We start from the raw sequence: 57,671 nt of genomic DNA, 5'->3' as shown, positions 1-57,671 counted from the left end.
GGTTCCACCGTAGCGGATGATGGATCTGTAGGGTGCCTTGTACCCCTTGATCTCCATGGTGTCCCGCAGATCCTGAAGCTCCTCCAGGTTGTCCTGCAGATAGCTGTAGGTGTCCCTGAAGGTTTCAAAGTCTGAAATTTCCTCGGCGATTATCCTGTTGTGTTTTATGTTGTCCAGGAACCTTTCCGCCTTTGCTATGAGTACTGATTCATTCATTTTATTTGTTCACCAATATCAGCGCCTTCAGCAGTTAGGAGACTCATATTGTCATCTGTTGCAAGTATCATACCCTCAGATTTTATTCCGAAGAGTTTTGCAGGTTCAAGGTTCACCACAACTATAACCTTCCTGTTTAAAACTTCTTCAGGTGCGTATTTCTTTGCAACACCTGCAACAACCTGTATCTTTTTGGAACCTATGTCCACACTTAGTTTCAAGAGATTCTTTGAACCCTTGACACTTTCTGCACCTATTATCTTTCCAACCCTGAGATCCACCTTTGCAAAGTCATCTATTGATATTATGTCCTTCATATTATCCTCATCCTCTAAGCTTTCATACAACACGTTCTTCTCTTTCTCAATAACTTCATCATCTATCTTCTTGAATATTGGTTTTGCCTTTCCTATCTCCATACCAGAAGGTAGCTGTACCTTTGAATCATCCCATGTGATTCTATCTTGGTTTATTCCGAGTACCTTGAATATTTCCCCTGTTTTCTCCGGGATGTATGGTACCAGCAGAACTGCAAGGACCTTTGTCAGCTGGTTGCAGAGGTAGAGACAGTTTGCTGCCTCATCCTTATTGGTTTTAACAGCTTTCCATGGTTCCTTGTCGTTGAAGTATTTGTTGGCGTATTTTGCAAGTTTGATTATTTCAATGAGTCCTTCCCTGAACTTGAACTTTTCTATGTGTTCAGAAACTTTCTCTGGTAGTTCCTTCATGCGTTTTTCAAATTCTTCATCGTTTTCATCGAATTTGGATGGTTCTGGTATCCTTCCATCGAAGAACTTGTGGGTGAAGGTGAATGTCCTGTGAAGGAAGTTTCCAAGGACGTCTGCAAGTTCGTCGTTGACCCTTCTCTGGAAGTCATCCCAAGAGAAGTCTGTGTCCCTTGTGAGCGGTGCGTTTGCAATGAGGTAGTACCTCAGAAGATCGGCATCGAAGGTTTTAAGGAAATCTTCAGCCCATATAACCCAGTTTTTACTGGTTGACATTTTCCTGCCTTCAAGGGATAGGTACTCCCCTGCTATGATTGTTGATGGGAGTTTGCAGTCGTGTGCCATTAGTAGAGCTGGCCAGAATATGGAGTGGTGGTAGATTATATCCTTACCTATGAAGTGGACGGCCCTGTCGTTCCAGTAGTCTTCCCATGGTTTGTTTTCACGCTTTGACCACTGGGACGCTGAGGATATGTAGCCGAGGAAGGCTTCTCCCCATACGTAGATGATCTTGCCCTCTGCATCATCTAGGGGTACTGGAATTCCCCATTCCATGTCCCTTGTGAGTATCCAGTCCTTCAAGCCCTCCTTCAACCATTGGAGTGCGTAGTTTTTAACGTTGGGTGGTAGTTCATCGTTGTTTTCTATCCATTCCTTGAGGTCTTCCTGGAAGTGGCTGAGCTTGAAGAAGTACTGTTTGGACTCCCTTATCTCTGGTTTGGAGTTGCAGATGAGACATGCTGGTTCAACAAGCTGTATCGGTTCCAGGTGTCTTCCACATGCTTCGCAGTGGTCTCCCCTTGCCCCTTCAGCTCCACAATGTGGACATTTTCCTTCAACGTACCTGTCCGGTAGGAACCTGTTGCATTCCTCACAGTAGGGCTGTTTTATTACCTGTTCATAGATGTAACCCTTTTCGTAGAGTTTTAAAAAGAAGTTCTGTGATATTTCGTAGTGGGTTGGGTCCGTGGTTCTTGTGAAGCTGTCCAGTGATATGTTGCAGGATTCAAGGTCATGTTTTATCATATCATGGTAGCGTCCTGCTATTTCCTTAGGCGGCACACCTTCCTGTTCTGCACGAACTGCTATGGGTGTTCCATGCTCATCCGTTGCACATACCATGAGTACATCGTTTCCCTTCATCCTGTTGTAGCGGGCATATATATCTGCAGGTATGTAGGTCGATCTTAAATGCCCAAGGTGGCATGGACCGTTGGCATAGGGCAGTGCACACGTTATAAATACCTTGCTCAAATTCATTCCTCCTTACATTAAACATCAAAAATCTAATCAGTTTTAAAAGATTCATTCACAATTATAATCCGTTTAAAGTGAAAATATAGAGTTAAAACCCCTTTCATAGGGGGTTTCCGTGGATGTATTGTGATACAGACACTAACTAGTTTTGTAGTATTCCATATATAAAATAAACACCAATGGAATTTTGAGTTCCTGTGAATAAAAAACTGGGTTACACAATATATAAAAAAAATTTATAAAAATAGGGGTTTACTTTATTAAATTTGATGAATTTCGTAATGTCTATATAGTAGTAAGAAGAAATAACTGGTCATGGAACCCGATATGACCCGTGTTCTAATAGGGATAATCGCCATCATATTTGGTGTGATAATGATAGTGTATCCACCATTTGTAGCATACCTGGTTGGAATATTCCTTGTATTATACGGAATAATAACATTAATAAGTAAAGCCTAAGTTTTTATTTATTAATTCAGGAGACCCTAATGGATTTAATCCAGATCTCCCACCCTTTTTATTTAGATAGATGAAGTTTTCATTTAGATAAAATTTCATTAGATAAGAACTTTTTTAGGAAAATTTCAACTCGTTATCTAGATAGATGAAGATATAGCTCTTTTTGTTTAGATCTGAGTAAAAGAAGCTTTTTTTTACCTTTGCCCTGAAACTGGGAATAAAAAAAATCCAGGGGACAGGTTTTCATTCGATTTTTAATCTTCAACAAAACTTCAACTATTTTATCCATGAACTCCAATATGTTTACCATGGTTTCACCAGCATTTATAAACCCGCTTTCTGAGGATGGAAAGCAGATGGTCAGGGAGATGGGATCCCTTGAGGCGCTCTACAATCAAAATGCGGATCTGATTGAAGTTATAACAAAAAGTCACCTTCAGGACATCTCAGACATACCAACCAACTACGTTGAACTTGCACTCAAACGGATCGAATGGTACCTGGTTCACAACAGCAAGAAGTACGATCACAAGGTTTACAACTTCCTATTCAACGTTGAAATTACACCCTTCGATGTCATATCATTTTACATACTCTGCCAGGCCATTGGAATCCGGTACGGTCCCAACTCACGTGAGAGCAGGGTTATGGTTGAATCCCAAGGTAAGATCATTGAAAACCGCCTGGAAAAACTGTCAAAAGGTGAGAGGGAAGAGGTTGTGAATAGAATACTGGGCAGCCTCTTAACCCAGTCCAGTATTAAATGGACCTTCTTTGAGGAACTTCTAAGCTCCAAAAAGCTCCAGCTCCGTGACCTGCTCCTTGACAACGGCCAGATCATCCTGGACAGGGAGGAGTTCCTGGAACGCTTCGGAGACAGGATAACCCACAGGGACCCTGAGAAGATGTACGAACTCGTTGTAGGTGCCAAGATCAAGGAACTCATCGCCATAAAGATGATAATGCAGAAAACTGAGGATTACATGAATGCCGTTTATGAGAAGGCCCAGCGTGAGATAGAACCCAACCCCATGCTCCTTGAGGTTGCAGAGAAGGTTTCCACTGTACTCTCTGAATCAGTTCAGACCTACGGCTACGGTGGAGGTGGAGGTGTCGGTGCCAAAGCCTCACCCCTTTCACCTAAAGCATTTCCACCATGTGTTAAGAAGGTGCTTGAGGGCATAAGGTCCGGTGGAAGGAACGATGCAATAATTCTATTTCTGACACCGTTCATATCCTATGCAAGGCTTTATCCAGGGGTTTTTGCTGAGAACGTGACCAAGAGGGTTTCAGATGTTGATCCCAACCTGAACGCTGTTCAAAACGAGGTACTCCCAATGATATTTGGAGCTGCAGAGCGCTGCAGTCCACCCCTATTTGAGGACCAGCCCCAGGAGAAGGTGAACATCAACGCAAAGATGGGCTTTGGAATGCACGATGCCCTTGAACTGAAGAATGAGGGCGAAACACTCTGGTACACACCCATGAGCTGTGAGAAGGTTAAGATACATTTACCTAGTCTCTGCAAGCCTGATAAGACCTGCAAGACAATTGGGAATCCTTTGAGTTATTACAACAAGGTGAAGAGGGAGTTAAAGAAGGGTGGAGCTGAAGGTGAAGAGAAGGGTGATGGAAAGAGTGATGAAACGCATGAATCTCCTTCTAAGGGTTGAAGAGGATAAAAATAGAATGAAAATAGAATAAAATGAACTTGATGTTAAAAATAAATCTAATTTAAAAAATTTGGTCGTCTCCTAAAACATTCCCTAAAAGGTACAGGGTTCATGCAACCTGATAATGATCCCCTTTAGGAGGGATCGAATTAACGGTAACTCCTTTTCTTTGAAAATTGCCTGAACGTGTCTAATATTCTTCTAAAATGCAATATTTTTCCATGAAGTTCTTCCATGTGGAATTTAAGTCTTAATAAGGGGTTATCCTCTAGATATAAAACGTCACTCGTCAAAGAGCTTATTTTATAGTATCCCCTGGCATGGGAGGGATTCTGGATCTTCAACGTGTCTCCAACTTTTAAGTAGGAGCTGCGGTTTCTTATTTTAAGCTTTCTTTTTGGATTGAGAGCTCGTTTCAATTTTTCTAATTGTTCCTGCCTTTTAAGATTGATTACTCTTCCCATTCACGAATCACCATATGTTTTTGTTCCTTGGAATCTATTTGAGATGACTTAGTATATTAATCTGTGTGTAGGTAACTTTAATATATTGTCAAGGTTTTGGGTGGGTTTCAAGACAAATCTTCTTTTAAACGATTGAAAAAGAACCCCTATTCAAATCAAATAAGTAAAAAAATGCATTTTTTTCTTGGAAGATAATTTGGTTAGTTTTTGATACCTAAACTGCATGTATATTTATTAAAAAAGAAAAAAATGAGGAACAATAACAGTTATTAATTTTGGTAATGTATATCCTGTTTTGTTAGATAGGAGAATGATATAAGTTCATCTCCATCTAGATCCTCTTTATTCATATCAACAGCATTTATTCTATTATTTCCATAGGTCTTATAATAATAAATGCCTTTTTCTTGGTCCATACAAGCAGAATACGTAGTTTTTTCTTCCATTCCGTCTGTTATAACTCCACCTTTTACCATTTTTACATAATCAAGCATATGGAAACATTGCGTAACGGCAGTGATATCATCCTTTATAACGGGCATATGAGCTCTAGCATATGCAATTCTTACAAATCTACTTATGCTATGAGAATCTCCAGGCATTCCTAAAGTACCGGCTCCTACACCATGAATCTTTAAAACTTGGTCACTCCACTTAGTTTCTTTTGGTTGATGAGGCGTGATATATAGATACCTGTTTAAATTCATCAAATGCCAATCAAAAGTTGGTTGATTAGTCATTACTCCAACTGGATTATCATAAACTGCAAGTTTATCCTTGGTTTTTTCAACTACTATTGACTGACCTGTTTTATCGGTAATCATCCAGTGAAGGGTGGGTACAGGTGTCTTTTCATTTAGGGGTACATTTACTAATTCTATGTTAGAAAGGGCTCCCTTTACTTCATCTATTGTTTCATGGTTCGATACAACCCAGTAAATGAAGTCATATGGTGCAATATTTATTTTTCCTGGCACTGGTTTTTCTTCAAAATGAGCGAACCCTTCAAAATTTAAACCTGCACAAACTAATCCCTTTTCATTCATAGCGTCAACCATTGAAGGATGACCGTCAATGACAGTTCCCATACCAATAATAGCTTTTTTGGTCTTCAACATATTCCCTGTCACCTTATCTTCAAGCTGATAATTTCTAGGAAGGATTAAAGGACATTCGTTAACATTATATGCTAAATCCAAATTCCTTCCAAAAAAATTATGCTTCTCTTCGGATTGAATATTAAACGATGTGCACATATTTGTCCACCTCCTATTTTTTGTAAAATTATTTATTTTTTATTATTAATTTTTTGGGTAGCATCGAAGTTTTAGAGGATTAGAGAGTTTGTTTTTAAAAAAAAATATCCAATCAATACTAACTCTTTTTCCTGGAAAATGCCTAAAAATGTTAAATATCATTCTAAAAAGCAATATTTTTTCGTGAAGATACATTTATATAAAATAATGTAAAGTATTAAAATGTACATGGTAAAATTAGAATGTATGGAACATATTTAAAATGTATAGTGGATACTATTAAATGGAGTTGTTTTTGTGGATGAAAAAGGATTTGCAAATATTCTAGTTGAAGAACTTGTTGATAAAATTCCTGTTGATTCTAGACATTTTTTATCGGAAAATGGTATTGATCCAGATAATTTAGATGATGCTAATGAGATATGGAAAACTTTCGTTAGGTATAACGTGGATGGAGGAGGAATAAAGTCCAATATTGTATATAACCACTGGATAAAACTATCTGAATCTTCTATTCTTTTAAATCGAAGAGAACTTATAAAGGAAGTCTCTAAATTAAAGGATTTGAAATGTTACGAAAATTTTTCTACTGAATGTCCTGTTACTTATAAAGCAGGTTCACTGATAAATTCGGATAATTGTTATGGTAACTGTGACGATTGTCCTTTCGTATCATTGACTAAAGAGTTAAAGTGGCATAAAGCACACTATAGAATAGCTAAAATTTTATTAGAAACCTCAAAAAGATTACTAATTGAAGATGAAGATGGATCTAAGAATGGTAACTTAAATGACATCGTTTCAGGTCTTTTTTTGAAATACGATGGCCATTCAGATCAATCCAAACTGGCAACACAAGAACTATTAAACCTTTTTAAAGGTATTAAAGGTTATGGAACACCTCCAAAAGTTATTGTTTGGATGTTCTCAGAAATGAGCAGTCCTGTTCACAATTTAAATCATTGGGAAATGTTAGATTATCATCAATTTAACCCCGTAGATACTCATGTGGGTAGATTAATGGAAAGGTTTGGATTTTTAGAAAAAAACAATATTAACTATCAAAAAATTGAAAAAAAACTCAATGATCTCTATCCCGAGGAACCTAGAAAACTTGATTTTGCATTATACAGATTAGGGGCTGAAATGGAACAGAATATCTGTGGAAAAGAGCCTAAATGTGATTTATGCCATGAAACGTTTCCTAAAATTTTTGAGGGATGTCATTATAGGGTTAAAATCCAATGAATTGAGTTAATGTTATTATTCAGGAAATGTTTTAAATATCCTTAATTACTGTAAAGAGCCCAATCTGGAGAGATATAACTCGATGGAAATTTACTCATATGACCTAGAATATAATATCTCCTTCTTTACTATTTTTTTAAGACCCAAACGATCCACTTGTTTCTGAACAGTTAAAAGTTCAAAAATCTTGTTTACGATGCTGTCTAAGAAAGCCAAAACCTAAAGAAGCTAAATTCTTAATATCTTTATGTTTACGATAATATCCAGATTGATAACTCTTTTTAACCTCTCTCCGATGCTCCTTATACCACTCAACACCATCATCATTAACCACATGATAACGCTGATTATCATGCTTCACATCAACAATAAGCTTACCACACCACTCACAAACACGTTCCATACTTAAAAATATAGAATAAAAAAGAATAAATAAAAATACGAGACAAAAAAAGAGTTTTACGAAAGATTAATCATTTCTTCTGATTGACAAATTTAATTCTATGTATTTCAGTAAGATGTTTTGGAGTAATTTTTCTGATTTTTCTAATTCTTTCCAATTATTCTCAATATTATGAACATGTTTACCCTGGAATTTAGAAATTTCTTGTATATCCGAGTAAACTTTATCTTTATCCATATTCATCAAATCTGCGATATTATTTGCTATTCTCCTATTTCTTCCTTCTAAGGATAAACGATCACGATCTGAGATAGCACTTATAAACTTCTCAAGTTTTCCATCTTTTTTTAAACTGTCAATTCTTTTCGCACTCTTAATTATGGCCTTTCTTTCACATTCTGTTAATAAAGGTTCGGCTTTAGTACCAAAAACATGTTCTATAGTGGCCCATAATCTTGCAACTCTATTAGGTAATAAATTTTCTGTATAAGATTGATTTAAACCAGTTAAAGCTGTTCTTACTTTATTTTTTACACCCATCAATTGATTTAATTTAATTTTCTCATCTTTCGTGAGTGGATCACTCAATTGCGTCCATAAATCCATAGATCCCCCTATTAAACCATATCGAGGTATAGGCGAAACTGTGTAGTGTTGAATATGAAACCCAATATCTCTAATAAATCCTGATGCATTTAAAAAGGTTTGGATATTGTTAATACTTTGTTCTATTTCTATTCTATTTGTTGATTTTAGTTTCGTTTCAGCCCTAATCCTATATTTATCTGTTAAATTAAATTTCCATTCTGAAATTTCATTTAAACTAGGAATTAATTTAGTTACATCGTAAAGTGCATTAGAAACTTTACCACCGGATACAATAAAATAAACATTAATCCAAGTGCCTAGAGGTTGTTTTTGGTAAGAAAAAAATTCATAAGCTTTGTAAACAGCTTTTTTATCTTTTGTAGAAAATTGTACCTTATGATCTTCTGAATTATAAAAACGAATTAGATAACCTTCTTCAAAAGGATCAATATCCTCAGGATGGTCTCTTTTATAAACCTCTTTTAAAGGAATTATGAAATTAATGAGGTAATGTTCTTCAAATAATAGTTTATTTACTTTTTCAAGATCATTCATATTGATGTGTTACCTCTTCATTTTAATTAATATATTTCCAGTATATGCGGTCTTGTTGTGTTTTTTTATCATATTTTTTTTATTAGGTTTGAACCACGGTTGTTCTGCCATTTTCTTTCGATGCGTTTGGGGTTTAGTTTGTAGTCTGTGTGTAGGCATCCTTTGTCTTTTAGGGATGGTAGTATTTCTTTTGCGGTGACTTCTCCGTGTCGGGCTTCATTTTTTAGATAAAATTTTTCATATTTTTCCAGGGTTTTCTCATTTTTAACGATTTAGTTCCGGTTTCCTTGGGTTTGAAGAGCTTTTCCTGTACTTCCCTATTAATGATTTCCTGTAAAAATGAAACACTATTAATTAAATTTTCACTTAGATGAGAGTATAGGGGAAAATAAGAAATTAATTTGTTAATATCTTTTTTAAGTAGTATATAATATTATTTAAAAAAAGTTAATGGCAAATGTTATATATTCTCTATTAAATAGTTCTCATTGACAAGGGTTGGGGTTAATGAGGAATTTTCTTATTTGTCATAGAATACCAGAAAGAACATTCAAAATTAAGGGACACTATTTCCCAGTATGTTCAAGGTGTACAGGAATTTACATTGGGGCATTTGCATATTTTGTTTACGCTTACTTTGTCTATGTAAATTATTCATTATCCCTACTTTTATGTGCTTGTCTAATGGTACTTCCAACATTTACTGATGGATTTACACAACTTTTAGGCTTAAGAGAAAGTAACAATACTTTAAGATTCACAACAGGATTATTAGGTGGATTAGGACTTGGAATATTAGTAAAAGCCCTAAAATGGATGATTATAATGGGATTACACCCTTTATAGTAATAAAAGAAGATTGGGAGGTAAAAAAAATATGACAAAAATTTGTCCAAATTGTGGTACAGAAAACTCTGATACTGCTGTTTTCTGCCAAAGCTGTGGAGAAGATATGAAAAAGGTAGCAACCTCAACAAAAACTGCATCTAATGGAGGAATAAGTGGTTTTTGGAACAACCGGGGTAAAGGAGGTAAAGCAGCAATAGGAATTGGAGGTATTTGTTGTATAGGTCTCATATTGATAATAATTTTAGGTGGTATGTTTTCTTCTGATCAAACAACGACAACAGATACAAACTCCAGTAGTGTTTCAAATAGTACATCCGACAGCTCAGCTAGTACCACTTCCACACCAACAGCTACAACACCAACAAAAGTTACAATTTCCCAGTTATATAACAATAAAATAAAAACTGGGACATATGTCCAAGTTACAGGAACAGTCCTACAATCTGACGGAACAAGCCTCAGAATAGAAAACAGTGATGGTCAAGACATAGTAGTTGAAGGAGATAGTTTAAACGCCTATGAAAACAAGGCTGTCACAGTAGTTGGAACATACACTGGACCTAACTCCTATGACACAGTAATGGGCAGTTCAAGAACAGTACCATTCATAGAAAATGCAAAAATAGTATCCTAAAAAAAGGAAATAAACATATTATTTCCTTATCTCCTCATTTTTTTGTAAAATCATATACTCACTTGATCACCGATCTCAGGCGGTGGGTCTGTGTGGTATTTGACAAATTTCTCATGGTATTCTTTTGGTATTCTTTTTTTTGAGTTCTGCTCTGTTACTAACGGCAATTCTCATCCGTAATACTCTTCATAATCTTGGTAGGACCTTTAATTAGGACTTTAGACTTTCTGTAAATGTCCTAATCATTCATGTAGTTGCATTTATATTTGTTAAAGACATCTATGGTTATTCAGAGAGGTTAAAAGATACAATAGAAAAATAAGTAACTTAATTATTGGTTTTTAAAAAACACATCTTCAATAACTCTAAAGATTTGAAGGGGGTTTCATCCCACCTACTTCTCCCTATAAGCCCTAAACCTCCTCCAGAGATCCACAACCCGTAGATCATCTTTATTAACAGAATCTAAATACCTCAACTGTATTGAAATCCCCCGAAGCCACTGCTCCTCAGATTCGCTTGAGATGTACTTTGCACTGGTTACATATTCCAGGTCCTTCTTTGCAGCAGCCAGTGCCTTCTCGAAATCATTCAGGTATTCTTTCTGTTCAAGCTCTGCTATGGCGCGGAGTATGTCGTCCAGGTTCATGGTATCTTCATGGGACATTGAATCCCTGAAATACTTTTTTAAATCCTCACTCTCAATCTTAACCATGAGATGTCACCTCAGATCATGTTCTGCCTTAAAAAGGCCAATATCATCCGTGGAACCTATGAGTCTGACTTTAACAAAACCTCCATCTGGAAAATGAAACGTGAAGTGGTATCTTTCTGGAGGTATCACCCTTGAAGAGCCTTCTTTAATCTTATCGCAGCATCTCTCCTCAAGCTGGTTCTTGAATCGTTCAGCCAGTTCCTCCTGTCCGTGGCGGTACAGGTTTTCGTGTATGGATCCAACTGTACCTCCCACCCGGGTGTGTTTTTTCACTTCCTGAACCAGATCATCGTCCAGCCATTCCTTCAAAGTTTGCCAAGAACCATTCCATAACGAAGCATCCATTCTCTTCATTTTAAAACCTCAAGTTTGTTAAGGAAGACAAAGAGGATTCCTAATACATTTTTATATACAGTCCTTATTATTAGTTTTGCATATGTAACATAATTATTATCCCATCATGGAATAATTGATTTAGATCAATGAAAAGGTGGTGTTGATAAAAACTTCTAAAGAGGAGGGTTACAACCTATTTCCCGAACAATATCATACCCATTATAACAGTTTTAACCTACAGAAAAAGCATTATTTGAAAATTTTCGATAAAATTAAGCCATTTAAGACCAAAAAAGTAAATTTGGATATTAGGAAATTTTGTGGTAGATACAAATTAGAAATAATTCTCTCATTTTTACAAAACAAAGTTGGGGATATAAAGAAAGGAGGTAAAAATGCAAACCGGATAGTCTTTTTAAAGCTAATTTCTTTGTATATCCCCATTTGTTCTAGTTTATATTCTTATTTATGGATTTCGTCGTCTTAACCCAGGGACAGTTATACTTTAAACGTTAAAGTATATAAACTTTGTTATTAAAGGGGAAGTAAGTCCTAAAGAAGGAAGGATGCAATAAAAATAAGGTTTAAATCCACGGCTTGTAATGGGTCATTGTTTCAAGTTCCCTCTGGATCTCAACTGCAAGGGGTCCTATCTTGTCTACAAGGCTCTTCATGACCTGCAGCTGAAATATGCTCTCGTAGTCAGGTTCAATGTTCAGAAGACAGAGGGTTGCATATAAAAGGGATATTGCAGTTGTTTCCAGTGGATCTGCAAGTCCGTAGTCGCTTGTTCCGCAGAGCAGGACCTTCTCCTGGTAGTCGTCCATGAGCCCCAGGCTGTAGAGCCCCCTTGGACTGCCGTGTATTGATGCAGATGAGAACTTGTAGAAGGGACGCAGCGTGTTTAAGTTAACGTACTCCTCAAGGTCCCTGAAGCTTCGCTTTGGAAGTATATCACTGGGTATCCAACCGTAGCTCCAGTGGAAGTTGTCATGGTAAAGTTCGCAAAGCCTTTCCTTTTCTGTTTTGAGTTTTTGAAATTTTTGCTCATCGATTGGCGGATAACCAAGCTTTTCGCACTGATTTCTGTACTCCCTGGCTTCCTTGAACTTCTCAATAACAACGTAGTCCAGGTACCTCTTTGAAACTTCCTCATCATTTTCAAAGAGGAAGAAAGAAGTTACAGCCAGCTCATGCAGGCTTCTCCACCTGGCATTGGCACCATCAGCATATCCAGATTTGAGCAGTACAAGAACCTCACCAGCTATCTGGAGCGAACGTGCATGTATTCTTATTATGGCCTCCTTCTTGGGACTTTCAGTTTCATCCGTGAGTATCTTGTTTGCATGGGCCTCCCCTGCTTCCATTGAAATCATGATCAGAGCTTCAAGGAGATCAAGGGGTTCCCTCCAGCGTTTGTAGAGGGAATCTTCAAATGTGCCCTGAATTCTTCTCTGATCCCGAATGATCGTTCTGCTTCTTCTTTCAATTGATTTGAAAACATCTTCAGATGATTCAACAACCTCCCCCTTGGACACCATCTCCATGATGTTTGGGATGTTCTCAGCCATCTCATGGGGCGTGCCCCCACCAAGGGCGTAGGCCTCAAGGGCAGTTGTTAAAATGAAAAGGTCAAAGTCGTGGTCAGTTTTGCCAGTGCTCTTTATTTCCCTTCTTTTCCTGTGGAGGTAACGTTTCAGCTGGTTCGTGTCAACCCTGGCCTCAACCATTTCCATGGTTTCAGCAAGCTCGGGAAATTCCTCTTTAAAGGTCTCCCTGAAGTTCTTGTAGTAACCTTCATGGATCTTATCTTCCCTTAAGGAGAAGAAGAGACCCAATTCTATTTCCTGCTGAACCTTCCCAGATTCAAATCTGAAGAGTTTCAGTTTATCCCCAAGAACCTCCTCAAGCTCATCTTTATCTTTTACCTCTAAGAAGAACTTGTTTATGAGGTTGGAGTATGCGAAGGATTCAAATGCTTCAAAGAAGTAGTTCTGAAGGATTTCAGATCTGCCGTAGCAGTCCAGAAAGGCAGTTACGCCCCGAAACACCTTGTCCAATCCATCGTAGAAAACAGCCATAAAATAAGTAGGACAGCCTAATATTTAATTATTTTGACAAAAAAAGGATTACCCAATGGGATCATCGCTACTTCAAGAGATGCTATGATAAGGATAAGTAGTTAGTTGGTCATACACTAAGATGTCATATATAAGTTTTTGGTGATAATGAGTTTAAAAGGATTTATCTTATTAAATCATGATATAAAATCTTTAATCCAAAAAAAGATTAAAATACATTCAAGAAGTGATTGAAATACAAGTTTTAACACCTGCAAGTCCAGAGGAACGTAGAAGATACTACAGGGAAGAATGGGACGTTAAAAATCTTCCAGATTTTATATCCAAATCCATCCACAACCGTGAATTTGGATTCGACCATTTTGGAAGGGGGCCCAACGATCGTTACAAGGTCTTCAAAAACACAGATTATCTAAAACGATTCTTAAGAAGTAAAACACCATTTGCTGCCTACTGTTCCGTTGCATTCTATGATAAGCCCAGAAGAAGGGATGGATGGATGAAGGCAGAGCTTGTCTTTGACGTGGACGCCAAGGACATTCCAGTTAGGACTTGCGGCTGCGATGGGGTCTGTGAGGTATGCCTCAACCAGGCCAAAGAGATCGTGTCTGGTTTGCTGGACACCCTAAGGGGAGATCTGGGTCTTAAGGATATTCACGTTGTTTATTCAGGCCGTGGTTACCACGTGCGTGTTCTGGATGAGGATGTCACTCCGATGGACAGTGATGTGCGTGCCCAGGTTGTTAAGTATCTTGTTGGGGCTGATGTGCCCCAGAACGAGTATGGATCCGATGGTATGACCTACAACCTTGAGCATTTCACCATACCCTTTGGATACCCTCAGGTCTTCACAGACAGGGTGAAGTACTCAATACTGCACCTTAATAAGGATTCAAAGTTGGATGATGTGAATGAAAAGCTCATCAAGGACGTTCTGAAACACAGACACCTTCTTGAGGATGATAAATGGGGACTCTTCAAGAACCAGATAGGTCCTCTGAGGTACAAGAAGGTTGTTAAGGGCATAGCATCCCTCAACATGAGCCTTGTGGATGCTAAGGTTTCAATCGACCTTAAAAGGATTTTAAGGCTGCCAACATCCCTCCACTCAATTGTGAGTATGAAGTGCACAGAGGTTAAGAACATAGAAACCTTTGATCCACTTAAGGATGCTGTTCCAAAGTTCGTTTATGAAAGGGATGATTAAAAGAGATTTAAAAATAATTAAATAGGGTTTAATTCCCCCTATTTAATAGTTTTATTTAATTTAAGGCAATTTGAAGTTTTTACTGGAATATCAACCTTATTTTTTACCGTATTGATATCTCTGTTGGTCCCCCACACAATTGCCACTGTTTTTAGTACTTGCGGTACTCTTTTTACCGTACTGGTACCTGTGCTGATCTCCGTCACAATTTACACAGTTACCTGTGTTAGTGTTTTGGTTACCATATTTGTGCTGGTCTCCATTACAGGTGCCATTGTTTTGTCCATTACAGTTTTTATGGCAGTTCTGGTCAGCAGTTCCTGTAGTACTCGTTTTTTGTGTTTGGTTTGTTTGCTGGGTTTGATTTTGGGCTTGTGTTCCACTGGTTATGTTGGTGTCGTTTAATGCAAAAGCAGGTACTATGCTGACAATCAGCACTATAGCGCTGATTAATGCTGCTTTTTGTAATTTTTTCATGCTTTTTTCACCTCCATCACTGTAGGTGAATAAAACATTGTTTTAGAGCATATAAATGATTATTCCGAGTTTTTTCCGAAGTTTCACCCAGATCTCTACCAGATCATTCCCAGGTCACGTAGATTAATATTAAGAATGCAAAGAATTGTATTATGTTTACGAGGAATATGGGTGCTCCCATACCCGGACCCCTGAAGCTTTGATAGGTTATTAGGACCCCTGTAAAAATTATATTCTGCAGGAGAAGCAGGAAAGCAAAGGCCAGAAGTCCGAAGGTGAATTTGGATTTGAAGTCCCTGTAACTTCTTATGTACATGTACAGTAAAATTAGTAGAAGGCATATGTTTCCGATTCCCACAACGATATCTATAGTTATAAATTGGGAGTTTGCAAGATGCATCCCCATTCCTGTTCCATTTCCTCCCTGAAATCCATTTCCTCCTACCATTTTTTATCACCTCTTTAAAAAAATATGAATTCATCTATTTTTTCCTCATTTTACTCATGATCTCCAGGAATAAGGGATAGTTATCTTCCATACGATCCGATAAGAATATCATTTCACCGTACTTCCTCTCACCCTCAGAGTTAACAATGATACTGTGATCTGCTAAGACCTTGATGTGATGCTGAATGGTTTTATAATCCAGATCAAGTTCTTGAGAAAGCTGGTTAACATTGTAGGGCCTGTCATGAAGGGCTTCAATTATTCTAGCCCTATTTTTGCCCCCTCTACTTCCAGCTATCAAATACCATAGAACCCTCTTCATAAAATCACTAGATATATTATATCTTTAAGTTATATGCATTTTATCAATCTTCATCATAATGATAGAAGGAATTGAAAATGATATAGGGAAAACTGGCAAAAATCGTTAAAAATTTAATTTTTATGGTTAATCATATAATCAACAATAGTTCCTCGGTTTTCAAGTTTGATTTGAACTTCTGAAGTTTAAGTTGATAATATAAAAGATCTTTAGGGTCTTGGATTTTTCTTGTTGAAAATAAGAATTTTCCTTTAGTTTTTCCACTTCTTTATGGGCCACTGTTAGTTTTGTTTTTAAAAATATTATTTTATGAGAATAAATGGGCCCTAAAGAGTTAAATTTAAGTATTTACAGAAAATCTGGGTCCTGTTCAGCAATGCAAAATCCACACACAGCCCCAGGATTATCTTTCTGATTTTCTTTTACAGGACATAGGTAAGTTCCATTTTCATATTTAACATTAAAGCCTCCGGGAAATGGTGTTCCAGGTGGGTGAACAGATTCTGCTAAAATAAAGGTTGTGTAGATTGAGATTATTTTATATATCCTAAAAAAATTAGGATCAAACCCTTCACCAGCTTCTACCTGAATCTCTTGCTCATTTAAAAGATTCACTGCTTCTTGAAGCTTTTTAGAGTCCACTTGCTCAGTATAATCCTTTTTATCATCTTTGAGGACTTTGAGTTTGGTGATAAATGCTTCAGTGTATGAGTTGAGGTACTCTTTTCTGTAACTTCCAGGTACATATTTGGCATCTTCACTTATGAAGGTGGAAGCTTTCATTATGTCCATTATACCCACGTTTGATGCTTCTTTTTTCAATATTTGCATCAGTTCATTTTGATTTAACTCATGGATTGGATCTGTTGGTATCATGTTAATCTAGTTTTCATCAACACCATTAGGGTTAGATATTAACTATTAAGTTGATTTCACTGTTTGAAATAATAAATTGTAATTTAACTTAGTGAATGCTTTCTATTTCATCTAAACAATTTAAAAGGTTGTTCCGAACTATGGTGTATGCTGAAGCTCCCCCAAATTTAATGCCTATGGCTGCTGCTTCTATAACTTCTTCTCGCGTAGCTCCGGCATTTATGGCGTTGTTTGCAGAAATAACCATACAAGGCACACATTTAGTAGCTACAGCTGCTGTAACACTCATTAATTGTTTATACTTTGTACTTAAGGATCCTTCTTTGTAATAATGACTTGCCATAGCCATAAATCCATTATAAAGGTCAGGAGCTTCTTTTTCTAGACGTTTTTCGTTAATTTTTTTGTTTTCCAAAATTTCTTTCAATGAATTCATTTTTTAACCTCTATTTAACTCATTTTTTTGAAGGTTTCATCAATCCACGATATAATTTTATCCCTCACTTCTCGGAATACTCTCATTTTTTCTTCTTGTGTCCCATTAACACGTGCAGGATCCTTGAATCCATGATGCATATAATTTTTAGCTCCTGGAAAGAAAGGGCATGCTTCTTTGGCTCCCCCACAAACTGTTATCACCTGATCAAATTCTTGACCTTCAAATTCATTAAGGCTTTTAGAATGGTGATCTGAGATATCAATACCCAATTCACCTAACACTTTAACAGCATAAGGATTAACAGTTGTTGGTTCTGTGCCTGCACTGTGAACATCGTAGTATTCCCCATAAGCATGTTTAAAATATCCTTCTGCCATTTGAGACCTGCTAGAATTGTTCGTGCAGATAATTAATATTTTTTCTTTTCCAATCATTCTTTAAAACCTGCAAATTGAACTTGTCAATAAATTAGTATATCTAAATATTTAAATATAATTATTTAGATAAAATCCTTTATGAAATCCTGTGAAACTGGAAAGAGTTGTCCAGATAATAAACAAATAGAAAAATTGAAAGAAAAGGTAAGTGAACTTCCCTCTGATGAAATATTGCATCGTTATTCTGAGATAATTAAAGCAATAGCTGATCCTACAAGGCTTAAAATATTGTATTTATTAAATGATGATGAGTTATGTGTTTGTGAACTAATTTCAGCATTGGATAAACCCCAACCAACAGTATCACATCACCTCAATATTTTAAAAAACGCAGAACTCGTAAAATGGCGTAAAGAAGGAGTATGGATTCATTATAAATTATCAAATCCAAATATGCTGGATATTTTAAAAAATTTATTAGAAAATGAACGAGGTAAGTAAATGTCAAAGAGCGTCACTGATGAGGTTACAGGGCAAATGCGCGGTATAAAAAGGCTTAGTTTTCTTGATAAATATTTAACGTTATGGATTTTCTTGGCAATGGCTTTGGGAGTTTCATTAGGATATTTTATTCCAGGTGTGGAATCAGTTATTGGTAGGTTTTCGGTTGGTACAACAAGCATACCCATAGCCATTGGATTGATTTTAATGATGTATCCTCCACTTGCAAAGGTAAAATATGAAGAATTAGGAGATGTATTTAAAAATAAGAAAATATTAAGTTTGGCTATTTTCCAAAATTGGGTTGTAGCACCTATTTTAATGTTTATACTAGCGATAGTCTTCTTGAGAGGATTTTCAGAATATATGACCGGTTTAATCTTAATAGGAATAGCACCTTGCATTGCAATGGTAATAGTGTGGAATGAACTTGCAGGCGGAAATACAGAGTATGCTGCAGCTTTAGTAGCATTCAACAGCGTATTTCAAGTGTTTTTTTATAGTATTTATGCTTATATCTTTATTACCGTACTTCTTCCATTTTTTGGATTAAATGGGAGCGTTGTAAATGTTAGTATAACCCAAATAGCTCAAAGCGTGTTTATTTATCTGGGAATTCCATTTTTAGCAGGGATGGCCACAAGATTTGTTTTAATAAGAAGAAAAGGTGAAGGATGGTATAATAATAAATTTATTCCTAAAATCAGCCCTATTACGCTGATAGCATTATTATTTACTATTATAGTCATGTTTAGTTTAAAAGGTAACTTCATTGTCCAAATACCTCTGGATGTGGTGCGTGTTGCAATTCCACTCTTACTCTACTTTGTAATAATGTTCTTTGTAACATTTTTCTTAGGGCATAGGATCGGAGCGGATTACTCTAAAACAACTACAATATCTTTTACAGCGGCAAGTAACAATTTTGAACTTGCGATAGCTGTTGCGGTAGCAGTTTTTGGAATAGGATCTGGAGTTGCATTTGCAGCAGTCATTGGTCCTTTAATAGAAGTTCCAGTACTTATTAGCCTCGTGAATGTGGCATTGATCTTCAAGGACAGGTATTTCACAAAATAAACATTGCACAATGTTTATATTTTTTTAAATCATCATATTTATATATTTCAATATATGAATATAATTTCAAGAGGGGGTCTTGTGGAAGTGGTCTTATGAAAGAGTGTGTTACTAAGGGCAGATGTCATTTGTATATAGAAGATGTAGAAAAATTCAGGGCAATATTATCTGAAATAGATGATGAGGATACTTTGTCCAGTATAACAAAAGTATTCAAGGCCCTTTCTGACCCTACAAGAATTCAAATACTATACCTGCTGCAAAAGGGTGATCTATGTGTTTGTGAAATGGAGAGTATACTTGAAAAACCTCAATCAACATTATCTCATCACTTGAGCATACTTAAAAACACAGATCTTATAAAACCTCGCAAAGAAGGAATTTGGATTTATTACACACTGTTAAAACCAGATATTGTGAAATTTATAGATTTTTTTAACCCAAAAGATACTTTGAAGAAAATTAATGTAATTAAATGAAGTATAAAACTAGATTCTAAGGATAAATTGTATAAGGAGATAAAAATTATGGTAAATGATAAAAAAGGATGCTGTGAAGGTACAGAATATAAAGAAGAACCAATTAAAAATTCAGAAGAAAATGAAAACTGTTGTTGTGGAAATGAATCAACTGCAAACAACCCTGAAAAACCAGAAGTAACCCCTGACTGTGGCTGCGGATCTGGTAATGATGATGTAGAAGAGGATGCTGGATGTGGTTGTGGTTGTGGAGCTACAGAATATCCTGATGAATCACTCATAAACAATCCAGATAAGCCCAAAGTCATAGCTGATGATAACTTTATTAAGGAATTTGAAGACGTCGCGCATTCTAAAGGTATTAAAAGTATAGGATACACACAACTCACCCCTGAATTGTTAATTAAGGACAAATTTATACAGTATCCAAGTGTCATTGTATTGACCATTGAAATGAGTAAAGAACTAATTGAAACAGCACCTGGAGACAAAACTCAGGAATTGAATGATGCACATTATGCAAAGTTAGGTAACTTAACCTATGAACTCTCTGATTATCTCAGACAGAATGGTTATGCAACCGAAGTTGCTCATCCGTATGGAGGTGTTGTAAAATTCTCGGCACTTGGTCAAAAAGCAGGTATGGGATTTATAGGACAAAGTGGTCTTTTAATAACCCCTGAAGTAGGTCCAAGACAAAAAATTTCTGCAATATTCGTTAGTATAGCTAATTTACCAATAAAAGATGAGAATGAACATGCATGGATACCAGAGTACTGTGAGAAATGTGGCAAATGTATTAAAGCCTGCCCTGAGAAAGCATTGATAGAAAAAGAGACTTGCTGTGGTGGTAAAGAGGTTGAATTTATACAAAAGGTTTGTATAGGTTGCAGTCAGGGTTGTACATACTGTATAGAAGCATGTCCATTTGATGAAAAGGGATATGATCATGTTAAAAATAAATTTGACAAAATGAATGCCAAATTAAAGGAAAAACAGAACAAAAAATTTAAACCAGAATTATGGAATAACTGGGCAGAACAAAACTCTCAAATGTTCGCAGGCTTAGTTAATGGAGCTACTATTGCCATATCCATGATCCAAAATGAGGAAAAATTAATTCTTTTAGAAAAAGCAGATCATAACTTAAATGTGACTATAAAAGAATTAAAAGAATTAGAACGTCCTGTAGCTGATTTAATGTTCCTTATTGATGAAAAGGACATTAAAGAAATATTGAATGACACAGCTTCCATAAAATTCATAGATATGCTTTCTTCTGGAAAAATAAAGGTTTACGGATTTATAAGCCAAACACAGCTTATAGATAAAGGATACATGGCCTTTTTAAACAGGTTAGGTCTTAGCCTGGGTGGAGGCGGCTGTTGTTGTTAAATTTTCATTTTTGAATATGTGAAAGTTTTGGTATAATATTCAAAAATGAAGTTCTATATCTATTCCGATTGCCAAAAAGAGAAAATAAATAATCAAATAAGGAATTTAAGTGATGAATATGCATGTTGGATTTATATTAACAAAATCTCCTTCAGAAGAGGGTTTTGATACGTTTTTTAAATTCGCATGTTTATATCTTTTTAAAAACCAGATCTCGAGAGTAAATAATTATACAATATTATTATTTTTTTAAAAGGTTATATTTATATATTTGAATATATGAATATAGTTGTAGAAGGTTGTCTTGAAGAACTGTAATACTGAAGGCATTTGGTACTTAAAATTTTTTTAGACACTTTCGATCTGGAAAAGGACATATCCAGCAGTTACATATTTTTCCATTAGATTATGCAGAATATGTTCCAGATATTGTCATTGTGGAAGATGATCCTGAGAAACTCATGTGGATTGCTCTTGCTTATCTGCATGCTACATGTGGGGAGAGAATACAAAGTTCTACTGCCATACTGCAGGCAACATGTGTTGATGCAACAATCATTCCATTCCTCAGTCAACGCTTGAACTTTGTCTATGGATGTTACGGCTGCAGAGATGCCACAGATTTAGGTGAAAGTGAAGCCGTGATGGGATTTCCAGGATCAATGCTTCCAGAAATTATTGAACATTTGAAATATTTAGATAATAAAGCAATACCCAGATCCCGTTCAAAGGGAGCACTTTCTCTTTTAGAAGGGAAAGATATTGAGGTAAAAAGTTGTTAAAAGTGGAGGAATAAAACATGGCATGGTTTGCTGAATACCCACGGGAAAAGATTGAATGGTATCCAACTATTGATGAGGATAAATGTGTTAAATGTGGAATGTGTATGAACTGCGGTCAGAAGGTTTATAAATGGACTGGAGACGTGCCAATAGTGGCCAACCCCTACAAATGTGTTGTTGGCTGCACAACCTGTGCAACCCTATGCCAGGGAAAGGCGATTTCATTCCCAGACAAAGAAGCACTTCGGGAGCTCTACAAAAAAGAAGGAATATGGGCAAAGGTCAAAAAAGGACTCAAAGAAGAAGGCAGGTTAGAAGTAACCGACTAATTAAACCCTTAAATTATTTTTTTTAATTGATTTGACGTGATACTATAAATTAATACTGAAAATTTTTATTATAACCAAATAATGGGATAAAATCATGGCAAACGATAAAAAAGGAAGTTGTTGTGGATCTGAAGATACTGATCTAGAAGAAGATGAAGAATGCGGTTGTGGATGTGGGGGCTTTAAATATCCAGATACATCCACTAAAAACAACCCGAATAAGCCTAAGTTCATAGCTGACGAGGAGTTCTTTAAAGAATTTGAAAATTATGCATATTCATTAGGTTTTAAAAGTATAGGGTATACACAACTTACGCCTGACTTATTAACTAAAAATAAATTCATGCAGTATACGAATACGATTGTATTGACCATTGAAATGGACAAAGGAATTATTGAAACTCCTCCAGGTGAAAAAGCACAACGATTAAATGATTTAGCTTATGAAAAAACAGGTCGTCTTACTTATATGCTCTCTGACTATCTTAGAGAAAAGGGTTATGCAACAGAAATTGCCCACTCTTATGATAGTATAGTGAAACTCTCTCCACTTGCTCAAAAAGCAGGTTTAGGATTTATTGGAAACAACGGTCTTTTAATAACACCGGAATTAGGTTCAAGCTTAAAAATTTCAGCCATAACTGTCAGTATAGCTAATTTACCAGTGCAAGATGAGAATGAACATGCATGGATACCAGAGTACTGTGAGAAATGTGGTAAATGTGTAAAAGCATGCCCCCATGAAGCTTTAATAGAAAAAGAAACATGTTGTGGTGGTAAAGAAGTTCAATTTGTACGAAAACAATGTATAGGTTGCAGTCAGGGTTGTACTTACTGTATAGAAGGTTGTCCATTTGATCAAAAAGGATATGCTCATGTTAAAAATAAATTTGACAAAATGAATGCTAAATTAAAGGAAAAACAGAACAAAAAATTTAAACCAGAATTATGGAATAACTGGGCAGAACAAAACTCTCAAATGTTCGCGGGCTTAGTTAATGGAGCTACTATTGCCATATCCATGATCCAAAATGAGGAAAAATTAATTCTTTTAGAAAAAGCAGATCATAACTTAAATGTGACTATAAAAGAATTAAAAGAATTAGAACGTCCTGTAGCTGATTTAATGTTCCTTATTGATGAAAAGGACATTAAAAAAATATTGGGTGACACAGCTTCCATAAAATTCATGGATATGCTTTCTTCTGGAAAAATAAAGGTTTACGGATTTATAAGCCAAACACAGCTTATAGATAAAGGATACATGGCCTTTTTAAACAGATTAGGTCTTAGCCTGGGTGGAGGCAGCTGTTGCTGTTAATCCACCATTTTAACCATAAAATAGATAAAATAAAGCCTTTGCGAACTTAATATCCATTTAAATGATTATAAAGTCTTTTCATTTGTTTTTCATGAGTTCATCTATGTTGTCTGGAATCTTTTCATTGGAAAGTCTGTAGTGTACCCACACTCCTTCTTTGCGCCATTTCAGGAATCCTGCATTTTTCAGGATGTTCAGATGGTGGGAAATAGTGGCCTGGGGCTTTTCAAGGGCTTCCATTATTTCACAGACACAAAGTTCACCATACTTCAGGAGGTAAACTATTTTCAGCCTTGTGGGGTCTGCAAGTGCCTTTATTGCTTCAGAACTTTTGTATATCTCATCATCATCTGGTATTTCAGAGAGGATCCTTTTGAGGTTTTTGATCTGTTCACAGGTGGGTTTGTTCCCATTCGTCTGGCAGGATTTCATGGTACAAACTATCCTCACTGATATATTTAAATATATAGATACTTCATTAGTTACTAATGTGAAATTAATAGGGAGTTTAGAGGTGTAAAAGAAATGTTAAAAGTTGTAATAGTTACAGATGGTCCTTATGGAGACAGGGCCTTTGAGACAATGAATGAAATGTTTAACACTGCTTTTATAGAACTTGAACAACCATCATCAATGTTCTTAGATGAAATAAATGTACCTGAAGGGGATTTAAAACTTCTTGAAAATGCCAACATATTAATAACGTACACAACCCATCCAGATCTCACACTGGAACTGGTGGAAAACCTCCACAGTAAAGTTGATTGGATGATAGTTGCAGCCTGGAAAGGGGATGGATTTAAAAACCAGTTGGAATCCCACGGAAATGTTACATGTCCCTACATAATGTGCGAGCTTGAAGAAAACGGAAATCCCATCTTCGATGAATTCGTATCCAAAGTGGGGAAACCAAAAATTGACTTAAAACTGGACGGGAATAAACTCAAGGATGTGAGAGTTTTAAGGTCATCACCTTGCGGTTCAACTGCCTTCGTTGCAGAGTACATAAAAGAGAAATATTTGAACCAAACATTAACAGAGGAACTTCCAGTGGAAGCCGGGCTCAAGTTGCAGCATTACCCATGTAGATCATCTAAAATAAGACTTTTTTCTGATGATGAATGTAAAAAAACCATGGCATCAGGATTTCACAAGGATGCCTTTGAAGAGGCAATTGCCTTTGCAAATAGAAGTTTGGAAAATAGGGAAATAAAAATGTGAATTGGAAATTTATTTCTTTTCACATCTCCAACAATAATCTGTGTCCCTGTTGGTTTTAAACACAGCTCCGCATTTTTTACAGACAACCTCTCTGAGTGAGGATTTCTTTTTTTCAATGAATCCTGTTTGACAGGGGCAGGTCCCTCCACTGTATTTAGCTTTGATTTCAGCTTCAAATGCTTTATCCTCATCTTTTGTCATGGACTTCACCTAATTTTTTATTTATCTTCTCTTTAATTATTTCAACGCAGATTTCGCCCTCATCATCCAGCCTTGAAACATCATTAGGTGTATATTCGGTTTTTTCCAGTTCTTCTTTCACATTTATGGTTTCTGCTACTTCAACACCTTTTTGTTTCATTATTTTATTCACGCAGTTACTTTCACAGCCGTTTACTGCTAAAATTGGGTATTTTCTTATTAAATTTCTGAATCCTTCTCTGTCCGCAGATGTTGCTCCCATACAAATTGATATGGTATTATCTGTTTCAGAAACTGTATCAGTAGATGCTACTCTACTTACAAGGCCGTAAGGGCTCATTCCACTGCATGCTGCCAGTGCTACTTTATTTTTTTCCATATTATTTCCTCCAGGATATGTTGCTGGTCATTATTTTAGTAATTCTCATCGTATCAATACATCGAAATATGTAGATATATAAATAGATCCGCTTAAGTACCATATAAACTTATGGGAATCTCAGAACTTTAAGAGAACTAAGATAAGACCTAATTTAAAAAATAGAACTAAATAAGAAAAATAAATTCTTGATATATGAAATAAATAAATGAATTAAACTATTTTAAAAAATCACCTGCATAGAAGCTCATTCTTATTCAAGTAAAGGTGTAGAAACCTTAAAACCTCATCATCCCATGTGAATTCCAGGAAATCTTTCATATCAACAACACTGTGTTCCTTGAGTATCTCCGCCTTGATGTGTTTGCCGAATCTGAGGTAGTTGATCTTCTTGGGTATTAAAACACCCTGGAAGAATGATTCAACAGATTCGTAGGTTCTTGGAACCTCAACCACCCACCTATCACCTTCAACCCATGCTTTGCCAGAATATTTCTCTAAGAAGCGTTCCTGGTGTTCTTTAAACCATATCTGAGGACCCATATGTTTCTTCATGTGGGGTAGTTTCCAGGTTTCAAATTCAACCAGTATCATGGCCCGATGACCCTCATCAGTCCAGGAGTCACTGCCTGCAACTTCAAAACCATTTTTCTCTGCAACCTTCACAATGGATTTCTCAGTCTTCCTTATCTGGGGATAAACAGCATCTGCAGGAATATTTGGAGGATGGAAAGTTAAAATAAAGGTTTTTGTGCCTCTCTCTGTAAATTCTTCCTTTATTGATCCTGAATCGAAGACCATATCCTTGGGGTAGAAGTAACTCTCTGAAGGGTTCTCCAGGAAGTTTGTGGATGCCACAACAAATTCTGACATCTTCTGCAGGCCCAGTGCTGCTGCAACGTTCCTATTTTTGTCCACAGGGTCAACTGCAACCATTGGATCCTTGAAGAGTTCTGCTGTGCCGTAGTTTTCAAGGTCGATCACCTGGCCGTACCTCCATGACGTGGATGCTGCCTCAAGAACTCCCATGAAGCTTCCGTATTCAAGTACCATGAGCTCGCAGAGGTAGCCTGAAAATCCCCCAACCTTGAACTCGGATCCGTAGGTACCAACACATTCCATGAATCGTTTGAGGAGTAACACCTCATCTGCCTGGTCCCTTTTCAGGTGTTTTTTGATGTACTGTGTGTGGAGTATGGTCCTGTCCACTGCAGATTTAAGCTGAGATGCATCTTCTATGTAGTAACATGGCACGAAATCCACTTCGTATCCTTCTATACTACCCGTGACATAGGGATGTGATGCGTAGCGTTCTTCTGCTGTGCCTCCCATAGTTTTTATGCAGTTGTGTCCGAGTTTGAGTCCGCATCTTTTAAGGTAGCTCTCCTCTGTTTCAAGGGAGAACTCCATGAATATGTCTATGTCTGCCTTGCCTGCAAGCCATGTTGACTTGGCAACTGAACCCACAAGTACTGCCTCTGCCTCTGCACCTATGGAAGCTGCAGTTTCGTTGAGATTTTTTATCAGTTCATTGGATAGTTCCATGACCCTCTTTTTTTCTGTTTCTGTGGGTTTTATATCCTTCAGAATCGCTTCAAAGTTTATATCTGCCAAATTAGTCACCTGTACCTAACTGAAAATTCACTGAAAAAACCCATGGATTTGGGGATTTTTTTAAAAAAATTTCATTTTCATCAAATTTATTCTTGATCTATCAACTTGATTTTACAATTCTATACAACACTGGATCACAATTGGAATTCTTTAACATCTGTGTATATTGGTCCTGCAGGTGTTAATTCACTTTCCTTTAGAACCAGATTTTTTATGGTGGTTTTTCCGATTTCAACAGTTTCAAGTTCGTTTATGATTGAAACCAGAGCTTCTTTGTTCTGTGCTCCCTTCACCCTGCCTATTGTGAGGTGTGGGATGTAGCTTCTCTCCTTTTTAAAGCCCATCTTGATGAACTCCTCATCGAAGTCCATCTGCATCTTTGAAAACTGGTCTGAATCCTCGACACCAAGCCAGAGAACTCTTATGTAGCCCAGGTGTGGGAAGACTCCCACTCCTTTGATTGAAACCTCAAATGGACTGTATTTCTTGGTTTTCTCAGATATCATTCCTACTATTTCATCTGCCTTTTCCCTGGAGATATCTCCAAAGAATTTAAAGGTGAAATGTAGATTTTCTGGTTCAACAAACTTAACAGCGGCTTCTGCCTTGGCAAGTTTGTTCTGAACTTCACCTATTTTTTCTAAGAGTTCCTTATTTACATCCACAGCTAAAAAAGCTCTCATATCTATCACCTTGTTGCAAGATCTTTTATTCTATTAAGACTTTCTTCTGGTGTTTCCACTGTGTTTAGAAGGTAAACCTGGAGTTTTGAGAAGAGCTCCATGAAGAAGTTCTTTCTGAGGTTGAATTTTCTATCATCACGGACGAGCTGATGGGGGTTGCAGAAATCATTTGAAACCATGAATTCCAGTGCTTCTTCAGGGCTTAATTTTCTGAATGGAGGGTTTTCAGGATTTCTCTCAAGGAGGATCACTGTCTGGAGTGTGGAACTTTCCCTTATACGGCCGTTGAATAGGGTGTTCACATCTGCAACACCACGTCCTTTAGAATCGAGTTGAACCTTTTCTATCTCACGGGAAAATTCTGTCCACACCTCTGCGATGTCATCCCTTATGTATGAGTTCTTTTCTGATGAATAAACAACCACTGCATTGTCGAAGAGTCGTGTGAAAAACCAGTCATCGGATATGTAGTTGAAGTCCTTGTCCTGAAGAAGTCCATAGGTCATGGTGGTTTTTCCTGTGCCGGGTGGACCTATTATTGCCATTGCATGGCCTTTGTAGTCAACTGCAGAGCCGTGAACTGAGTATCTTCTGTGCACCGAGTGGTAGTCCTCAAAGAAGTCAGATATGGCTGCAAGGGCTATACTTTTTATCCAACCGTAGTAGTCACAGTTTTTGATTATGCAAGCCTTTGAAATAGGTTCATATAAAACTTGCAGTTTTCCACCGTTTTCTACTGAAAAAATTTTTGTATGGGGCCTTATATCCTCGTTCATGAACTTGAAGTTATCTTCCCATTCCTCCTTGAAGCTTGAATTGTCTGTTAAGAGCTTAACACAGGCCCCGTGGATGTTGGCCTTTCTCTCAAATTTAACCATCTTCACAAGTTCAAGAAATAGTTCTTCCTTTCTTTCAGGACTTATCAGTTCAACAGTGTAACCTGACAACCTACAAAACCTCCAGAACCTTTTTTTAATGATCTTTAAAGTGCGATGTTACTCTTAATGTCTAAAATTCTATATTTTGAAGAAATTTTTTGAGTAATATGTGGAGAAATTGAACATGACTTAGAGAAACATGACTTAAATAAGTTGAATAGGGTTTTAAAAATATTTGAGTTGGAATGAAGTTTGAGATGGAATGAAGATTTTGAAGGTGAAATAAATGAAATGAGGATTAATGTACTCCATTCAAACCTTGAAAGGGATGAAGAAGTCAAAAAACCGGGTTTCACTTCTCAATTATGGTTTCATCTATCGCCATTCCAAAGTGTCTTGCACTCTCGTCAAGGTACACCATTACCTTGTCACCCTTCTTAAGGTCTGCAACTGATATTGGCTTTCCATCCTCTCCAACAAGGCGTATTGTTTCGGCGTTCTGCAGGATGGTCCTAAGCACCACTCCCTCGTACTCTGCTTCAATGAGCATCAATGGCCTTTTTTCAATTTTGACCCTGCCAACAACTGTTGTTTTGGTGTTTCCTTCCTTATCAACTGTTAAAACTTCGTCACCTGTTTCTATTTCAGATAGGTAGCGTGTTCTGTTTCCAGGGGTCATTACGTAAGCGTGTACAGGTCCTGCATTGACTCTGAAGGGTCTTGATGCAACGTATTCACTCTCCAGTGATTCACTGTGCACAAGGAACATTCCACGGGAGTAGGATCCAATTAGCATTCCCTCACCAGGGCTCATCATGGAGCATGTGTCAACACATACCCTGTCACCGGAGCCCACAGCTTCAACCCGTGTTACAGTTGCAGGTTTCATCTGGTATCTCTCGGAGTCTATTCTCTCAATGAGTTCTGAAACCTTCCTTATCTGGGAGGTGTCCCTTGGACAGAGGAGTACACCATCTGTACCATATTCAAGGGTTTCAAGGGCAACTTTGGCTTCATCGTAGTCTGAAACTGCTGCTATGAGTTTCACATCTTCTTTTTGAAGGTCTGCTATAATGTTTTCAAGTGGTATGACTGTCCAGTCCTTTCCAAGAAGTATGAGGTAGTCTGCAGTTCTTCCGAGGTATGATGCGAGTTCTTCATGTTTTTTACTTGTTATTTCAACGTATGCAGCTACCTTCTTACCCTTTCTTTTGAAACTTGTTATTGCTGCAAGATCCTTTGATTGGGACAGGTCGTCGGGTATTATGAGGGTTCCGTCACCCTCACCGTTTCTTCCAACCATAACAACATCTGCTCCTTCAACATCGGAGATTATGGTAACGTTTCCAAGTTTCTGGATCTTTTCAACATCTGTGAAGTCAACGATATGGTCTATGCCTGATTCCAGGGCTGTGGTTATGGCTTCCTTTTTCCTATCCCAGTTGGTACCCTCAACCATTATCCATGCGAATTTCATGAGTTTAACCTTCCTCGAGCTTAAATGTATTAGTTTCTGAAAAAAATTGCAGTGATTATCTCAGCCGTTGAGTATTTTAAGGGCTTCATCAATGTCCAGATTTTCGTGGACAATTCCTGCAATTGCCCTTGTTGTTTTCTGTGGTGATTTAGCCTGGAACACGTTTCTTCCGATTGCAACTCCTGATCCACCAACATCAACGGAGTTTTTCACCATTTCCAGGAGTTGGCGGTCTGTTTCAACCATTGGGCCACCTGCTATTACCACTGGTACTGGGCATCCGTCTACAACCTCTTTGAAGGTGTCTGGGTCTCCGGTGTAGTTGGTTTTTATGATGTCCGCTCCTAGTTCTGCTCCTGCCCTTGCAGCGAGTTTAACAACCTCTACATCGTGTTCATTTGTGATGTTCTGCCCGCGTGGGTACATCATTGCTATGAGGGGCATTCCCCAGTTGTCGCATATCTCTGCGATGCTTCCAAGTTTCATGAGCATTTCAGGTTCTTTTTCTGATCCAATATTCACATGAACTGATACTGCATCTGCACCTATTTTAAGGGCTTTTTCAACTGAGGTTACAAGCACCTTGTTGTCAGGGTCAACTCCAAGGGAGGTACTGGCTGAAAGGTGTATTATAAGACCTATATCTTTTCCGTATCCTCTATGGCCACATCCTACCATTCCTTTGTGCATTAAAACTGCGTTTGCTCCGCCGCTTGCAACTTCATTTATGGTGTCGGTCATGTCGATGATTCCAGGGATTGGACCTACAGATACTCCGTGGTCCATTGGTACGATTACGCATCTTCCTGTTTTTCTGTTCAGTATCCTTTCAATCCTGATTCTTTTACCTATCATGAAAACACTCCTGTAAACATTCTTAGTTGATTTTAGTTGATCTTTGAAGACCAGAGTTTGAATTCCTTCAACCTTGGTGGGATTCCATCATCCCCAGATGATTCCAGCCATCCCTCATGGGATCTTATCACCTCATCTGTTGAAGATGAATGGATGAAATCTAAAAGTCCTCTGTTTCTTATTATAGTATTTCTGGGTTTTAAAGTTGACGACCATATGAAAAAGACCTTGAAAACTGTGTCGGGATGGTATCCTCCTCCAAGATCCACGGATAAAAGGTCACACCTTCCAACTTCCCTGATCTTCTCAGCCACAGCTTCCAGTGTTTCATGGAGTCTGACATCTGCCCTGGTGAATTCAAGGTTTGGATTTTCTTTTTCAAGTGATTCCATTGGCTTTACTGCCTCTGGGCTGTTGTCAATGGCAAATATTCTTCCATTGTTGTTGAGCTTTGAGATGATCCGTGTGGAATTACCAACATGGCATCCCAACTCCACAACCACATCATCTGCTTGTATAATATCTCTTAATACTTCCCTATAAACTTTGATATCGTAAACTACCTTTATCATAAGAGGCCTCATAATCTTTTAAATAGAATCCCTTTTACTGCAGAGGAATGTTAAATGTTATCCTTGAATTTAGAATCTTTTACCCATTGCTTGTGACTATCCTATTAAAGGATATTCATATAATTTGAATAATAAAAGAAATCAGTTTTTTTCTAAATTTTTTAAATTAAAAATTATCAATCACCCTATAAATATTATAAATTTAAATTAAAAAGAAAACTGTTTATAAGGGATTATTTAGATAAAAAAATAATTAAATATTAGTTCTTCACTAATTTTATTAATTCTTCAGCTGCTTTTTCACGTGTTTTCATGAAGTATTTTACTTGTTTTCTTGCAGTTTCAAGTCCCCCAGTCAATTCATCCTTCAGGGGTTTTATCCCCACCAATTGTCCGTAAATTTTTGTTAATGGTTGTTCCTCTTCAGAAGTTTTGTAGTAACCCCCAATATCATGGGCTATGTTTTCTTCAATTGGTAGGATCAGCTTCAAATTTTTATCGTGACGAAATGGAACTCTCATTCCAGGTAAATATTGTTCAGGGATACCTGCATCAAGCAGTGCTTCATTTCTGAATCCCATCTGCATCAAATGGACATCATTTTTTATTTCAGAGTACAACTGAGTTATTCCACTCTTTTCTTTATCAGGAATTTGTTCTTCACACGTTCCATGCCACTTATCCAAAAAATCCTCTGCCAGACATTCGTTTTTGCCCTTGATAATATCGTAGTACATGGCAGCATCTATAATATCGAGTTGCTTCGTAACAGGAGTACAATTCATTATTATATCATTTACATGTGTTCCGGCACTATCAAAAACAACAGGTGTAGGTAAATTTTTGGAACCTGAAAAAAAATAGTTGAAGACTGCTTGAAAGGTTGGACTGCGCTGGATGTTTCCCCAATCAACAGCCCTCACTATCCATGTTTTCATAAATAGAAGTAATATGTAACAACTTTATAAGGTTATGTGTCCATGAAATATTCAATTAGATTTATATAATTTTTAATTGGTTTTTATACAATTAATTTACATTATCTAAAATGTCGAAGTTTTAAGCCTTCACCACACAACAATCAGAAGTAGGAAGTTTTAATTGTTCTTATTTTAAAATTTAGGTTGAATGTGGATGGAATTTGGAAAAAAATTTTATATATTATATGAAGAAGAATCTATGATGTTCATGCACTGCATGGCACCAGTAACCTCTCTCCAAATAATACCGCCTCCTTGAGAGAGAGGATTTTTAATACGCCTTATTTTGAAGTTTAATGTTTAATAGATAAATAATGGAATATTTTTATATAGTTGTAAATAAAAACCCATGATGGTCATGTAAATCATGACACACCAGAACATTACTCTCCCCCTACCGACCTCAAAAGGAGGGGGATGAGTTTTTAATAAGAAAGTTCTTGTTTTGATTTACAAATTTTCAAGTATTTCCCTTCAGATATTAATTTTCACAACTTATCCCATGTTAAGCACTTGGATACATAGAATTTCTGGGGTATATCCTCTGAAAAAGAAGTTGTCTTGAGCTTCAAGAAACAATAGGTTTATCTATAACTTTGTTATAATAAGAGTAATCGCATGCGTAACTGTAATGAATAAACATGAGGAATTGACACTTGTTTTACATTTCAATCTCAAAAAAAAATTAAACAAACCCATATAAGAGGTGATAGACATGCATGATATGTTCAATGCAAAATCAGTTGCAGTAATAGGTGCATCGGAGACAAAGGGTAAAATCGGATACGATATAATGAAGTCCCTTTTAAATTATTACAAGGGAGAAATAGTCCCCGTCAACCCAAAAGGTGGTAAAATACATGGACTTCCTGCTTACACATCCATAAAGGAACATGGTCCTGTAGACCTTGCAGTGATAACCATACCATCCCACATAATTCCAGCAACAGTTGAAGAATGTGGAGAAACTGGAATAAAAAACATTGTAGTGATTTCAGCAGGATTTAAGGAAGTTGATGAAGAAGGAGCCAAACTAGAGAACCAGCTGGTGGAGATATCCAAAAAATACGGCATAAAACTCGTTGGTCCTAACTGTTTGGGTATAATGAACACTTACAACAATATGAATGCATCATTCTCTTCTGATATTGCTCATAAAGGTAAAATATCATTCATGACCCAGTCAGGAGCCATAATGGCAGCTATACTGGATTACGCTGATAAAAAGAATATAGGATTTTCCAGGATCGTCAGCCTTGGAAATAAGGCAGTTATCAACGAAAACGATTGCATGAAGGATTTCATGGAAGATGAGAACACCAACGTTATAACAGCTTACTTAGAAGGTATCGTTGATGGTCAAGGTTTCATAGAAGCCAGTAAAAAAGCTTCAAAGAAAAAACCTGTTCTCGTTATAAAATCTGGAAGAACATCCAAGGGATCCGAAGCAGTTTCCTCACACACAGGTACCATCGCTGGTTCAGACTCTGCATACGAAGCAGCATTCTCACAGTGCGGAATCATACGTGTGAACTCCCTTGACGAACTCATGGATTACAGTAGTGCACTTGCACTCTCACCACTTCCAAAGGGAAACAAAATAGCCATAATAACAAATGCTGGTGGTCCAGCAATTATGACAACGGACGTTGCAATAAGGAAGGGCCTTGAACTTGCTCAGCTCACCTGTGAAACCAGACAAACATTGAAGGACGGATTACCTGAAACTGCAAGCGTTAAAAACCCTGTTGATGTACTTGGAGATGCAAGTCCAGAGAGGTACGCCTTTGCCCTTGAAACCATTCTTGAGGATCCCAACGTGGACGGTGTGATCTACCTTGTAACACCACAATCAGTTACCGATGCTGAGGGAATTGCCCAGGTTGCAATCGAGCATGCCAAGAAATCTGAAAAACCAATTTTATGCAGTTTCTTTGGAGGAACCAGCTTTGAAGGTGCTGAAAAACTTCTGGCTGAAGAACAGGTACCCAACTACCTCTACCCTAAACGTGCTGTAAAGAGTATGAAAAAACTCTACGATTACAGTATTATCAAGGAACAGGAGTATCCTAAAGCCCCTGAATTCAACGTTGACAAGGTTACAGTTAAAAACATAATTGAAGATGCCAAGGAAAAGGGCATGCACACACTTGGTCTTGAATCCTTCGACATACTGAAGGCATACGGAATTCCAACAGTGGGCACAGCCATCACAACAACGGTTGAAGACACTGTAAAGGCTGCTGAGGAAATCGGTTACCCACTGGTTATGAAGATCGTTTCCCCACAGATATCACACAAATCAGATGTTGGTGGAATCAAACTCAACCTCAACAATGCAGATGAAGTCAGGGCAGCCTACGAGGACATGATGGAGAACATACCTAAGAAGGAACCTGAAGCCACCCTTGAAGGTGTTCAGTTACAGAAGATGTTGTCTGGTGGTACCGAGGTCATCATCGGTATGGTTCAGGACCCTGCCTTTGGTCCAATGCTCATGTTTGGACTGGGCGGTATATACGTGGAAGTCCTGAAGGATGTTAAATTCGCAATTGCCCCTGTAAATGATATAGAGGCAGAGGAAATGATAAGTGGAATCAAAACACATGAACTCCTTGAAGGTGCTCGTGGGGATAATCCAAAGGATGTTGAAGCAATCCTTGATATAATACTCAGGATTTCAAAGCTTGTCACAGACTTCCCAGAGATCAACGAATTTGAAATCAACCCATTGATGGTCTTTGATGAGGGAGAAGGAGCATTAGCCGTTGATATGAGGCTCATGTTAAAAGAAGGAAAATCCAGCGACCTTCTGCAGCCATCAGAAAGATCAATGAAATTGAAATCATCCCACTGATGCTTTGATGCAGTTTGAGATAAATATTTGTTGATTAAATAAATTTGAAGGGTATCACCCTTCAGCACTTTTTATTTTATGCATTATTCCATGGAAAAACATGCTTCGATTTTATTTTATTTCATGAAAAAACTGGATTCAATTGTTTCTACATTTTTTTCATTCTGATTTTTTTTGTTTTTAGTGTTCACCCTCCCTTTTATTATGCTTATTTCAAACATTCCCCAACAAAGAAATATTGAACTGAGATCATGTTTTCAAAAGATTTTATAAAAAAAATTATTTTCGGGGCGTTTTTTTGTTAAGAGTATCCTTCTAAAGGAACCCTCTGAAATTTAATAATATTATAAACTTAAATATCATGTTAAATAAAGATTAATAAGATAAATGAAAAGTTAAATAGAAAATTAAGCTAACGAGCAATTGAATGTCACAATACGGACTGAGGGAAAAAATATGACAGAAGCTGAAAATAAAGAGTTGGGAAATGAACTTGAGAAACTTCAAATGGAAAAGGAAGAGTTGATAGAACAGATCCGTGAACTTGACAGATTGAAGATCGAGAAGCTAACCAAGGAAAATGAGGACCTTGAAAAAAAGGTTGAATGGCTTGATAAAGAAAATAAAAAGGCTGAAAGGGAAAAGGATAACTTCTTAAGACAGGTGAAAAATTCCAGGCGGAAAAAATGGTACAACAGTCTTAAAATGATAAGTATCATTGGAGTAATGGATCTTCTGATAATTCCACTTGTTGTTTTTCTCCTTGGACTTCACATGCAGTGGATATTCATAGGAATGGGTATTGTAACCTTCTTTGGAATACTGCTCGTTGCAAACTACATGTCAGGAACTTCGCCCTTCGACACAGGAGAGGTGCGAAAAGCTCTTACAGGTGCATTTATAACAGTGTATTTAACATTTGTGCCCATTGTAACCTTTGAAGGAGCTAAGATAACTGGAACTTCAGCAAACACCGTTGTAACCAACTTCACATGGATCGTTGGAGCCATAGTCATATTCTACTTCGCATCAAGGACAGTAGAAGCCTACGTGAATGGTAAGGGTAAATAAACAGAGGTTACCCAAATAGATGCAAATGTAGAAAGAACCAAACCTTCTACAACCCTATTTTTTTTATAATATAATTCCTTTTAAAAAGATTTAAATTGAAGGAACAAACTACTTAAAGAAATAAAGGCACTATCAATGTCTAAAAAAAAATATATTAGCACCAATAACTTTGGGTAGCCTTACAGGTGCACTTTTTTCTCTTTTTTCAACCTACGCAGATCTTTCAGGTATTGGAATACTACTGTCCAATGTTGTAGCAGGTTTCACTGCAAACTACGTTGCAGAATCAAAGGATGACTACATTCTTGTAGGTGGAGTCAGTGGCACAATATCCAGTGTGTTGATGGTTGCAATAGATCTGTTCCTACCAAAAAGTCCATGGGGCTTCGTCAATCTCAGTGTTTTTGGATTCCTCTCTGTGGCTGTGTCCATCAGCGGTGGTGGCTTTTTACTTGGAGCCCTTGGGATTCATAGTGAAAAGGTATTTCGCATGAGGAGTATCATAGATTAAAAAAAAGAATTTTTAAATTTTAAGGGTTCTAACTTGAATTACTTCAAGGTTTCATTCCCTCAATCCGGTTTCAAGGATGTCATTTATCCAATCCTGCTGCACTCTCACCTGCAAGGTAACCTGTTGAAAAGGCTTCCTGGAGGTTGTAACCACCTGTAGGTGCACAGAGATCTATTAACTCACCTGCAAAGTAAAGTCCAGAGCATATCCGGGATTCCATACTTTGAGGATCTATTTCTCTCTTTGAAATACCCCCACACGTTACCATGGCATTTTTAAGTGGCAAAGATCCTGTCACGGTTAAGGGCATTGATTTTAAGAGGTTGAGCAATGAATTTCTCTCTTTTTTACTTACCTGGTTGAGGCTTTTATTTGGATCAACCCCTACAAGTTCTAGAAACACTGGGATTAATCGGTTAGGCATTAAAAACTTCATAAAATTCTTAAGGTAAGTTTTTCCATGTGCCTCAAAGTCCTTTAAGAGTTCCTCTTCAAGGGCTTCCATTCCAGTTTCAGGTTTCAGATCCATGAAGAGCTGAACCTCTCCATCTTCAAGTGCCTGAACAACACTTCCACTGAGATCAAGAACTCCTGGCCCTGAAACTCCAAAGTGGGTGAAAATAAGATCTCCTTCACCAGAGGCAACCTTCTTTTTACCCCTCTTAAATTTAAGGCCAACCTTCTCAAGGGCTGTTCCCTGAAGATCCCATATCCATTTCTCCCTTGTTTTCAGGGGTACAGAACCTGGTTTTAATGGAACCACCTTGTGGCCAAGTTCGCTGACAATTCTGAAGCCGTCACCTGAGGATCCCGTTGCAGGGTAGGAAGCTCCTCCAGTTGCAAGAACAACACGGTGTGCCATGAATGAGTTGCTGTCAAAGTTCAGCTTGAAGGAGGGTCCATCACCTCCCAGAACATCCATATGGGAGAGCCTGTGATTGTAAAGAACTGAAACATTTGATTCTCTTAAAGACGATTTTAAAAGGTTCAGAACAGAACCTGCATCATCTGTAACCGGGAAAACCCTGCCTCCCTCTTCAACCTTCAGATCCAGGCCGCGGGATTTGAAGAATTCCATTGTGTCCCTGTTTGAAAATGTTTTGAAGGCTGATCTTAGAAATGAACCCTTTTTACCGAATTTTTTCAGAAAGTCCGTGGTATCTGCAGTGTTTGTGAGGTTACATCTACCACTTCCGGTTATGAGAAGTTTTTTACCGAGTTTATCGTTTCTCTCAACGAGCACCACATTTTTTTTAAGTTCTGCTGCGCGGATTGCAGCCATCATACCTGCAGGTCCCCCTCCAACAACAGCCACATCATATGTTTTCACGTTTAAATCCCTCTACACATTTATTGTTAATTTTTTTACTGTAATTGATGTTGATAATAAAATTCAAATGATAAAATTTGGTATTTAATTTAATATTTGATTTAAAAGTAGTTCTAATTCCGTGTTAACAGTTAGTATAATAAAAAAAAAATGATTTAAAAGGTTTGAACTCCATTTAAGGAGTTTACCTTTTTACGGTGTTAACCGCCTTCTGTCCCTTGGGAAGAGCACTGTTTCCCTTATGTTCTTTGCACCAGTCAGGCACATTGTGAACCTTTCTGCTCCAAGTCCCCAGCCAGCATGTGGCGGCATTCCATATTCGAATGCTGCAAGGTATCTGCTGAAGGAATCTGGGTTGAGGCCCTGTTTTTTGATCTTCTCAAGGAGCAGGTCGTGCTGGTGCACCCGCATTGCTCCTGAAGATATTTCAAGGTCCTTGTACATCAAGTCGAAAGCACAGCTCTTTTCTGGGTCTTCAAATCCAGGCATTACGTAGAATGGTTTTATGGATGTTGGCCATTCTGTTATGAAGTAGTAATCATCCATAACTTCTCCAAGGGCTTTTTCAGCTGCCCTTGAAAGGTCTTCTCCGTGTCTCATTGCAACTCCCTTGGAGTTGACTATGTCAATGACCTCGTCGTAGGTCACACGTTTGAATGGGGTTTCTGGTACCTCTAACTCCACTTCAAGGGTTTTGAGGGCGTCTTCACAGTGTTCTTTAACGTCAGTGATTGCCTTGCACACCAGTTCCTCAAGTATGTTCATTGCATCCTCATTGTCTGTGAAGGCTGTTTCCACATCTATGGATATTGCTTCGTTTAGGTGTCTGAGGGTGTCGTGTTCCTCTGCACGGAATATAGGTGCTATTTCAAATACCTTGTCGAAACCTGAACCCATCATCATCTGCTTGTAGAGCTGTGGGCTCTGACCAAGGAATGCTTCCCTCTCGAAGTAGGTTATTGGGAAGAGTTCTGTACCTCCCTCTGTTGCAGATGCAACGAGTTTTGGAGTGTTGATTTCAAGGTATCCTCTGGATTCCAGGAAGTTTCTTATTGAATGGAACATCCTGCTTTTTATCTTGAATATTGCACTGACGTTGTGTTTTCTAAGGTCTAAGAACCTTGAATCAAGTCTTGTGTCAATTTCGGCGTGGGTGTTACCTGTTGTGTCAAGGGGTAAGGGCAGTTTGGATTCGTTTAGGAGTTTTATTTCCTCCGGAATGATTTCAACACCGTTTGGTGCTTTTCCTGATTCCTGAACCAGTCCTCTGACTGCGAGTACTCCTTCTTTTTTGAGTTTCTTGATCTCCTCAAAGAGTTCTGGTGAAACCTTTTTACTTGGAGCTGTTATCTGTATCAGCCCATCCCTATCCCTTAAAAGGACGAATATTATTCCACCGAGGTCTCTTATCTCGTGTACCCATCCCATGAGCACTATCTCTTCACCGTTTATCTCGGGTTTAACGTTTTTTGTGTAGTGAGTTCTTCTCCAGTTTTCCAATGAATCTGTCAATGTAATTCACCTCTAACAAATGATCTAAAACCATTTTTAAGTCTTTTAAATGATTTTATAAATTTAAATAGTTCATGAAGTGTTTCATCAAGTATCCTTCAAGTTAAAACTCTTAGCAACATTCAATCTGCAGAATTTTTTTTATAAAAAAATTTTTATAAAAATCTCAAAAGAATATGAAATATTCTATCAATAGTTTATCCCAACCAGTATATAACCAATTGCAGTAAATAAAAATAGAACTCAAGATTCTTCTTCAACCATCATTTCTTTAATTATTCCTATTTATATCAGTTTATAATTCTGAATATGGTTTAGAAAGGAGAGATACCAAATATAGGTTAAAGTTGCAAGATCTTTGCATTACTTCAATCTTTCTTGCTCCTTCCCATGATCCAGACGTTTTTTGAAGGACTCTGCATGTGCATATAGGCCCTCGTACTCTGCAAGATCAATGATAACATCCTTAAGACTTAGAACTCCCTTTTCTGATAGTCTTTGTACAGTTGGTTTCTTTATGAAGGATTCTGTAGAGAGTCCTGAGTACATCCTGGCACAGCCAGATGTTGGGAGAACATGGTTGGTTCCAGAGCCGTAGTCCCCTGCTGCAACAGGTGTGAGCTGGCCTAAAAATATTGATCCAGCATTAGTTATGGATTCCAGCTGTTTTTCAGGGTTTTCAGTTGTGATTATAAGGTGTTCGGGACCGTAATCATTTGAAAAGTCAACTGCCTCTTCAATGGATTCTGTTAAGACTATCCTACCGTACTTCTGGAGGGATTCAGTTATGATCTCACTGCGCTCCATGGATCCGATTTTCTCCTGAATTTCAGCATTGACTGCCTCTGCAGTTTCCATGGAATCTGTTACAAGGACTGATGCTGCGTTTGGGTCGTGCTCTGCCTGGGCCATCATGTCAAGTGCAACGTACTCGGGATTGGCAGTTTCATCTGCGATTATGAGAACCTCTGATGGACCTGCAGGAAAATCAATATCCACTGCCCCGTAAACCATTTTCTTTGCTGCTGTGACGAATACGTTTCCGGGTCCAACTATTTTATCAACCTTTGGTATGGTTTCTGTTCCATAGGCCATTGCAGCCACTGCTTGGGCACCTCCAACCATGTATATTTCATTAATACCTGCTATGCTTGCTGCTGCAAGGATTATGTCACTGACAGTGCCGTCTGGCTGGGGAGGGGTGCAGCATATAACCCTTTTAACACCGGCCATCTTTGCAGGTATCACTGTCATGAGTATGGTTGAGGGGTATATGGCCCTGCCACCTGGAATGTAGCATCCAACTGAGTCCAGGGGCCTGATTATCTGCCCGGCGTTTATGCCTTCATCAACCTCAATTGACCATTCTTCAGGTATTTGAGCCTTGTGAAACTTTTTTATATTTTTTGAAGCCTTTTTAAGGGCATTTAAAACCTTATCCTCAATGTTGAAGTTTTTCTTGTTTATTGATGATGATTCAACCCTTAGATCTTCAAGTTTAACCTTGTCAAACTTTTCTGTGTAGTGTTTAAGTGCCTCATCACCCCTGTTTCTCACATCATTGATTATATCACCAACGATGCCTGCAACATCAGCATCATCAAGTTCTGAACGTTTTAAAAGTTCATCCCTTTTTTTATCAGTTAATTCTATGATTTCCATGGTACCACAACTTGATTTAACTATTATTATTAAACTATTATTATAAAATAAAGCTTGAATGATATTTGAAATAGATTTTTTTAAATTGATCTTATGTTGGTACAATTGTTGTACTGCTAATTTTATGTAGCTTCTAAATTTAATATGTAACCCTGATCTGATTTTTTTTAGTGAATTAAATGGTTAGAAAATATTGTGAATTAGGGGATTACATTGGTTGATGAAACTGAACTTCATTTTTAAGGTAGATTCCAATCAATATATCCTAATTCCAAAGGTATCTAATTGATCCGTTCTTAAGAAATCAACCAGTGATCTATACTCCTTCATTCATTATAGAACTTCCTGTTTACATGAGTATATTACTAATTATGGTTGAATTGTTATTTAGGTTCTCTTAACTCCTCTTAATCCACAACACATAAAATTTTTACCTACAAAAACTTTATCTGTAATAGATACTAAAGATCGTATTGGCATGAAAATACTTGTTAATATTGAACAAATAGTCCTTATTGCTTCTTTTATAGATGTACGGTACCAAGGTATATATAACATGCCCAAATGAATCTTAATAATTAAATTAAGGAAAATGTAAGAGGTGTCTGGTAAATATGTACAAGGATGAGCTCATACAACTGCATCAGTTTCTGGTATACGTTTTGAAGTATCTTGATGATGAATATGAAGTGAAAGATGAGTGCAAGGAGTACCTCTGTCTTCATATAAGCCCCCACCACATTCACAGAACTAAAGCCGAACATAAACACGCTATTTTCGTATTATCCAGTGCAATTTCTGAGATAATTGCAAACAACAATGGTGGAAGTTCTTCAAACATCTCAAACGGTCTTGCAGAGCTTGTAAAACGATCAAAGAAGGAATTGCTCAAATTCCAGGATGAAAATTCTCTGAAGTATCAGAAAGAAAAAGTAAAACTTTAATTGCTTTAAAATAAGTTTGAAGGTGTAAAAAGGATTCAGGTTAATTTAATCATCACGCTAATCATTATCATTCATTATCCCACGTTATTATAAGTATCTTAATTGTAAACCATGAATAACGTGATGATTTGAAACTCTGATAACATCATTTATATTTAAAACAAATGTTCTGTAAGTTCTTAAAATCCATTTATAAGCTTAAAATCTCTATAAGTTTTGTTCCATACATATATTTAAACCCTTATTTTAATTATCATCTTTATTTAAATCTATTTAATAAATGATCCTCTATAAATCGTTTTTATAAGTTTTTACATATTCCCTACAGATTTAGAGTGAGGCAGTTTCCATTCCACTCCTTCGAAGGAGTGTCCCTCAACCCATTGTTACAGCACCTATAAATATTTATTAAGAATATACTAATTTAAAAAGCCAATTCATTGATGTTTGTTTTAAAAAAATGGATGTACTACCATGAAAGCTATAAAAAATATGGTATGCTTGGTTGATGGAGAGCACTACCTTCCCGTCACAAAATCAGCACTGGACACACTTGACAGCCTTGAACACAACGAAATCGTTGCAGTTGTTTTTATAGGAGGTACAGAAAAGCTAAGGGAAGACTCAGAGGAGGGTGTTGTTGAAAAACTTGGAAGACCAGTTCACTTCGGTGAAGACCCCCACAAAATACCCTACGAAACAATAATCGAAGTTGTGAGGGATTACGACGCTGATGTGGTCATGGATCTGAGTGATGAACCCATAGTTGATTACTCAAAGAGGTTCAAGATTGCATCACTTGTTCTTGACATGGGAGTGCCCTACGAAGGCCCTGATTTCAAGTTCTACCCACTTTCAGAGCATGATGTGCTGAAAAAACCATCCCTCAAGATCCTTGGAACTGGAAAAAGGATAGGGAAAACCGCAGTATCTGCATACGCAGCTAGACTCATACACAAAGAGAATTACAACCCCTGTGTGGTTGCAATGGGACGTGGAGGTCCTGAAGAACCTGAGATAGTTCACGGCGACAAGATCGAAATAACACCCGAGTACCTAATGGAACAGTCCGATAAGGGAGTTCATGCAGCATCTGATCACTGGGAAGATGCACTTATGAGCCGTATTTTAACCATAGGATGTAGAAGATGTGGTGGTGGAATGGTTGGGGATGTTTTCATAACCAACATGAAGAAGGGAGCCCAGCTTGCAAATGAGGTTGATGCAGACTTCGTTATAATGGAGGGAAGCGGTGCAGCCATACCCCCAATAAAAACAGACAAACACATAGTTCTTGTGGGGGCAAACCAGCCAATCATAAACATCGAACGATTCTTCGGCCCATACAGGGTTAAAATGGCAGATCTTGTGGTTGTAACCATGTGTGAAGAGCCAATGGCAAGTCCAGAGAAGGTGAAACGCATCGAAGAGTATATAAAGGATATAAATCCAGATGCAACAGTCATATCCACTGTCTTCAGGCCAAAACCCCTTGGAAACATCAACAACAAGAACGTTCTCTTTGCAACAACTGCCCCAGATTCCATAAAGGACGTGCTCATTGAGCACCTTGAAGATAATTACGGCTGTAAAGTGGTTGGAACAACCCCCTACTTATCAAACAGACCATTACTTCAGAAAGACATTGAGAAGTACATAGATGAAGCTGATGTGATGCTCACCGAGCTTAAGGCAGCTGCAGTTGATGTTGCAACCAAGGACGCACTGAAAGCAGGACTTGAAGTTGTTTACTGCGACAACATACCTCAAGTGATTGATGGAGACTATGAAAACCTTCCAGATGCCATAATAAAGGTTGTTGACAGTGCAATAGAACATTTCAATGAAAATCCGTGATCAACATCATTCGATTTTTTTTGAAATCCTGTTTTTAATTTTTTATTCAAGGATTAGGTTATTTCAATTATTTTTTTCTTGATTAGTTTCATGGTGTCAGAAATTGATGAACACCATGATAAGATGCAAACCAAGATAACTATTTCATTTGTACACCTCACACAATGAAAGCCCTACCACTAAAAAACCCCTCTAACCACAAACTATTTATAGAACCTCTAACCCATCGATAAACTACAAGAGACTAGGAGATGATAATGTGGCACAATTAGGTGGACAAGGCCAACAGCTTATAATATTACCAGAAGATACTTCAAGGCTTCTGGGAAGAGATGCTCAGAGAATGAACATAATGGCAGGTAAAGTACTTGCAGAGACCGTCAGAACAACATTAGGTCCTAAAGGAATGGACAAAATGCTTGTGGACGGACTTGGAGATATTGTTGTAACAAACGACGGTGTGACCATCCTTAAAGAAATGGATATCCAGCACCCTGCAGCAAAAATGCTGGTTGAAGTTGCAAAAACCCAGGAAGATGAAGTGGGCGACGGAACAACAACAGCAGTCATAATCGCAGGAGAACTCCTCAAAAAAGCAGAAGCTCTTCTTGAACAGGACATACACCCAACAGTCATTGTGATGGGTTACAGGAACGCAGCAGCAAAGGCACAGGAAATCCTCAACAACATTGCAATTGACGCAGCTGACAGAGAAACACTCAAACAGGTTGCAATGACTGCAATGACAGGAAAAGGAACCGAAACTGCAAGGGAACCATTAGCAGAGCTCATAGTCAGTGCTGTTAAACAGGTTGAAGAAGACGGTGAAATAAACAAGGACAGCATACACATACAGAGGATCCAGGGAGCAACAGTGGCTGAATCTGAAATAGTCAACGGTGTCGTCCTTGACAAAGGTAGGTTAGACCCATCCATGCCAAAAGAAGTGCAGGATGCTAAGATTGCACTCCTCAAGTACCCAGTTGAAGTTAAAGACCTTGAAACTGACGCTAAGATCAATTTAACAGATCCATCACAGATGCAAGCCTTCATCGAACAGGAAGAACAGATGATCCGTGACATGGTTGACAAGATCATTGCAAGTGGTGCAAACGTACTCTTCTGCCAAAAGGGAATCGACGACCTTGCACAACATTATCTTGCAAAAGCAGGAATACTTGCAGCTAAAAGGGTCAGAAAATCCGACATAGAAAGGCTGGAAAAGGCAACAGGCGCAAAGGTTGTAACCAACATCGACGACCTCACCCCTGAAGACCTTGGTGAAGCAGGCCGCGTACACGAGAAGAAGATATTCGACGAGCTCATGATCTTCATAGAAGACTGCAAGGATCCAAAGGCAGTGTCCCTCATACTCAGGGGAAGCACAAAACACGTTGCAGAAGAAGTTGAAAGAGCAGTTGAAGATGCGTTAGGTGTTGTTTCAGCAACAGTTGAAGATGGACAGGTTGTTGCAGGTGGAGGTGCACCTGAAATAGCAATATCCAAGGGATTAAAGGACTACGCTGACACAGTAAGCGGTAGGGAACAGCTTGCAATATCTGCATTTGCAGAGGCACTTGAAGTTGTACCAAAGACCCTGGCTGAAAACGCAGGTCTCGACAGCATCGATGCACTCGTGGACCTCAGGTCTGCACACGAAAAATCCCCATACATGGGACTGAACGTGTTCAAAGGCGATGTAACAGACATGAAAGCTGCAAACGTCATTGAACCAAAACGTGTTAAAAAGCAGGCCATACAGTCTGCAGCAGAAGCAGCAGAGATGATCCTCAGGATCGATGATATGATAGCATCCTCCAAATCTGGACAGCCAAGCCCAGAGGAAATGGCAGCTGCTGGAATGGGCGGAATGCCTGGTGGAATGCCACCAATGTAATTTGGGATACATTATCCCATCTTTTTACTTTTTTTAAGACAATTAACTCCTTCTAAAATTATATCCATAAATTCTATAGCTAAAAATCCTGTTTTCTAAAGCCTGAATCTTTTTATAAAAAAAATCTTTTAAATATTGTATTTTGATGTTTCCCTTAAAAAGGTAAAAAATGTTTAATGATACCATTTACATAAATATAATATTGATCATGATATTTGCAATCTAAAAGCACCAATCCCAAAAGGATGATCCATCATAACAATAGTTTCTATCAATAATAATCACTTTTTGTAGCTGAATTTTATCTTCAATAGTTTTTCGTGACCTTGTTATAGAAATTGAACTTTTTAATGAGTAATAAATATTTTTTAAGGAACATGAGCTCTTTTTAAGAACATGAGCTCTGACCCAAAAGGGTTGGTGTATCCTTGCAGGAATACAAGATATTCGTTAAAAAAATTGGACTTGTGGGTGTAAGCAGCATACTTGCAAGTTTAAGTCCCCTAGTTTTACTTCCAATTTTAAGTCAGGACCTGACAGCATCCCAGTACGGTGCATGGAACCAGTTCATAGTCACCATGACCATAATCCCTGCTATAGCATCATTGGGGTTGCCCTACACCATGGTCAGATACCTTGCAGCCGCAGAGGATCAGGGGGAGATAAGGGAAGTTTTTTATTCCCTGGGATTTGCAGCCCTCTTTGGAAGTTTAGCTGTTTCAATACTCATACTCCTACTCGGAAGGCCCATTGCAAACCTGCTCTTTGAGGGCAACTACCTCATCAGTGTGATCCTATCCCTGGTCATATTTTTGAATGGTTTGATACTGCTCTTTTTTGATTACTTCAGAACCTTCCAGGAGATGAAAACTTACTCCATCTTCACATTCGCCCAGGCGTATCTGATGGTGATCCTGGTTGCGATCTTCATTTCAATGAGCTACGGGATTGTTGGAGCTGTGATTGCAGTGCTGATAACTCAGATCATCACGTTCGTTATAATGTACCTGCCCATACTCTCCAGGATCGGCTTCAAGATCCCTGAATTCAATAATCTAAGGGAATATTTGAACTTCGGACTACCAACCATACCCAGCAACATATCATTCTGGGTTCTGGACATAGCAGACCGTTACGTTATCGGGTTGCTCCTTGGACTGTCCTTCGTTGGTTACTACTCTGCAGGTTACCTCCTTGGAAACATCATATCCCTAATATTATCACCTTTCTACACAGTTCTTCTTCCAATTCTATCAAAGTACTACGCCCAGAACCGTGTACATGATGTGAAACGCCTTTTGAACCATTCCATAAAGTTTTTCCTTATGGTTTCAATTCCAACATTCTTTGGACTCACGGTTATGGCAAAGCCCATATTGAACATCCTTTCAACACCTGAGATAGCATCAAATGGTTACATAGTGGTTCCCATCATCGCCCTTGGAGGTATCTTCTTTGGAGTTTACGGTATAATCTCCCAGATCGTTGTTCTCGAACATAAAACCAGGATAACTGGAAATATATGGATCATCTCTGCAGTGTTGAACCTTGTGCTGGATGTTACACTGGGTTTCAGATTCGGGATCATTGGAGTGGCATTCACGACCCTTTTAGTCTACATATTTTCCTTTCTCCTAACTGTGTTCTACTCATTCCGTTACATCCGATGTACATTTTACTTTGGCTTTCTTACAAAGAGCATAGGGGCATCGATTCTAATGGCAATTGCACTCATACTCCTGAATCCCCAGAGACCATTAAACATAGTTCTTGCATCTGTTGCAGCCTTCATAATGTACATCATCATCCTCAGGTTGATCGGAGGTATAAGGGATCATGAACTGGTTTTTTTCAAGAGTGTTGCCATTGATGTTCTTGAAAGTATTGCAAAGCCATTTAAAAAACTATAAAACACCTCTAAAAAAGTCACTACAAAGATCGTAAAGATTTAGATAGTAAATTAGATAAAAAATATAACACAGATAAAAAGTTAAATGTTGATCGTAACTTAAGGGATGTGTAATTCTATGTTTGGAAGAAAAGACTCAAATATTGAAGATGTAACCTGTGAAGAAGCTTTTAAAATGATAAAAGAAAACAAGGATGAACATGATTTTGTTATTCTGGATGTGAGAACACCTGGAGAGTACGCTGAGGATCATCTTGAGGGTTCCAGAAACCTTGACTACAACTCCCCTGACTTTACAAGCAAGCTTGAGGGGATGGATAAAAACGACACCTACATAGTTTACTGCAGATCAGGTGTAAGAAGCCGTAATGCAGCTAATATCATGAGTAAAGTTGGATACAATAAAATTTACAATGTTCTTGGAGGAATAATGGAATGTAAAGCTAAAGGAATGAAGGTAGTAAGATGATCCCCAAATGATCTTAATTACATAAATTAATGATCCGGAATTATCTTTAGTTGTTGATCCAATTTTTAATTATTTATTTAATATAAAACAGGATTATCTAATTCTAACAAGGTATTTACGTCTAAGAATAATTTTACAGTAAGATTTTTTTATATATAATTGAAATGTTTTTTAAAAAAAGCCTGAAAATAATGAAATTCCAATAAAATCCGTATAAAATAAATAAAAAAGGGGGTTTAAGCTGATTTTAAAATCAGCGGGACATTATGTGCACTGCAGCGGTTCCACCGGTTCCACCTATGTTATGGGTCATACCAATTTCAGCGCCGTCGATCTGTCTTTTACCTGCTTCTCCACGAAGCTGCCATACGATTTCAGCGGCCTGGGCAATTCCAGTTGCACCTAATGGGTGTCCTCTGGCTTTGAGACCTCCAGATGGGTTCACTGGTATTTCACCGTCACGTCGGGTCATTCCATCTTCAATTGCAGGTCCGCCCTGTCCCTTCTCAACGAATCCAAGGTCCTCTATTGCAAGGAGTCCGTTTATACTGAAGCAGTCGTGTACCTCAACAAGATCTATGTCCTTAGGTGTCATGCCTGCCATTTCGTAGGCTTTCCTGGATGCATGGATGGTTGAGTCTATGGTTGTTATGTCCCTTCTGTCGTGGAGTGCTATTGTTCCTGATGCCTGTGCAGATGCTTTTATGTAGACTGGTGTGTCTGTGTATTTCTTTGCATCCTCTGCTGGGCAGAGTATGACACCTGCAGCTCCGTCTGAAACTGGTGAACAGTCAAGGAGTGTTAAGGGGTCTGCAACCATACTGGAGTTTAGGACCTTGTCCACTGTTATCTCCATTGGGAACTGTGCAAGGGGGTTATTTACAGCGTTTTCATGGTTTATAACTGAAACCATTGCAAGCTGTTCCCTAGTTGTTCCGTACTCCTTCATGTGACGTCTTGCCATCATTGCGTAGAGTGATGGGAATGTTACTCCCTGCTGTGCCTCCCATTCCTGGTCAGAGGCAGTTGCAATTGCTGGGGTTGGATCAACAACATCTGTCATCTTTTCAACACCAGCAGATATCACGATATCATGGAATCCTGATGCAACAGCCATTATACCGTTACGTAGTGCTAATCCTCCTGATGCACAGGCTGCTTCCACACGTGCACAGGGTATTGGTGTGAGTCCTGAATGGTCTGCTATCAGTGAAGCTATGTGTTCCTGACCAACAAAAAGACCTGCAGACATGTTACCCACGTACATTGCATCCAGATCGTCTCCTTCAATATTTGCATCTTCAATAGCTTTCATTCCTGCTTCAGCTATCAGATCCCTGAATGATTTGTCCCATAGTTCTCCAAATTTGGTCTGTGAGACCCCTATAATTGCGACATCTCTCAAATGAATTCCTCCATTTAATTTAGTGATTAAACTAACTTTTTGAAACGATTTTATTTAAAATAATTTTTCTTGAACTTCAAAATATTAGATGATTCCCTTTAGGAGATGATTCCCCTTAGGACATCCTTATTTTACCCTTATATTTAGCGTAAACTGCGTAATCAACGTAGCTCTTCTTTGCAACAAGTTCTTGTACCTTTGGAGCATTTTCCCTTACTTCGTCTATTCTGTCGTTGACTGTTATGCTGAATGCATCACTTCCAGCTCCGGAACCGTATGAAACTGCCATGATCCTGTCACCTGGTTTGGCAATGTCCAGAACTGCTGCAAGTCCCAGAGGTGTTGCTCCAGAGTAGGTGTTACCTATGAATGGTGTTAAGAGTCCTGTTTTGTACTGTTCCTCGTTGAATCCGAGTTTTCTGGCCGCCCTTATGTAGAATTTTCCATTTGGCTGGTGGAATATCACATGGTCGTAGTCAGAAGCTTCTGTTCCCATCTTCTCGAAGAGACCCTTTGCTCCAGATAGAACGTGTTTGAAGTAGGCTGGTTCTCCTGTGAACCTTCCACCATGTTTTGGGTAAGGTCTTCCCTCACGCCTGTAGAAGTCTGGCGTGTCTGTTGTGAAACTGTAGGTTCCTTCAAAGTCTGCAACAGTGTTCTCCTTTCCTATGATGTATGCTGCTCCACCTGCAGATGCTGTGTATTCAAGAGCATCTCCTGGAGCTCCCTGGGCCGTGTCTGCACCTATTGCAAGGCCGTATTCAACTATGCCTGAATCAACAAGCCCCATAGCTGCCTGCATTCCTGCAGTACCTGCTTTACATGCAAATTCCAGGTCTGCAGCAGTTAGTGCAGGCGTGGCTTCAATTGCCTCTGCAACAATTGTTGCTGTTGGTTTAACAGCATACGGATGAGATTCTGATCCAACATAGACTGCTCCAATTTGTTTAGGGTCTATCATTGCCCTTTTAAGTGAGTTACGTGCTGCTTCCACAGATATTGTTGCTGTGTCTTCATCTGGAGCTGGCACTGATTTTTCGTTAACAACGAGTCCTCTTGAAATTGCCTTGGGGTCATCTCCCCAGACCTTTGCTATTTCTTCAACTTTTATCCTGTATGAAGGTATGTAAACTCCATATCCTACAATTCCTGACATTTGATATCACCGTTTGAAATGGTTTATACAATCAGTTGATTCTTTCAATTTCAAAAAAATTGATTTTTTTTATAATTGATTTTATTGAAATTTTTTATAAATAGTTATTTTCTATAGATAACTATTACTATTTATATTGATACTGTTTTTTCAGTTTAAAATTCTATCAGTCATCCAAAAAATTGGATTTAAAATTTGTTTTATTTAATTTTATTTTTTATGTTGGCTCTTCTTAAAAATATAAATTACGATCTGAAGCCTTATGAAATATAAAAATTTCATAAGAGGGGAATGATTAATTTATAGAGTTACGTAATTATTTTTTTAAGAAGTTGAGTACATTGTCACTAACGTTGTACATCTTTAATTGGAGTACAATTTATAATAATTTATAATTATAAAAACATTGTTAAATTGTATTTATAAATTTTGTTATTACTTATTTGTGTAGATTATATTTAAAAAAGAAGGATTTAAAATGGATTTAAAGGCTAAGGATAAAATGAGAAATGATATATGGGAAACCTTGGAAAACATGGAGGTATCCCAATCCAAGAAATGGTTGCATGGAAGGATCCCAAACTTTCCAGGATCCCAAAGGGCAGCGGCACTCCTGAGAGCCACTGATGAATGGGAGGATACAGAGGTTATATTTTCAAGCCCTGACACGGCCCAAAAAATGGTTCGTGAATATGCGCTATTAGATGGGAAGGTTCTCATAATGGCATCCCCCAACCTGGAGCATGGTTACCTTCACATTGACCCAAAAGCTGCAGAGGGGAATGAAAAATCTGCTTCAACCAAGGAGGGTGCATTCAAGTTCAGCAGCCAAGTGAAGAGATTTCCAAGGGTGGATATGGTTGTGGAGGGATCAGTTGCTGTGGATCTGGAGGGAGGTCGGCTTGGGAAGGGTAAAGGATATGGTGATAGGGAAATAACCCATCTTTTCTGTGAAAATGCCATTGATGATGGGACTCCAATTGTAACAACGGTTCATGAGATTCAGATCGTTGCTAGGGTTCCAAAGGAATCTCATGACAGACCTATAAACATGATCGTGACGCCAGAGAGGATCATCAGGCTTTAAAAAGGATTTTATCACAACTTACTGATCAATGCAATAAATTGGTTCCAATCAACGCGTTCTACAAATGAAAGGTCTACCTTACTTTTGAGGATTATTTCATTGAATTTATCCTGAAAATCCTCTTTTTTAAGGGTTTTAAGGGTTTCGCCGGTTTTTAATTCTTCAACTTCAATTATAGAGTTTTTAAGTAATTCCTCAGAACCCTCACTCTCTGTAAAATCTTTTACAGCATCCATGTCAAAATTTAGTGGTTCATCAACATTCGTATCCTTGTAATAAAAATCTTTAAGCATGTTTTTTTGAGATACGAATTTATAAAGGAGTATTAGATACTCTTGAAGTTCCTGTAGCTGGTAGGGATTTAAGTCCATTTTTGATCTCTCCAAGGATATCCTTGTTCTACCCATTATAAATATTTTAAAAATGTCAGCCCATAATTCCTGTTTTAACTTTAAACAACCTAAGATTTGAAAACTTGCAAAAAAAAGGTAGTTGTCATTATAAATGTAAAAGGGCCATTATTGCAGAAGGAATAATATTGCAGAAAGAATATTATTATTTAAAAAAAGGTTGAAGAAAATTCGTGTATTCAACCTTGAATTCCGTCAAGCCTCTCGCGAAACTCCTTTCTGTGGCGTTTTTCCTCGTCCAGAATATGTTTCAAGACACCCACAACTTCTTCATCATCAATTATCTCAATTTGATGGGTGTAAATCTCTATTCCATCAGATTCAAGTTTTATCTGGCGTTTCAGCTGACTTTGAAGGTTTTCCTCCCCAAAATCAAGTTCCCTGTGTTCCATGGTTGGTTTTCCACCACGTTTGGTTATGAGGTCTGCAAGCCACCACATGTGCCGCATTTCATCAACTGCTATGGCCTCTGTCACCCTGCTTGGATCACATTCATCCATCAAAAAAGAGTTCTGGGTGTATATCATGGAGGCCTCAAGTTCTCTTACAAAATCTTCATTCAAAAGAGTTATGATCTCCTTTTTCTCCAATTTAAAAACCCCTTTGTATTTTTAGAGATTATTTGGACTTGAATTCAATATACCTCACTTTGTATCACACTTTGCAGGTTATTATGAAGATTGTTTTATGATTATTTTTTTTGTAGCTTCCAGCTAATTTATTTATCCATTCAGTGTGCTGGTCATTTTGAGTTATGTTGATCATTTGGAACATTCAATTTCTTTCTTTTTTATGTATGCAAGGCCCTGAAATATTGCAACCAGCTTCCCATTATCATTCTTTATCTCAACTGTGTAGGTTCCAAGTTTGTGGTTTCTGGATATCTCCCTGGCCTCTGCAATTAATGCACCTTCCTTAGCTGCATTCATGAAGGAAATATCTGCATTTATGGCTACTGTAACCTTTCCATGGGAGTTTGATGCCACTGCAAAGGTGAAGTCTGCAAGTGTGAATATTGCACCACCGTGCACAGTGCCTATGCCATTTAAATGTTCCTTAGATATTTGCATTCTGGATTTTGCATAGCCTTCACCTGCTTCAAGAAGCTCGATACCCAGAAATTCTGCAAACCTGTCCCTTTTAAAGAATCGCTTTAAATCTTTCTCCAACACATAGACCACTTCATTTTTTTGATTTTTTTTAGAAAGTATTGATTAATATAATTTCTATTTCAAAATTTTCTTAAAATTTTTTCTTAAAATTTTCATTATTAATTAAAGATTTTTTTTATAATATAATCGCTTTTAAAAATAAATGATTAAGTCTACTATTGATTTTAAAAAAGATAAATAATTAGTTTTACTTAATAATTCTATTTAATTTAAGCTTAGTTTATTAAAGACCACAGAACCTTCTTCCCCTCTTTTCAAGGTACCTCTGATGGTACTCCTCAGCACTCCAGAACTTCTCTGCAGGCAGGATCTGCGTCACGATAGGATCCCTGTAACGGTCTGAACTTTCTAATTCTTTCTTTGAAGTTATTGCAGCTTCCTTCTGCTCAGGGTTGTGGTAAAATATCACAGAACGGTATTGCTCCCCCACATCAGGCCCCTGACGGTTGAAGGTCGTTGGATCGTGTATATTCCAGAAAACCTCAAGAAGTTCTTTGTATGATACAACAGATGGATCGTAGGTAACCTCAACTGATTCAGCATGACCAGTTTTCCCTGAACAAACATCACGATAAGTTGGATTTTCAAGTTCACCACCTGTGTAACCAACTTCAGTATCCACAACACCCTTGATCTGTCTGAATGCCTGTTCAACTCCCCAGAAACATCCCCCTGCAAAGGTTGCCCTTTGAAATTTACCTTCTACAAGCTTTTCATCTGGCATTTGACCACCTACGATTTTTTTTAATTCATTTGTACTATTGAATCCATTGGTAGTGATTAGTTAGATAATTTATCATTTAGTTTTTTAATTCTAATTTTAATTCCCCTATTATTTGATATTATTTGATATATTGATATTTTACTCAAATTCACATACACATAACGAACATACTTTTTTTACGTAGCAATCTGTTTTAAATCATGTTCCTGAATTGGATTGTGAAATAATAATGTGAAATGGTTTTTAAATGATTCTAAGAACTGTGTTTAGATGTGAGATTACTTCTACGTCTTCCATAGAAGTAGTAAACAGCCAGTCCAATTAAAAGCCACACCAAGAATCTGAGGTGGGTTACAGTTGGGAGCTGTGTTATCAGAAATAGGCAGAAGACTATTGCGGCTGCAAGTACCAGGGGTACGAATGGACATTTGAATGGACGTTCAATATCAGGTCTCTGCCTCCTTAAAACTATGACTGCAGCTGAAACTATTGTGAAAGCTGCAAGGGTTCCTATGTTCACGAGTTCAACTATATCATTCAGGGGTAGAAAAGCTGCAAGTACGGATGCAACTGCACCAACCAGTATTATTCCATTTATTGGTGTTTTGAAGTTTTTATGAACTTTGGAGAAGGTTTTAGGCAGTAATCCATCCCTGGACATTGCAAAGAATATTCTAGTCTGTCCAAACATGTTGACAAGTAGCACAGAGGTTATTCCACAGAGTGCACCTACAGAAACTATTATGTCTGCCCAACGTATACCTACCTTTTCAAGGGCGTATGCCACAGGTGCAGCAGTTGTTTTGAATTCAAAGTAGGGCACCATTCCATTTAAAACAGCTGCAACTGCAATGTATAAAATTGAACTGATAATCAATGAGCCAACAATTGCCAGAGGAATGGTTCTCTGGGGTTTTTTAACCTCTTCAGCTGCAGTTGTGATAGCATCAAATCCAATGTATGCAAAGAATATTATTGCAGCACCCTTGAAAACTCCACTCCAACCGTAGGGCATGAATGGAGTGTAGTTGGTTGGGTTGATGTAGTTGACCCCTATCATTAGGAATATGAGTATGACTGCAACCTTTATGGTAACGATGACTGCATTGAAGTTGGAACTTTCCCTGGCACCCTTCACAAGTAACGCTGTTATTGAAGCTATGATCAAAACTGCGGGGAGATTTATGGCTCCTCCATTCAATCCAAAGGGATTTATCAGGGCTGGTGGGAGGTACAATCCCAACGTCATGAACACATGAACTATGTAACCTGACCATCCCACTGAAACCGCTGCAACTATGACCAGATACTCAAGGACAAGGTCCCATCCTATGATCCATGCCCATATCTCACCTAAAGTTACGTAGCTATAGGTGTAGGCACTCCCTGCAACAGGTACCATGGTTGCAAATTCAGCATAACAGAGAGCTGTGAAAAGGCATGCTGCACCTGCAACCATGAATGATATTATCAGCGCAGGGCCAGAGTAGTTTGCAGAAGCTATGCCAGTTAGTATGAATATTCCTGCACCTATTATGGCACCTATCCCCATTAAAAGCAGACCACCCGGTCCCAAAACCCTTTTAAGGCTTTTATCACCAGAACTTGCATCTAAAAGACTGCTTATGGGTTTTTTCCAGAATATCTTCCGAGTCATGATCACAGCCTTAACCAATGCCTAAATTCATGTTTTTGCAAAAAAAGAAATTTTTTTGGATTTTTGAATTGCAATTAAATTTTTTATAAACCCTCAGGATACCCAATTAAAATGATAATTTCAAGATTTTTAGTAGGCTTATATTTAATTCTGCATTTAGATCATTTCATTCATTTGATCTGGTGAAGGATACTGTAAATTTAGTCCCATTGGTTCTATCGAGCTGAATTTCACCATCCATCTGCATCACCAAACTGTTCACAAGCTTCAAACCCAATGATTTTGTGTTTTTAAAATCTATATCCTCTGGAAATCCTATTCCATTATCTGAAACCTTCATGAACACAGTACTCCCCTTTTTGCAGAGTTCAACTGTAATTTCTCCTATGTTTCCATTTGGAAATGCGTGCTTGAAAGTGTTTGTAACCAGTTCATTTAGGATAAGTCCACATGGAATTGCTGTTTCCACATCGAAGAGAACAGACTCCATCTTCTTCTTAACGTTGTCTGGATTTATCCTGTGATTGTAGGATAGGCTATCCACTAAATCAGACATGTACTGCTTAAAATCTATTTTTGACATGTTCTCTGATTTGTAGAGTTTTTCATGGACCATTGCCATGGATCTGATACGGTTCTGACTCTCCTGGAAAAGCGTTCTTACATTCTCATCCTCGATGTAACTGGACTGAAGACTCAGGAGACTTGAGATGATCTGCATGTTGTTTTTAACACGGTGATGAACCTCCTTCAAGAGCAGATCCTTCTCTTTGAGGGAATTTTTGAGTTCGTTCTCGGTGTCCTTCAACTTAGTGATGTTCATGAGGGACATCAAACTTTTACGGGTTCCAGGTATCATTGAAACAGTTATGAGGATGTTCTTAAGGTTACCCGCCCTATCAACCAATTCAAATTCATAGTTATTGGGAACTGAATTGGGATCTTCAAGTCTCATACTGCGATACTCCTTCATAAAATCCAGATGTTTATCTGAAACAAAGTGATACCAAACCATTTTCCCCTCAACTTCCTCCTTGGAGTAGCCACAGAGATCTTCAAAGGCACTGTTTATAAGGGAAATTATGTCATCTTCCTCAACTATAACACTTGCAGCACCCCTATTTTCAAATATTGCTTTATAATAAGTTTCAGATTCCTTGAGAGCTTTTTCTACCTTTAATTGTTTTGTTATATCCTGAAAGATGAAGTGACTTTGTTTGAAGTTTCCATTTTCATCGTAACTCACCCTTCCTTTGAATAAAAGATTCAGCTTGGATCCATCTTTACGCAGCATCACAAGTCTCAATCCAGAAATTTTTCCATCAATCTTGAAACGTTGAAAGTTGTTCATAAAATCTTCCAGAGATTCTGGTGTGAGAAATTCTCCAAACCAGTGCCCAAGCACATCCACACGTTTATAGCCTAAGTTCTCAAGCCACTTTCTGTTAACCTCTATTATAAATCCTTCCTGATTCAGGGATTGATATGCAAGGGGTGCCTCGTTGTATAGTGTTTTGAATCTTTTTTCCTTTCTTATAAGTTCTTTTTGTATTTTAGATGCATGAATAGCCATTTCTACAGAGCATCTGACCTCATTTAAATCCATTGTTTTCAGTGCGTATACATAATCCTCCCTGAGATCATCCTGCAAAGTTCTTTCATACTCCGGATTTAAAACAGTTATCACAG

Annotated in this window: 59 protein-coding genes (2 of these 59 only partly in view); 23 read left to right on the top strand and 36 right to left on the bottom strand. The window is 37.8% G+C overall.

Annotated features, from left to right (window positions below):
* A protein-coding gene (locus MCBB_RS04780; protein ID WP_071906687.1) for a DUF530 domain-containing protein crosses the window boundary here: on the bottom strand, positions 1–216 show its start. The gene continues 1,353 nt to the left of window position 1, outside the view; the window shows 216 of its 1,569 coding nt (coding positions 1–216); it begins with the start codon at positions 214–216; its stop codon lies off the left edge, out of view.
* The gene (gene metG / locus MCBB_RS04775) at positions 213–2,195 is read right to left on the bottom strand and encodes a methionine--tRNA ligase (protein ID WP_171899089.1); all 1,983 of its coding nucleotides are present in this window, start codon (positions 2,193–2,195) and stop codon (positions 213–215) included. Before metG ends, MCBB_RS04780 begins: the two co-directional genes overlap by 4 nt.
* A gap of 318 nt (positions 2,196–2,513) precedes the next feature.
* On the opposite strand from metG, the gene MCBB_RS12080 reads away from it, so the two are divergent.
* Positions 2,514–2,660 (top strand): hypothetical protein, encoded by a 147-nt coding sequence (locus MCBB_RS12080; protein WP_171899088.1) that lies wholly within the window; start codon positions 2,514–2,516, stop codon positions 2,658–2,660.
* A 308-nt stretch (positions 2,661–2,968) separates the two neighbouring features.
* On the top strand, positions 2,969–4,333 hold the full coding sequence (locus tag MCBB_RS04770) for a DNA primase (RefSeq protein ID WP_071906685.1): 1,365 nt from the start codon (positions 2,969–2,971) through the stop codon (positions 4,331–4,333).
* A gap of 149 nt (positions 4,334–4,482) precedes the next feature.
* Here MCBB_RS04770 and MCBB_RS04765 read toward each other — a convergent pair whose 3' ends face one another.
* A complete protein-coding gene (locus MCBB_RS04765) occupies positions 4,483–4,797 on the bottom strand; it encodes a hypothetical protein (protein ID WP_071906684.1) in 315 nt (104 codons plus the stop codon).
* A 269-nt stretch (positions 4,798–5,066) separates the two neighbouring features.
* Positions 5,067–6,053: a choloylglycine hydrolase gene (gene bsh, locus MCBB_RS04760; protein ID WP_071906683.1), complete on the bottom strand. Its 987-nt coding sequence runs from the start codon at positions 6,051–6,053 to the stop codon at positions 5,067–5,069.
* A gap of 297 nt (positions 6,054–6,350) precedes the next feature.
* Between bsh and MCBB_RS04755 the strand changes: the two genes are divergently transcribed.
* Positions 6,351–7,301: a DUF2400 family protein gene (locus MCBB_RS04755; RefSeq protein ID WP_071906682.1), complete on the top strand. Its 951-nt coding sequence runs from the start codon at positions 6,351–6,353 to the stop codon at positions 7,299–7,301.
* 178 nt (positions 7,302–7,479) lie between these two features.
* Here MCBB_RS04755 and MCBB_RS12075 read toward each other — a convergent pair whose 3' ends face one another.
* Both MCBB_RS12075 and MCBB_RS04745 read right to left on the bottom strand, forming a co-directional pair.
* Positions 7,480–7,704 carry a hypothetical protein gene (locus MCBB_RS12075; protein WP_071906681.1) on the bottom strand — a complete coding sequence of 75 codons (225 nt, stop codon included), beginning with the start codon at positions 7,702–7,704 and terminating at the stop codon, positions 7,480–7,482.
* A 66-nt stretch (positions 7,705–7,770) separates the two neighbouring features.
* The gene (locus tag MCBB_RS04745) at positions 7,771–8,847 is read right to left on the bottom strand and encodes a hypothetical protein (protein WP_071906680.1); all 1,077 of its coding nucleotides are present in this window, start codon (positions 8,845–8,847) and stop codon (positions 7,771–7,773) included.
* A gap of 507 nt (positions 8,848–9,354) precedes the next feature.
* Here MCBB_RS04745 and MCBB_RS04740 point away from each other — a divergent pair.
* Together MCBB_RS04740 and MCBB_RS04735 are read left to right on the top strand one after the other, a co-directional pair.
* Entirely contained in the window at positions 9,355–9,693 is a 339-nt protein-coding gene (locus MCBB_RS04740) for a DUF2085 domain-containing protein (protein WP_071906679.1), read from the top strand.
* Between the two features lie 31 nt (positions 9,694–9,724).
* Positions 9,725–10,330, top strand: coding sequence for a zinc ribbon domain-containing protein (locus MCBB_RS04735; protein ID WP_071906678.1), 606 nt, complete (start codon positions 9,725–9,727; stop codon positions 10,328–10,330).
* A 394-nt stretch (positions 10,331–10,724) separates the two neighbouring features.
* Here MCBB_RS04735 and MCBB_RS04730 read toward each other — a convergent pair whose 3' ends face one another.
* The 3 genes from MCBB_RS04730 to MCBB_RS04715 form a co-directional block, all read right to left on the bottom strand.
* Positions 10,725–11,045: a hypothetical protein gene (locus MCBB_RS04730; protein WP_071906677.1), complete on the bottom strand. Its 321-nt coding sequence runs from the start codon at positions 11,043–11,045 to the stop codon at positions 10,725–10,727.
* 6 nt (positions 11,046–11,051) lie between these two features.
* Positions 11,052–11,399: a hypothetical protein gene (locus tag MCBB_RS04725; RefSeq protein ID WP_071906676.1), complete on the bottom strand. Its 348-nt coding sequence runs from the start codon at positions 11,397–11,399 to the stop codon at positions 11,052–11,054.
* A 566-nt stretch (positions 11,400–11,965) separates the two neighbouring features.
* Positions 11,966–13,462, bottom strand: coding sequence for a DUF5677 domain-containing protein (locus MCBB_RS04715; RefSeq protein ID WP_071906674.1), 1,497 nt, complete (start codon positions 13,460–13,462; stop codon positions 11,966–11,968).
* Between the two features lie 226 nt (positions 13,463–13,688).
* On the opposite strand from MCBB_RS04715, the gene priS reads away from it, so the two are divergent.
* On the top strand, positions 13,689–14,669 hold the full coding sequence (gene priS, locus MCBB_RS04710) for a DNA primase catalytic subunit PriS (RefSeq protein ID WP_071906673.1): 981 nt from the start codon (positions 13,689–13,691) through the stop codon (positions 14,667–14,669).
* A 96-nt stretch (positions 14,670–14,765) separates the two neighbouring features.
* Here the strand turns inward: priS and MCBB_RS04705 are convergent, their stop codons facing one another.
* The 6 genes from MCBB_RS04705 to MCBB_RS04680 form a co-directional block, all read right to left on the bottom strand.
* Positions 14,766–15,146, bottom strand: a complete 381-nt coding sequence (locus MCBB_RS04705; protein ID WP_071906672.1) for a hypothetical protein — start codon at positions 15,144–15,146, stop codon at positions 14,766–14,768.
* Between the two features lie 103 nt (positions 15,147–15,249).
* The gene (locus MCBB_RS04700) at positions 15,250–15,594 is read right to left on the bottom strand and encodes a hypothetical protein (RefSeq protein ID WP_071906671.1); all 345 of its coding nucleotides are present in this window, start codon (positions 15,592–15,594) and stop codon (positions 15,250–15,252) included.
* Positions 15,595–15,628: 34 nt separating this feature from the next.
* Positions 15,629–15,916 carry an ArsR/SmtB family transcription factor gene (locus tag MCBB_RS04695; RefSeq protein WP_071906670.1) on the bottom strand — a complete coding sequence of 96 codons (288 nt, stop codon included), beginning with the start codon at positions 15,914–15,916 and terminating at the stop codon, positions 15,629–15,631.
* 348 nt (positions 15,917–16,264) lie between these two features.
* Positions 16,265–16,792 (bottom strand): DUF2115 domain-containing protein, encoded by a 528-nt coding sequence (locus MCBB_RS04690; protein ID WP_071906669.1) that lies wholly within the window; start codon positions 16,790–16,792, stop codon positions 16,265–16,267.
* An 88-nt stretch (positions 16,793–16,880) separates the two neighbouring features.
* Positions 16,881–17,228 (bottom strand): carboxymuconolactone decarboxylase family protein, encoded by a 348-nt coding sequence (locus MCBB_RS04685; RefSeq protein WP_071906668.1) that lies wholly within the window; start codon positions 17,226–17,228, stop codon positions 16,881–16,883.
* Between the two features lie 14 nt (positions 17,229–17,242).
* Complete coding sequence (locus MCBB_RS04680; RefSeq protein ID WP_071906667.1) at positions 17,243–17,665, bottom strand: arsenate reductase ArsC; 423 nt, start codon at positions 17,663–17,665, stop codon at positions 17,243–17,245.
* A gap of 81 nt (positions 17,666–17,746) precedes the next feature.
* Between MCBB_RS04680 and MCBB_RS04675 the strand changes: the two genes are divergently transcribed.
* The 7 genes from MCBB_RS04675 (at position 17,747) to MCBB_RS04645 (ending at position 23,492) form a co-directional block, all read left to right on the top strand.
* Entirely contained in the window at positions 17,747–18,109 is a 363-nt protein-coding gene (locus tag MCBB_RS04675; RefSeq protein WP_071906666.1) for an ArsR/SmtB family transcription factor, read from the top strand.
* A complete protein-coding gene (gene arsB / locus MCBB_RS04670) occupies positions 18,110–19,186 on the top strand; it encodes an ACR3 family arsenite efflux transporter (RefSeq protein WP_071906665.1) in 1,077 nt (358 codons plus the stop codon).
* Between the two features lie 95 nt (positions 19,187–19,281).
* Entirely contained in the window at positions 19,282–19,665 is a 384-nt protein-coding gene (locus tag MCBB_RS04665) for an ArsR/SmtB family transcription factor (protein ID WP_071906664.1), read from the top strand.
* Between the two features lie 48 nt (positions 19,666–19,713).
* Entirely contained in the window at positions 19,714–21,060 is a 1,347-nt protein-coding gene (locus tag MCBB_RS11935; RefSeq protein WP_071906663.1) for a 4Fe-4S binding protein, read from the top strand.
* Positions 21,061–21,437: 377 nt separating this feature from the next.
* Positions 21,438–21,842 (top strand): DUF169 domain-containing protein, encoded by a 405-nt coding sequence (locus MCBB_RS04655; RefSeq protein ID WP_084789779.1) that lies wholly within the window; start codon positions 21,438–21,440, stop codon positions 21,840–21,842.
* Between the two features lie 17 nt (positions 21,843–21,859).
* The gene (locus MCBB_RS04650; RefSeq protein ID WP_071906661.1) at positions 21,860–22,171 is read left to right on the top strand and encodes an ATP-binding protein; all 312 of its coding nucleotides are present in this window, start codon (positions 21,860–21,862) and stop codon (positions 22,169–22,171) included.
* A gap of 94 nt (positions 22,172–22,265) precedes the next feature.
* Positions 22,266–23,492 carry a 4Fe-4S binding protein gene (locus tag MCBB_RS04645; protein ID WP_071906660.1) on the top strand — a complete coding sequence of 409 codons (1,227 nt, stop codon included), beginning with the start codon at positions 22,266–22,268 and terminating at the stop codon, positions 23,490–23,492.
* 78 nt (positions 23,493–23,570) lie between these two features.
* Here the strand turns inward: MCBB_RS04645 and MCBB_RS04640 are convergent, their stop codons facing one another.
* Positions 23,571–23,924 carry an ArsR/SmtB family transcription factor gene (locus MCBB_RS04640; protein WP_071906659.1) on the bottom strand — a complete coding sequence of 118 codons (354 nt, stop codon included), beginning with the start codon at positions 23,922–23,924 and terminating at the stop codon, positions 23,571–23,573.
* Positions 23,925–24,017: 93 nt separating this feature from the next.
* Here MCBB_RS04640 and MCBB_RS04635 point away from each other — a divergent pair, with 93 nt between their 5' ends.
* Positions 24,018–24,713 (top strand): DUF166 domain-containing protein, encoded by a 696-nt coding sequence (locus MCBB_RS04635; protein ID WP_071906658.1) that lies wholly within the window; start codon positions 24,018–24,020, stop codon positions 24,711–24,713.
* Between the two features lie 9 nt (positions 24,714–24,722).
* Here the strand turns inward: MCBB_RS04635 and MCBB_RS04630 are convergent, their stop codons facing one another.
* The 9 genes from MCBB_RS04630 to MCBB_RS04590 form a co-directional block, all read right to left on the bottom strand.
* On the bottom strand, positions 24,723–24,914 hold the full coding sequence (locus tag MCBB_RS04630) for a hypothetical protein (RefSeq protein WP_071906657.1): 192 nt from the start codon (positions 24,912–24,914) through the stop codon (positions 24,723–24,725).
* Positions 24,901–25,293 (bottom strand): putative zinc-binding protein, encoded by a 393-nt coding sequence (locus tag MCBB_RS04625; RefSeq protein WP_071906656.1) that lies wholly within the window; start codon positions 25,291–25,293, stop codon positions 24,901–24,903. The genes MCBB_RS04630 and MCBB_RS04625 overlap by 14 nt, the downstream gene beginning before the upstream one ends.
* Positions 25,294–25,524: 231 nt before the next feature.
* Entirely contained in the window at positions 25,525–26,916 is a 1,392-nt protein-coding gene (cca, locus tag MCBB_RS04620) for a CCA tRNA nucleotidyltransferase (RefSeq protein ID WP_231916408.1), read from the bottom strand.
* Between the two features lie 125 nt (positions 26,917–27,041).
* A complete protein-coding gene (gene thpR / locus MCBB_RS04615; RefSeq protein WP_071906655.1) occupies positions 27,042–27,590 on the bottom strand; it encodes an RNA 2',3'-cyclic phosphodiesterase in 549 nt (182 codons plus the stop codon).
* Between the two features lie 5 nt (positions 27,591–27,595).
* The gene (locus MCBB_RS04610; protein ID WP_071906654.1) at positions 27,596–28,537 is read right to left on the bottom strand and encodes a phosphoenolpyruvate carboxykinase (ATP); all 942 of its coding nucleotides are present in this window, start codon (positions 28,535–28,537) and stop codon (positions 27,596–27,598) included.
* A 283-nt stretch (positions 28,538–28,820) separates the two neighbouring features.
* Entirely contained in the window at positions 28,821–29,945 is a 1,125-nt protein-coding gene (locus MCBB_RS04605) for a 3-dehydroquinate synthase II (RefSeq protein WP_071906653.1), read from the bottom strand.
* Between the two features lie 60 nt (positions 29,946–30,005).
* Positions 30,006–30,800, bottom strand: coding sequence for a 2-amino-3,7-dideoxy-D-threo-hept-6-ulosonate synthase (locus MCBB_RS04600; protein WP_071906652.1), 795 nt, complete (start codon positions 30,798–30,800; stop codon positions 30,006–30,008).
* A 32-nt stretch (positions 30,801–30,832) separates the two neighbouring features.
* Positions 30,833–31,372 carry a class I SAM-dependent methyltransferase gene (locus tag MCBB_RS04595; RefSeq protein WP_071906651.1) on the bottom strand — a complete coding sequence of 180 codons (540 nt, stop codon included), beginning with the start codon at positions 31,370–31,372 and terminating at the stop codon, positions 30,833–30,835.
* 260 nt (positions 31,373–31,632) lie between these two features.
* A complete protein-coding gene (locus MCBB_RS04590) occupies positions 31,633–32,310 on the bottom strand; it encodes a hypothetical protein (protein WP_071906650.1) in 678 nt (225 codons plus the stop codon).
* Between the two features lie 757 nt (positions 32,311–33,067).
* Between MCBB_RS04590 and acs the strand changes: the two genes are divergently transcribed.
* From acs to MCBB_RS04575, 3 genes are all read left to right on the top strand, one after another.
* Positions 33,068–35,209, top strand: coding sequence for an acetate--CoA ligase alpha subunit (gene acs, locus MCBB_RS04585; protein WP_071906649.1), 2,142 nt, complete (start codon positions 33,068–33,070; stop codon positions 35,207–35,209).
* A gap of 456 nt (positions 35,210–35,665) precedes the next feature.
* Positions 35,666–36,280 (top strand): hypothetical protein, encoded by a 615-nt coding sequence (locus tag MCBB_RS04580; RefSeq protein WP_071906648.1) that lies wholly within the window; start codon positions 35,666–35,668, stop codon positions 36,278–36,280.
* Between the two features lie 169 nt (positions 36,281–36,449).
* On the top strand, positions 36,450–36,791 hold the full coding sequence (locus tag MCBB_RS04575; protein WP_071906647.1) for a hypothetical protein: 342 nt from the start codon (positions 36,450–36,452) through the stop codon (positions 36,789–36,791).
* A gap of 79 nt (positions 36,792–36,870) precedes the next feature.
* On the opposite strand, the gene MCBB_RS04570 is transcribed toward MCBB_RS04575, so the two are convergent.
* The 3 genes from MCBB_RS04570 to hisD all read right to left on the bottom strand — a co-directional run bounded on the left by MCBB_RS04570 (position 36,871) and on the right by hisD (position 41,295).
* Positions 36,871–38,121, bottom strand: coding sequence for a BaiN/RdsA family NAD(P)/FAD-dependent oxidoreductase (locus MCBB_RS04570; protein WP_071906646.1), 1,251 nt, complete (start codon positions 38,119–38,121; stop codon positions 36,871–36,873).
* Between the two features lie 192 nt (positions 38,122–38,313).
* A complete protein-coding gene (gene aspS / locus MCBB_RS04565; protein ID WP_071906645.1) occupies positions 38,314–39,633 on the bottom strand; it encodes an aspartate--tRNA(Asn) ligase in 1,320 nt (439 codons plus the stop codon).
* 363 nt (positions 39,634–39,996) lie between these two features.
* Positions 39,997–41,295 carry a histidinol dehydrogenase gene (hisD, locus tag MCBB_RS04560; RefSeq protein WP_071906644.1) on the bottom strand — a complete coding sequence of 433 codons (1,299 nt, stop codon included), beginning with the start codon at positions 41,293–41,295 and terminating at the stop codon, positions 39,997–39,999.
* A 614-nt stretch (positions 41,296–41,909) separates the two neighbouring features.
* Between hisD and MCBB_RS04555 the strand changes: the two genes are divergently transcribed.
* From MCBB_RS04555 to MCBB_RS04535, 5 genes are all read left to right on the top strand, one after another.
* Entirely contained in the window at positions 41,910–42,239 is a 330-nt protein-coding gene (locus MCBB_RS04555; protein ID WP_071906643.1) for a UPF0058 family protein, read from the top strand.
* Positions 42,240–42,713: 474 nt separating this feature from the next.
* A complete protein-coding gene (locus MCBB_RS04550; protein WP_071906642.1) occupies positions 42,714–44,096 on the top strand; it encodes a cyclic 2,3-diphosphoglycerate synthase in 1,383 nt (460 codons plus the stop codon).
* A gap of 259 nt (positions 44,097–44,355) precedes the next feature.
* Complete coding sequence (thsA, locus tag MCBB_RS04545; protein WP_071906641.1) at positions 44,356–45,993, top strand: thermosome subunit alpha; 1,638 nt, start codon at positions 44,356–44,358, stop codon at positions 45,991–45,993.
* 428 nt (positions 45,994–46,421) lie between these two features.
* Entirely contained in the window at positions 46,422–47,903 is a 1,482-nt protein-coding gene (locus tag MCBB_RS04540; RefSeq protein ID WP_071906640.1) for a flippase, read from the top strand.
* 117 nt (positions 47,904–48,020) lie between these two features.
* The gene (locus MCBB_RS04535) at positions 48,021–48,371 is read left to right on the top strand and encodes a rhodanese-like domain-containing protein (protein ID WP_071906639.1); all 351 of its coding nucleotides are present in this window, start codon (positions 48,021–48,023) and stop codon (positions 48,369–48,371) included.
* Positions 48,372–48,624: 253 nt separating this feature from the next.
* Here MCBB_RS04535 and MCBB_RS04530 read toward each other — a convergent pair whose 3' ends face one another.
* Complete coding sequence (locus MCBB_RS04530) at positions 48,625–49,776, bottom strand: thiolase domain-containing protein (protein ID WP_071906638.1); 1,152 nt, start codon at positions 49,774–49,776, stop codon at positions 48,625–48,627.
* A 115-nt stretch (positions 49,777–49,891) separates the two neighbouring features.
* Entirely contained in the window at positions 49,892–50,932 is a 1,041-nt protein-coding gene (locus MCBB_RS04525) for a hydroxymethylglutaryl-CoA synthase (protein ID WP_071906637.1), read from the bottom strand.
* 478 nt (positions 50,933–51,410) lie between these two features.
* On the opposite strand from MCBB_RS04525, the gene MCBB_RS04520 reads away from it, so the two are divergent.
* Positions 51,411–52,019 (top strand): 5-formyltetrahydrofolate cyclo-ligase, encoded by a 609-nt coding sequence (locus MCBB_RS04520; protein ID WP_071906636.1) that lies wholly within the window; start codon positions 51,411–51,413, stop codon positions 52,017–52,019.
* Positions 52,020–52,030: 11 nt separating this feature from the next.
* On the opposite strand, the gene MCBB_RS04515 is transcribed toward MCBB_RS04520, so the two are convergent.
* From MCBB_RS04515 to MCBB_RS04490, 6 genes are all read right to left on the bottom strand, one after another.
* The gene (locus MCBB_RS04515; protein WP_071906635.1) at positions 52,031–52,390 is read right to left on the bottom strand and encodes a hypothetical protein; all 360 of its coding nucleotides are present in this window, start codon (positions 52,388–52,390) and stop codon (positions 52,031–52,033) included.
* 218 nt (positions 52,391–52,608) lie between these two features.
* A complete protein-coding gene (locus MCBB_RS04510) occupies positions 52,609–53,019 on the bottom strand; it encodes a ferritin-like domain-containing protein (RefSeq protein WP_071906634.1) in 411 nt (136 codons plus the stop codon).
* A 171-nt stretch (positions 53,020–53,190) separates the two neighbouring features.
* Positions 53,191–53,601 (bottom strand): PaaI family thioesterase, encoded by a 411-nt coding sequence (locus tag MCBB_RS04505; RefSeq protein ID WP_071906633.1) that lies wholly within the window; start codon positions 53,599–53,601, stop codon positions 53,191–53,193.
* A gap of 223 nt (positions 53,602–53,824) precedes the next feature.
* Positions 53,825–54,325 carry a peptide-methionine (S)-S-oxide reductase MsrA gene (gene msrA, locus MCBB_RS04500; RefSeq protein WP_071906632.1) on the bottom strand — a complete coding sequence of 167 codons (501 nt, stop codon included), beginning with the start codon at positions 54,323–54,325 and terminating at the stop codon, positions 53,825–53,827.
* Positions 54,326–54,578: 253 nt separating this feature from the next.
* Positions 54,579–55,982 (bottom strand): amino acid permease, encoded by a 1,404-nt coding sequence (locus MCBB_RS04495; RefSeq protein WP_071906631.1) that lies wholly within the window; start codon positions 55,980–55,982, stop codon positions 54,579–54,581.
* Between the two features lie 166 nt (positions 55,983–56,148).
* Positions 56,149–57,671 carry the 3' portion of a PAS domain S-box protein gene (locus tag MCBB_RS04490; RefSeq protein ID WP_084789774.1) on the bottom strand. The gene runs 229 nt beyond the window's last position, so the window shows 1,523 of its 1,752 coding nt (coding positions 230–1,752); its start codon lies beyond the right edge, outside the window; it ends in the stop codon at positions 56,149–56,151.

Source organism: Methanobacterium congolense (genome assembly GCF_900095295.1).
GTDB classification, from domain to species: Archaea; Methanobacteriota; Methanobacteria; order Methanobacteriales; family Methanobacteriaceae; genus Methanobacterium_C; species Methanobacterium_C congolense.
This window is presented reverse-complemented; position numbering and strand designations above follow the sequence as displayed.

Coding starts and splice junctions, on each gene's coding strand:
- bsh (WP_071906683.1), bottom strand. CDS start 6,053: ATGTGCACATCGTTTAATATTCAATCCGAAGAGAAGCATAATTTTTTT.
- MCBB_RS04595 (WP_071906651.1), bottom strand. CDS start 31,372: ATGATAAAGGTAGTTTACGATATCAAAGTTTATAGGGAAGTATTAAGA.
- MCBB_RS12075 (WP_071906681.1), bottom strand. CDS start 7,704: ATGGAACGTGTTTGTGAGTGGTGTGGTAAGCTTATTGTTGATGTGAAG.
- MCBB_RS04665 (WP_071906664.1), top strand. CDS start 19,282: ATGAAAGAGTGTGTTACTAAGGGCAGATGTCATTTGTATATAGAAGAT.
- MCBB_RS04700 (WP_071906671.1), bottom strand. CDS start 15,594: ATGGTAGGAGGAAATGGATTTCAGGGAGGAAATGGAACAGGAATGGGG.
- acs (WP_071906649.1), top strand. CDS start 33,068: ATGCATGATATGTTCAATGCAAAATCAGTTGCAGTAATAGGTGCATCG.
- MCBB_RS04645 (WP_071906660.1), top strand. CDS start 22,266: ATGGCAAACGATAAAAAAGGAAGTTGTTGTGGATCTGAAGATACTGAT.
- MCBB_RS04520 (WP_071906636.1), top strand. CDS start 51,411: ATGGATTTAAAGGCTAAGGATAAAATGAGAAATGATATATGGGAAACC.
- MCBB_RS04630 (WP_071906657.1), bottom strand. CDS start 24,914: ATGACAAAAGATGAGGATAAAGCATTTGAAGCTGAAATCAAAGCTAAA.
- MCBB_RS04650 (WP_071906661.1), top strand. CDS start 21,860: ATGGCATGGTTTGCTGAATACCCACGGGAAAAGATTGAATGGTATCCA.
- MCBB_RS04590 (WP_071906650.1), bottom strand. CDS start 32,310: ATGAAAACATGGATAGTGAGGGCTGTTGATTGGGGAAACATCCAGCGC.
- MCBB_RS04600 (WP_071906652.1), bottom strand. CDS start 30,800: ATGATAGGTAAAAGAATCAGGATTGAAAGGATACTGAACAGAAAAACA.
- MCBB_RS04735 (WP_071906678.1), top strand. CDS start 9,725: ATGACAAAAATTTGTCCAAATTGTGGTACAGAAAACTCTGATACTGCT.
- MCBB_RS04550 (WP_071906642.1), top strand. CDS start 42,714: ATGAAAGCTATAAAAAATATGGTATGCTTGGTTGATGGAGAGCACTAC.
- MCBB_RS04695 (WP_071906670.1), bottom strand. CDS start 15,916: ATGAAGAGGGTTCTATGGTATTTGATAGCTGGAAGTAGAGGGGGCAAA.
- MCBB_RS04605 (WP_071906653.1), bottom strand. CDS start 29,945: ATGAAATTCGCATGGATAATGGTTGAGGGTACCAACTGGGATAGGAAA.
- thpR (WP_071906655.1), bottom strand. CDS start 27,590: ATGAGAGCTTTTTTAGCTGTGGATGTAAATAAGGAACTCTTAGAAAAA.
- MCBB_RS12080 (WP_171899088.1), top strand. CDS start 2,514: ATGGAACCCGATATGACCCGTGTTCTAATAGGGATAATCGCCATCATA.
- MCBB_RS04555 (WP_071906643.1), top strand. CDS start 41,910: ATGTACAAGGATGAGCTCATACAACTGCATCAGTTTCTGGTATACGTT.
- MCBB_RS04745 (WP_071906680.1), bottom strand. CDS start 8,847: ATGAATGATCTTGAAAAAGTAAATAAACTATTATTTGAAGAACATTAC.
- MCBB_RS04740 (WP_071906679.1), top strand. CDS start 9,355: ATGAGGAATTTTCTTATTTGTCATAGAATACCAGAAAGAACATTCAAA.
- MCBB_RS04535 (WP_071906639.1), top strand. CDS start 48,021: ATGTTTGGAAGAAAAGACTCAAATATTGAAGATGTAACCTGTGAAGAA.
- MCBB_RS04580 (WP_071906648.1), top strand. CDS start 35,666: ATGACAGAAGCTGAAAATAAAGAGTTGGGAAATGAACTTGAGAAACTT.
- arsB (WP_071906665.1), top strand. CDS start 18,110: ATGTCAAAGAGCGTCACTGATGAGGTTACAGGGCAAATGCGCGGTATA.
- msrA (WP_071906632.1), bottom strand. CDS start 54,325: ATGCCAGATGAAAAGCTTGTAGAAGGTAAATTTCAAAGGGCAACCTTT.
- MCBB_RS04675 (WP_071906666.1), top strand. CDS start 17,747: ATGAAATCCTGTGAAACTGGAAAGAGTTGTCCAGATAATAAACAAATA.
- MCBB_RS04705 (WP_071906672.1), bottom strand. CDS start 15,146: ATGAAAAAATTACAAAAAGCAGCATTAATCAGCGCTATAGTGCTGATT.
- MCBB_RS04770 (WP_071906685.1), top strand. CDS start 2,969: ATGGTTTCACCAGCATTTATAAACCCGCTTTCTGAGGATGGAAAGCAG.
- MCBB_RS04725 (WP_071906676.1), bottom strand. CDS start 11,399: ATGAAGAGAATGGATGCTTCGTTATGGAATGGTTCTTGGCAAACTTTG.
- MCBB_RS04685 (WP_071906668.1), bottom strand. CDS start 17,228: ATGAATTCATTGAAAGAAATTTTGGAAAACAAAAAAATTAACGAAAAA.
- MCBB_RS04515 (WP_071906635.1), bottom strand. CDS start 52,390: ATGGACTTAAATCCCTACCAGCTACAGGAACTTCAAGAGTATCTAATA.
- MCBB_RS04635 (WP_071906658.1), top strand. CDS start 24,018: ATGTTAAAAGTTGTAATAGTTACAGATGGTCCTTATGGAGACAGGGCC.
- MCBB_RS04680 (WP_071906667.1), bottom strand. CDS start 17,665: ATGATTGGAAAAGAAAAAATATTAATTATCTGCACGAACAATTCTAGC.
- MCBB_RS04765 (WP_071906684.1), bottom strand. CDS start 4,797: ATGGGAAGAGTAATCAATCTTAAAAGGCAGGAACAATTAGAAAAATTG.
- MCBB_RS04690 (WP_071906669.1), bottom strand. CDS start 16,792: ATGATACCAACAGATCCAATCCATGAGTTAAATCAAAATGAACTGATG.
- MCBB_RS11935 (WP_071906663.1), top strand. CDS start 19,714: ATGGTAAATGATAAAAAAGGATGCTGTGAAGGTACAGAATATAAAGAA.
- MCBB_RS04640 (WP_071906659.1), bottom strand. CDS start 23,924: ATGAAATCCTGCCAGACGAATGGGAACAAACCCACCTGTGAACAGATC.
- hisD (WP_071906644.1), bottom strand. CDS start 41,295: ATGGAAATCATAGAATTAACTGATAAAAAAAGGGATGAACTTTTAAAA.
- MCBB_RS04525 (WP_071906637.1), bottom strand. CDS start 50,932: ATGTCAGGAATTGTAGGATATGGAGTTTACATACCTTCATACAGGATA.
- MCBB_RS04625 (WP_071906656.1), bottom strand. CDS start 25,293: ATGGAAAAAAATAAAGTAGCACTGGCAGCATGCAGTGGAATGAGCCCT.
- MCBB_RS04715 (WP_071906674.1), bottom strand. CDS start 13,462: ATGGCTGTTTTCTACGATGGATTGGACAAGGTGTTTCGGGGCGTAACT.
- MCBB_RS04730 (WP_071906677.1), bottom strand. CDS start 11,045: ATGGTTAAGATTGAGAGTGAGGATTTAAAAAAGTATTTCAGGGATTCA.
- MCBB_RS04495 (WP_071906631.1), bottom strand. CDS start 55,982: ATGACTCGGAAGATATTCTGGAAAAAACCCATAAGCAGTCTTTTAGAT.